Below are 55733 nucleotides of genomic sequence, written 5' to 3'. Positions count from 1 at the left end.
TCGCCGCGCCCCGGTAGGTGCGGATGAACGCGTGGTGCGCCCCGCAGGCGCGCAGCGTCTGCGTCCAGGCGTACGGACTGTCCGCGTTGTACGCCGCCGACTCGATGATCCGCGAGGTCATGTCCACCCGCTCCAGCGACCGGCCCAGCATCATGTACTGCCAGCCCTCGTCGTGGGTCATCGAGTTGTCGGCGATGCCGCCGACCACGGCGCAGCGCTCGCGCAGCAGCTGGCAGGCCCGGTTGGCCGGCACGTGCTGCAGCCGGTTGCCGCGCATCATGTTCCAGGTGGTGTTGATGGCCTCCCACATCTCCAGGGCCACCGTCTCCCGGGAGCGGCGGGCGCTCTCCCGGGCACCGTAGAAGGCGGCGACCATGGAGTGCATCGACGTCTCGTCCCAGCCGAGCAGCTGCAGGACGGTCTGGTGGTCGGGGCTGGCCTCGCCGTCGATGCCCATGACCCGCAGCAGGACCTCGCTGGTGGCCTCCTCGTCGACGACGGGGTCCTCCAGCAGCAGGGTGAGGTGCACCTCGAGCAGCCGGGAGGTGTCCTCGGCCCGCTCGAGGTAACGACCGATCCAGAAGAGCGACTCGGCGATCCGGCTCAGCACGGCATACCTCCTGCGGTCGGTCCCTGCTGTTGTTGCTGCTGCTCCTGCTCGGCCGGTTCGGCCTCGGAGCGCTTCAGCGCCACCTGCGGTGCCGAGCTGATCTGGACCTGGCGCTGGGCGCGGGGCTCGACGCGGGTGCGTCGACCGTCACCGGAGAGCACCCAGGTGTCCTTGGAGCCGCCGCCCCGGCTGGAGTTCACGATGAGCTCACCCTCACCGAGCGCGACCCGGGTGAGTCCGCCGGGCAGCACCCACACCTTCTCGCCGTCGTTGATCGCGAACGGGCGCAGGTCGACGTGCCGGGGACGCAGCCCCTCGTCGACCATCGTCGGCACCGTGGACAGCTGCACGACCGGCTGGGCGATCCAGCCGCGTGGCGAGGCGCTGACCGTCTCGCGCAGCTGGTCCAGCTCGGCCCTGCTCGCCTGGGGCCCGATGACGATGCCCTTGCCGCCGGAGCCGTCGACCGGCTTGAGCACGAGCTCGTCGAGCCGGTCCATGACCTCCTCGCGGTGGGTGGGGTCCTCCAGCCGCCAGGTGTCGACGTTGGGCAGGATCGGCTCCTCGCCCAGGTAGTACCGGATGATCTCGGGGACGTAGGAGTACATGAGCTTGTCGTCGGCGACCCCGTTGCCGACCGCGTTGGCGATCGTCACGTTCCCGGCCCGCGCCGCGTTGAGGACACCGGGGCACCCCAGCATCGAGTCGTTGCGGAAGGCCACCGGGTCCAGGAAGTCGTCGTCCACCCGGCGGTAGATGACGTGCACCGGCTGCAGGCCGTGGGTGGTGCGCATCATCACCCGGCCACCCTGGGTCACCAGGTCGCGGCCCTCCACCAGGCGGCACCCCATCAGCCGCGCCAGCAGCGAGTGCTCGAAGTAGGCCGAGTTGTAGGGCCCGGGGGTGAGCACCACCACCTCGGGGTCGAGGATCCCGGACGGCGCGGCGGCCCGCAGCGCACGCAGCAGGCGGCTGGGGTATGCCGCCACCGGCCGGATCCGGTGCGTCCCGACCACCTCGGGCAGGGTCGAGGTCATCGCTCTGCGGTTGGTGAGCACGTAGGAGACGCCGCTGGGGATCCGGACGTTGTCCTCGAGTACCCGGAAGGCGCCCTCGGCGTCCCGGATGAGGTCGATCCCCGAGACGTGCACGCGGACACCGTTGCCCGGCTGGATGTCGAAGGCCACCCGGTGGTAGTGGTTGCTGCTGGTCACGATGTGGCGGGGGATCACCTTGTCCGTGATGATCTGCATCGGTCCGTAGATGTCGGCGAGGAAGGCCTCCAGGGCCGTCACCCGCTGCGCGACACCCGCCTCCACGTGCGACCACGTGTCCGCCTCGATGACCCGGGGGACGATGTCCAGCGGGAAGGGCCGTTCCTCGCCCTCGAAGTCGAAGGTGACGCCCTGGTCGTGGTACGTCTTGCTGACGTACTCGCCGCGGTTGCGCACGTCCTCCAGCCCGATGTCGTCGAACTGTCCGGCGATCTGCTCGTAGCCGGCCCTGACGCCTCCGTCCGTGGTGACCGTCTCGTCATAGATGGACGGCGTGGTCGGATAGTCGGTGAACGCGCCAGTCATACCGCAACCCTAGAGGAGAGCACCCGGCCGTTGTGGAAGCATGGGTGAGGACCGGACGTCACCGTGTCCCGAGGAGGACCACCATGCCCATCGCCACCCCCGAGGTCTACGCCGACATGATCGACCGGGCCAAGGCCGGCAGCTTCGCCTACCCGGCCATCAACGTGAGCAGCAGCCAGACCTTCAACGCCGCCATCCAGGGGTTCGCGGAGGCCGGGTCGGACGGCATCATCCAGGTCTCGACCGGAGGCGCGGAGTACTGGTCCGGCCAAGGGGTCAAGGACATGGTGACCGGGGCGATGGCGTTCAGCGCCTTCGCCCACGAGGTGGCCAAGAAGTACGACGTCAACATCGCGCTGCACACCGACCACTGCCCCCAGGACAAGCTCGACGGCTTCGTCCGCCCGCTGCTGGCCGCGTCGGTCGAGCGGGTCAAGCAGGGCGGGCTGCCCTACTTCCAGTCGCACATGTGGGACGGTTCCGCGACCCCCCTGGAGGAGAACCTGCAGATCGCCGAGGAGCTCCTGGAGCAGTGCCGGCAGGCCAAGATCATCCTCGAGGTCGAGATCGGTGTCGTCGGCGGCGAGGAGGACGGTGTCGCCAACGAGATCAACGACCAGCTCTACACGACCCCCGAGGACGCGGTCGCCACGATCCAGGCCCTCGGCACGGGTGACCAGGGCCGCTACCTCACGGCCCTGACCTTCGGCAACGTCCACGGCGTCTACAAGCCGGGCAACGTCAAGCTGCGTCCGGAGATCCTGCAGACCGCCCAGGAGGCGGCCGCCACGGCGCTCGGCCGCGACGCCGAGAACCGCCCGTTCGACCTGGTGTTCCACGGCGGCTCCGGGTCCAGCGCGCAGGAGATCTCCGACGCGGTCGACTACGGCGTCGTCAAGATGAACATCGACACGGACACGCAGTACGCCTTCACCCGCCCGGTCGCCGGCTTCATGCTCAGCAACTACGACGGGGTGCTCAAGGTGGACGGCGAGGTCGGCAACAAGAAGCAGTACGACCCGCGGTCCTGGGGCAAGGTCGCCGAGGCCGCCATGTCGGCCCGGGTCGTCGAGGCCTGCGAGAACCTCCGCTCCGCCGGGACGCACCAGTGAGCGGCGGCGTCGGGTCGGCCGACCTGCTGGGAATCCCGCCGACCGAGCTGCCCGAGGACCCCGCGGACCGGGCGCTCGCCGAGGGGGACCCGCGGACGGTCGCCGCGGCATACCCGAGCTCGTGCCTGGCCTGGGCGATGCTGGCCGAGGACGCCCTGCACGAGGGGGACGACGTGTCTGCCTACGCCTTCGCGCGGACCGGTTACCACCGGGGGCTGGACCAGCTGCGCCGGGCCGGGTGGCGCGGGCAGGGACCGGTGCCCTGGGAGCACGAGCCCAACCGGGGCTTCCTGCGGGCACTGGCGTCGCTCGCCGCGGCGGCGGGCCGCATCGGTGAGACCGAGGAGCAGCACCGGTGCACGGAGTTCCTGCGGGCGTCCTCGGCGACGGCAGCGCGCGAGCTCGGCTGCTGAGCCGAGGGGGTTGCGGACGGCGCCCGGGTCCGTGACCGCCCCGGGTGCCGCCCGCTCCCCATGAGTCGGATCGATCGCGTCCCCTGACGTGCGGTCCGACCAGCACATCCAAGCACGCTCGCGCGCGTGGGACTGTCCGCTGGCTGCCAGTGGCTCTATCCTGCCAAAGATGAATGCTCAACCACAGACGGTCGGGCTGTCGGCGGATGCCGAGCAGCTCTACCGCCACGTCCTGCGCTCTGCCCCCGCGACCCTGGCCCGGCACGCCGAGGCGCTCGGCTGGCAGGTCCGCCACGCCCAGCGCGTCATGGCGGACCTGGAGCGCCTGCGTCTCGCGCGGCGGGTCTCCGACGACCTGGTGAAGGTGGACGACCCCCGGGCCGGCGTGGGCCGGCTGCTGGACACGGAGGAGGCGGATCTCGACGAGCGGCGACGACAGCTGCTCAGCCTCCGGGGGGCCCTGGAGAGCTTCGAGTCCGACTACCGCCGCGGCCTGCAGCTCTCCGGCCCGCGGGTGCCCCCCTGGGAACAGGTGGCGCCCTCCGAGGCGGCGTCGGTGGTCGAGCATCTCTCCCGGACCTCGCGCGGACCGATCGTCCAGGTCACCACCCAGGTCGGCACGGTCGGCACGGGGCCGGCGCACGACGAGGGTGTCCGGCGTCGGTGGGAGGAGGCGGCGGGCAGCGGGCGCGAGCTGCGCGCGATCTTCCCGCTGTCGGTGCTGACCGACCCGCAGTGGCACTCCGTCGCCCAGCAGCGGGCGCGGTCGGCGGAGCAGCAGCGCTACCTCGCCGACGACGCGATCGGGGTGGAGTTCGGCATCTTCGGGCGCTCGGGGGTGATGCTGAAGGAGGCGGGTGAGGACGCCGACTACCTGCTGCTGCGCCCCCCTGCCATCATCGACGCCTTCACCACCCTCTTCGACGAGCTCTGGCGGCGGGCGGAACCGTTGCTCTCCCGGGACGCCTCGGCCCAGGACGTCAAGCTTCTCGAGCTGCTCTCCCTCGGCTTCAAGGACGAGGCGATCGCGCGGCAGATGGGCCTGGGGCTGCGCACCGTGCGGCGCCGGATCGCCGCCCTGATGGAGGAGCACGGATCGGACACCCGCTTCCAGCTGGGGCTGGCCGTCAGCCGGCGTGGGCTCGTCGACTGAGTCGTGGTCGGGGCGGGGCCCGGACGTCGATAGAGTGAGGCGTCAGCGGCCCCGAGAGGAAGGCATCCAGCCATGCCAGCGATCGTCCTGATCGGCACCCAGTGGGGTGACGAGGGAAAGGGCAAGGCGACCGACCTGCTGGGCTCCGACATCGACTACGTCGTGAAGTTCAACGGGGGCAACAACGCCGGCCACACGGTGGTCATCGGGGACCAGAAGTACGCCCTGCACCTGCTGCCGAGCGGGATCCTGTCGCCAGGCTGCACCCCGGTCATCGGCAACGGCGTCGTCGTGGACCTGGGCGTGCTCATCGAGGAGCTGGACGCGCTGGAGGTGCGGGGCATCGACACCTCGCTGCTGCGCATCAGCGCGAGCGCTCACGTCATCCCGCCCTACAACCGGGTGCTCGACAAGGTGACCGAGCGCTTCCTGGGCCAGCGGCGCATCGGCACCACCGGTCGCGGCATCGGCCCCACCTACGCCGACAAGATGAGCCGGGTCGGCATCCGCGTGCAGGACCTCTACGACGAGTCCATCCTGCGGCAGAAGGTCGAGGCGGCCCTCGAGGTCAAGAACCAGATGCTGCTCAAGATCTACAACCGGCGCGCCGTCGAGGTCGACGAGGTCCTGGACGAGCTGCTCCGGCACGCCGAGCGCATCCGCCCCATGGTGACCGACACCGTCCTCGAGCTCGGGCAGGCGCTCGACGAGGGCCGCACCGTCCTCTTCGAGGCGGGGCAGGCCACCCTGCTCGACGTGGACCACGGCACCTACCCCTTCGTCACGTCGTCCAACGCCACCGCCGGTGGCGCCTGCACCGGGTCGGGTGTGCCCCCCACCAGGATCGACCGCGTGGTCGGGGTGTTCAAGGCCTACACGACGCGGGTCGGCGAGGGGCCGTTCCCCACCGAGCTCGAGGACGAGCACGGGGACCACCTGCGCACGGTGGGGGCGGAGTTCGGGACGACGACGGGTCGGCCACGCCGGTGCGGCTGGGCGGACGTCGTCATCGGGCGCTACGCCCGCCGCGTCAACGGGCTGACCGACATCGTGCTGACCAAGCTCGACGTCCTCACCGGCCTCGACACCATCCCCGTCTGCGTCGCCTACGACGTGCAGGGTGAGCGCGTCGAGGAGATGCCGGTGAACCAGTCCGACGTCCACCACGCGCGCCCGGTCTACGAGGAGCTTCCCGGCTGGAGCGAGGACATCACCGGCGCCCGGGAGTTCGACGACCTCCCCGAGGCCGCACAGCGCTACGTCGAGCGTCTGGAGGAGCTCATCGGCACCCGGATCTCGGTCATCGGCATCGGGCCCGGGCGGGACGAGGTCATCGTGCGGCACGACCTGCTGGGCCGCGACCTCGGCTGACCCGCCGGTCGCACGACCCGTCCCCCGGGGCGGGTCCTCCAACCCCCGGGCGGGTCCTCCGGCCCCCTGGTCCGACCCGGGAGGGCGCGCAGCGGCGAGGGTTACGCTGACCTCCATGGACGTCACCGTGGCCACCACCTTCGACGCGCCACGGCCGCTGGTAGCCGCGATCGCCGGTGACCCGGACCAGGCGTTGCGGTGGTACGCCAACATCAGGTCGGTCCGCTGGCAGGGGCCGGCCGAGGTGGTCGAGGGGGCCCGCGTCGACTTCGTCGCCCGCTTCCTCGGGCGGCAGCTGGCCTACACCTACGTCATCGTCGACCTGGTGCCCCAGGAGCGGATGGTCATGCGCACCGACGACGGGCCGTTCCCGATGGAGACGACCTACTGCTGGTGGGACGAGGAACCGGGCGAGGGGGGACGCCCGCGCACCGGGATGAGCGTGCGCAACGCCGGCCGACCCTCGGCGATGACCACGCTCGCCTCGGGCGCGGTGACCCTCGGGATGAAGCGGGCCATGCGGCGCGACCTGGAACGGCTGCGCCTCGTGCTGCGCGAGGAGCAGGACGCGCAGGACGCGCCGGACGCGCCGTAGGGCCGCAGCGGACCCGCGGTCGCGCCTCCGATGAGGCCATGGCGTCTGCGCGGTCCCATCACCGACCTGACCATGGACGAGAACGAGGTGTGCCCGTGCCGGACCGGACGACGACGAGGGACATGTGGGCGGCGGTGCACGCGGAGCGTGCGGCGTTGGCCGACCAACTGAGCACGCTCGACGACGAGCAGTGGGCAGCGCCGAGCCTGTGCGGCCGCTGGAGCGTGCGCGAGGTGGTCGCCCACCTGACCGCCGCGGCCAGCGTGGGCCGGGTGCGCTGGCTGCTCAGTGTGCTGGGCGCCCGGTTCGACTTCGACCTGCACAACCAGCGCCGTCTCGCCGAGCACCTCGGGGACACCGGGCAGGGGACGCTGGCCGGTTTCCGGGAGGTCGTCACGAGCACCATCGCCGCCTCCGGCCACACGTCGGCGTGGCTGGGGGAGGTCGTGGTGCACGGCCAGGACATCCGCCGTCCGCTCGGACTGCCTGTCACGACGCCACCAGAGCGCGCGGAGAAGGTGGCGCGCTTCTTCGCGTCCCGCGACTTCACCGTGCCCAGCCGCACCACCTGCGAGGGGTTGCGGCTCCGGGCGGACGACAGTGGTCTGGATGTCGGGACGGGCCCCGATGTCGTCGGCCCCACCGTTGCGCTCACCTTGGTGCTGGCTGGTCGAGCAGCATTCCTCGAGGACCTCACCGGCCCGGGCGTCGCGATCCTGGCCGACCGTATCGGGACGTAGTCGACGGCCGCTGCCCACCGGTCGGCGCTCGGGTGCGCATGTCCACCGCGCGTCTGGTGCGGACCTACCGCGTCCGGTGCGGTTCAGGCCGGCAGCGCGCGGGTGAGGCGGGGCAGCGCGCGTTCCACCGGGCCCGGCAGAGCTGTCCCGAAGGGCTCCACCACGACGGGGGCGCCGGCCCGCGTCGGCCGACGCCAGGTGCCGACGGCCCGCCCGGCCTGCACGACCGTGGCCCGGAACACCCCGTTGCCCCCCGGGACGACCGCCGCCTCCTCCTCCCGGGTGACGACCGCCCGGCGGTCGCCGTAGCCCAGCATCAGCTCGTCGAAGCCCGGCAGCAGCAGCGGGGCGGCGGTGGAGCGGCGCACGTCGGCATACCGTTGCACGACCTCGGGGTCGACCCAGTGCTCGACCCCGTCGACGTCGAGGACCTCCAGCTCCTCGCGCGCGGGGCCCAGGACCGGCGCGAGGTCGCGCTTGAGCAGCTTGGTCCACCAGCGGAAGTCGGCCGCCGGCACGGGGCCGTGGCTGCGGGCGTAGCGGACGAACCACTCGAGGACGGCCGCCTCGGGCTCGGGGGCGCGGGAGGAGGTGATCCACTCCTCGACGAGGACGAACCGCTGAGCACGCCCCTCGGTCGGTCCCAGGCAGATCACCCCGCGCAAGGCGAGGTGGAAGAGCGAGTGGTAGCCGCGACCGGCGCCGGCGGGGTGCCCGGCCTCTTCCCAGGCCTCCACCAGCGCTGCGCGGGTCAGCCCTCCCCCCGCCAGCGCGGTGCGGGCGACGGCCTCGGCCCGGTCCAGCGCGGAGTCGTCCAGGCCGAGCTCCTCGCGCCGTCGGGTCGTCTCTCGCAGGATCTTGGTCGCGGTGAGGCCGAGCATCCACCCGAGGTCCTCCGCCGGCACGACGAAGAGCGTGCCGCGCATGGGCCAGCTGCGCACGACCTCCGCGGCGTCGTAGGCCTCGCGGACCTCGGCGAGGCGCCGGGACCGGGTCCGCAACGCGATCGAGGTCGTGGACCCGGGGTAGTCCTGGCCCTGCACGCAGGTGAGGTGACGAACCACCTCGCCAGGGGTGGCGAGCGGCTCGACCAGGCGCTGCGAGAGCAGTCGCATCCGGGCGACGTCGTCCGGTGTCCAGCGACGTGGGCTCACGGTCGCTGCCCGTCCTGGCCGTCCGACATCGGTCGGTTTGGCGCCTGTCCGTCCGTCGCCTGTCCGTCCGCCGCCTGTCCGTCCGTCGCCTGTCCGTCCGTCGCCTGTCCGTCCGCCGCCCGCTCGGCCGCGGCGGCGGCCCGCGTCAGCCACCCGGGCGTGGCGCCGTAACGCTGCGGCGGCACGAGGCGCCCCGCTGCGCAGTCCTCCACGAGCTGCTGCATCCGGCTCGCCCGGGTGGCCTCGCGCTTCGCGCTGGTCACCCAGCCGGTCACCGTCCTGCGGTAGCTCGGGGTCGCGGCCTCCCAGAACGCCCACGCTGCGGGGTCGGCTTGTAGCGCCGCCTCCTGCGCGGCGTCGAAGGCGTCCGGGGGCCGCTCGAAGGAGTAGACGGCCGTGCGCTCCGCGGTCCGTGCCTCGAAGGCGGCGATCCCGGCCGGCCGCATCCGGCCCTGCTCCAGCAGGCGCTCGACGTGCGCCACGTTGACCGCGCTCCAGATGCTGCCCCGCCGACGCGGGGTCCACCGCTGGCGGCGGCTGTCGGCGTCGATCCGCTGGCTCACCGAGTCGATCCACCCGAAGCACAGCGCCTCCGGCACCGCCTGCGCCCAGGTCAGGCCCTGCGGGTCGACGTGCCGCTTGTGCAGCCCCATCCACAGCTCCTCCGCGCTGTCGTGGTGCTCCTCGAGCCAGGCGCGGAAGTCCTCGGGCCCGTCGAAGAACACCGCCGGACGCTCCGGAGTGCCGCCCGGCCTCGCCGCCATGCTCAGTCGCCCCCGAAGGTGAACCGGGTGCAGTCGGTCGGGAAGTCGAACCACGCCAGCACCCGGCGCGGCTCGATGACCCGGAGCCCGCCGCCGTCCTCGCCGGACCAGGAGTCCGCACCGGGGGAGTAGCCCGCCCCGGCATACTTCCCGAAGGCCTCGGACAGCCGCGACCCCAGCCCGTCGGCGTCCGCGCGGGTGGCGTAGGAGGCCCCCTCGACGATCACCACCTCGGTGCCGCTCTCCAGCGTCAGCGTGACGGCGGGGTTGGCCTCGACGTTGCGGGTGTGCCGTGTGGTCGGGGCGCCGTCGTACCAGAACCGTCCGTCCAGCCACACGCCCCAGCGTGGCACCGCGTGCGGACGACCGTCCGGACGGACGCTGGACAGCCAGTAGTGCCCTGCCTCACGCAGGCGCTGCTCGACCGTCGCCCAGGCCAGCGTCCCCTCGGTGCTCTCCGGCAGGCCGTAGCCCTCCGGCAGGGTCGGACGGTCGGTGCGCGGGATGCTCGTCGGCGGCATACCCGCACCGTAGACCCGGGGGCCGACACACCGCACCGTCCCGCCGGCGTCGGTGGGGAGGGGAGGTCGCGCGCCCGGTTAACCGCCCGGTCAGGGGGTTGCCGATCTGGGCCGGCGCTGCCAGCCTGGGGGCATGAGCGGCCCGCTGGTCACGCCCAAGCTCGTGGTGCGGAGCGCCGACGACGCGATCGAGTTCTACCGCGCCGTCCTGGGCGCCCGACCGCGCTCGAGGTATGCCATGGGCGGCGCCGTCGTCCTCGCCGCGCTCGACCTGCCGCGCGGTGGCCAGCTGCAGGTCAAGGAGGCCGACGACACCGACCCGGCGCCGCCCGAGGGCGGCGGTGGTGTCGTCCTGGACGTCCTCACCGAGGATCCGGACGCGGTGATGGGACTGGCCCTGGACCACGGGGCCGTGAAGGTCTTCCCGGTGGCGGACCAGCCCTACGGTGCCCGCCAGGGCCGGTTCCGCGACCCGTTCGGCCACCAATGGATCGTCGGGACCCCGGTCGCCATGACTGACGACGAGGTGCAGGCCGCGTTGGACGCCTGGTCGCGGCATACCTGAGCGAGCACCGCGGACCCGTGCGCCCAGCGCCCTGGGTAGGGCGCCCGCGACGGGCTCAGCCCACCCACACCCGGGCGTTGCGGAACATCCTCAGCCATGGGCTCTCCTGCTCCAGCGGCCCGGACGTCCACGAGAGCTGGGCGTTCCGCGTGACCCGCTCGGGGTGCGGCATCATCGCGGTGAACCGACCGTCCGGCGTGGTGACGGCGGTGAGCCCGCCGGGGGAGCCGTTCGGGTTCTGCGGGTATGCCGTCGCCACCTCTCCCCGGCCGTCGACGTAGCACAGGGCCGCCGCCACGGTGCTCTCGTCCCCCTGCCGGGAGAAGTCGGCGCGGCCCTCGCCGTGCGCCACGGCGATCGGCAGGCGTGACCCGGCCATCCCGGCGAAGAAGAGCGACGGGCTGTCCAGGACCTCGACCTGCGCCAGGCGCGCCTCGTACTGCTCGCTGCGGTTGCGCACGAAGCGCGGCCAGGCGGACGCGCCGGGGATCAGCCCGGCCAGCGCGGCGAACATCTGGCACCCGTTGCACAGGCCCAGCGCGAAGGTGTCCGGGCGGGCGAAGAAGCCCGAGAAGGCCTCGGTGAGACCCGGGCTGAACAGTACCGAGCGGGCCCAGCCCTCGCCGGCCCCCAGCGTGTCGCCGTAGGAGAAGCCGCCGGCCGCGACCAACCCGACCAGCGCGGGGTCGGACAGGTCGACCCGCCCCGCCTGCAGGTCGGTCATGTGCACGTCCAGCGCGTCGAAGCCGGCGCGGTGGAAGGCGTAGGCGGTCTCGACGTGGCTGTTGACGCCCTGCTCGCGCAGGATCGCCACGCGGGGCCGGACGCCGCGCGAGACGTAGGGCGCGGCGACGTCGTCGGTCGGGTCGAAGCTCGGTGACACCTGCAGGCCGGGCTCGTCGCGGCCCACGGCGGCGTGCTCCTCGTCGGCGCAGCCCGGGTGGTCCCGCAGCGACGCGATCCGCCAGGACACCTCGTCCCAGGCCTGCGCGAGGTCGGTGACTGGCTCGTCGAGCAGGACGTGCCCGGGCGCGCCCGCGGTGCCCGTCCCGCGTGGCGTGCCCGAGGTTTCCTCCGCCCCGTGCACCCGCACGCGGCGCTCCGGCGTCGAGCGGCCGAGCACGCTGGTGAGGTCCAGCAGGCCGTGGTCGCGCAGCACGCCCTCCGCCTGCTCGACGCGCCCGGCGGGCACCTCCAGCACGACGCCCAGCTCCTCGGTGAACAGCGCGGCCGGCCCGCCCCCCGACGGGACGGCGACGTCGAGCCCCACCCCGCCGGCGAGCGCCATCTCGACGAGCGCCGCCCACAGCCCCCCGTCGGAGCGGTCGTGGTAGGCCGTGACGAGCCCCCGCGCCCGCAGCTCGGACAGCGCGGCGGCGAGGGCGGTGAGGCGCGCCGGGTCGTCGAGGTCCGGGACGGCGCCGCCGAACCCGCCCCGCACCTGGGCCAGGATGGAGCCCCCGAGGCGGTCCGCCCCGGCTCCGAGGTCGACGAGGAGCAGCTCGGACCCCGCGTGCAGCTGCGGCGTCAGGGTGCCGCGGACGTCGGGCAGCGAGGCGAAGGCCGAGACGACGAGCGAGACCGGGGAGGTGACCTGCTGCTGCGTCCCGTGCTCGTCGGCCCACCGGGTGCGCATCGACAGCGAGTCCTTGCCCACGGGCACGGAGACGTCCAGGGCGGGGCACAGCTCCAGCGCGACGGCCCGGACGGTGTCGTGCAGCGCGGCGTCCTCCCCGGGCTCGCCGCAGGCGGCCATCCAGTTGCAGGACAGCTTGACCCCGGACAGAGGTGAGCCGTCCTGCAGGGGCGTGACGGGCGCGGCGAGCAGGTTCGTCAGCGCCTCGCCGACGGCCATGCGGCCGGACGCGGGCGCGTCCACGGCGGCGAGCGGCATCCGCTCCCCGCTGGCCATGGCCTGGCCGGCGAGCCCGAGGTGGTCCGACAGCGTGACCGCGACGTCGGCGACCGGCACCTGCCACGGCCCGACCATCTGGTCCCGGTGGCTGAGCCCGCCGACGGTGCGGTCGCCGATGGTGATGAGGAAGCGCTTGGACGCGACGCTGGGGTGCCGCAGGACGGCGTAGGCCGCCTCCCGCACGCCACCGGCGTCCAGCCCCTCCAGGTCGAGCTCGTCGCTCCGGCGCGCCACGCGGTGGACGTCCCGGGTCATCCGCGGAGGCTTGCCCAGCAGCACCCCCAGGGGCATGTCGACGGGGGCGTCGTCGACGACCCTGGTCGCGCCCCGACCGGCCTGCGGGTCCTGCGGCGAGGTCACCGCCGGGTCCCGCTGCGCCCGTCCGTCGGTGACCACCAGCTCGGTCTCCTCCTGCGCGGTGCCGACGACCGCGAAGGGGCACCGCTCGCGCTCGCAGAGGGCCGCGAAGTCCTCCAGCGACGCCGGCGCGATCGCCAGGACGTAGCGCTCCTGGCTCTCGTTGGACCAGACCTCCTTGGGCGAGAGACCGGACTCGGCCAGCGGCACCCGCGACAGGTCGAAGCGGGCGCCGAGCCCGGCGTCGTCCACCAGCTCGGGGAAGGCGTTGGAGAGCCCGCCCGCTCCGACGTCGTGGATCGCCAGCACCGGGTTGTCCGCGCCACGCGACCAGCAGTGGTTGATGACCTCCTGCGCCCGCCGCTGCATCTCGGGGTTGCCCCGCTGCACGGAGTCGAAGTCGAGCTCGGCGGCATTGGTGCCGGCCGCCATCGAGCTGGCCGCCCCGCCTCCCATCCCGATCCGCATGCCCGGGCCACCGAGCTGCACCAGGAGCGTCCCGGCGGGGAAGCGCACCTTCTCGGTCTGCCCCGCACTGATCGTCCCCAGCCCGCCGGCGCTCATGACCGGCTTGTGGAAGCCGCGACGCACCCCGTCGACGGTCTGCTCGTAGACCCGGAAGAAGCCCCCGAGCCCGGGCCGGCCGAACTCGTTGTTGAAGGCGGCGGCCCCGAGCGGCCCGTCCAGCATGATGTCCAGCGGGGTCGCGAGGTGGTCGGGGGACCCGGGGCCGGGGTCGAGGGTCTCCCAGGGCTCGTGCGTGCCGGGCAGGTGCAGGTGGGAGACCGCGAAGCCGGTCAGCCCGGCCTTGGGGGCGCTGCCGCGGCCGGTCGCGCCCTCGTCGCGGATCTCGCCCCCGGCGCCGGTCGCGGCCCCGGGGAAGGGGGAGATGGCGGTGGGGTGGTTGTGCGTCTCGACCTTCATGAGGACGTGGACGGTGTCCTCGTGCACGGCATACCGCTCCAGGTCGCCGGAGCCGTCGCCCTCGGGGCGGAACAGGGAGACCCGACCGCCCTGCATGACCGAGGCGTTGTCCTTGTAGGCGACGACGGTGCCCTCCCCGGCGACGGCCTCGGTGTGCCGGATCATCCCGAAGAGGCTGTGCTCCTGGGCCTGGCCGTCGATGACGAAGTCGGCGTTGAAGATCTTGTGCCGGCAGTGCTCGGAGTTGGCCTGGGCGAACATCGTCAGCTCGACGTCGGTCGGGTTGCGGCGCAGCGCGGTGAACGACTCGACGAGGTAGTCGATCTCGTCCGGCGAGAGCGCCAGCCCGAAGGCGGTGTCCGCCTCCGCCAACGCCTCGCGGCCGCGGCCGAGCACGTCCACCCGCTCCATCGGCGCGGCCTCGCGCTCGGCGAAGAGCAGCGCGGTGGCCTCGCGGCTGGGCAGCGCCGACTCCGTCATCCGGTCGTGCAGCACCTTCGCGCAGGCGGTCCAGGTGGGCTCGTCCAGCGGCCCGCCGTCCAGCACGAGGTGGAACTCGGTCACCCGCTCGACGCGGCGCACGTCGAGGCCGCAGTTGTGCAGGATGTCGGTCGCCTTGCTGGACCACGGCGAGATCGTGCCGAGCCGGGGGGAGACGACGACGAGCGAGGTATGCCGTGTCCCACCCGCCCCGTCGCGCTCGCCCTCGTCGTCGGTCCAGGGCTCGCCGTGGTCGAGGATGGCGCGCAGCGCCTCCCGCTCGGCGGGTGCCGGCTCCTCGTCGGTCGCGACCACGTGGACGTGACGGGCGGTCAGCGCCGCGACGGTGACGTGGGGGGCGGCCCGTCGCAGCCGGCGGAGCAGGCCCTCCGCGCGGAAGGGGGACAGGGCGGACCCGCCCGGCACGGTGGTGAGGACGAGGTCGGGGGCGGCCATGTCGGTGCGGCTCCTGGCGGGTGGGGGCGGCGGGTCAGGCCCGGGGGCGGAAGGTCTGGCCGGTGAGGGCCTCGTAGGCCTCGACGTAGCGGGACCGGGTGAGCTGGACCACGTCCGTCGGCAGGGCGGGCGGAGGGGTGTCGGACGCGCGGTCCCAGCCGCTCGCGGGCGAGGTGAGCCAGTCGCGCAGCACCTGCTTGTCGTAGGACGTCTGGGGACGGCCCGGCTCCCAGTCCGCGGCGCGCCAGAAGCGCGAGGAGTCGGGGGTGAGGACCTCGTCGGCCAGGCGGATCTCGAGGAGGTCGGGGTCCACCGCCCGCCAGTCGGTGCGGCCGTCCGCGCCGGGGGGCGGCAGGTGGGCGGGGTCGACGCCGAACTCGACCTTGGTGTCGGCGATGAGGATGCCGCGTGCGGCGGCGACCTGGTCCCCGCGCGCCAGGATCGCCACGGTGAGGTCGCGCAGGCGGTCAGCCAGCCCGGGACCGACCAGATCCGCGACCTGCTCGAGGCTGATCGGCTCGTCGTGCTCCCCCTGCGGCGCCTTGGTGCTCGGGGTGAAGACCGGCTCGGGCAGACGGGAGCCGTCGACCAGCCCCTGTGGCAGCCGCACCCCGGAGACGGTGCCCGTCGCGGCGTACTCGGCCAGGCCGCCGCCGGTGAGGTAGGCCCGGGCCACGCACTCCACCGGCAGCATCGTGAGCCGGCGCACGTAGACGGCGCGCCCGGCGACCTCGTCCGGCACGTCGGTGGAGAGGACGTGGTGGGGAACGAGGTCGGCGAGCTGGTCGAACCACCACAACGACATCTGGGTGAGGATCGCGCCCTTGTCCGGGACCGGCGTCGTGAGGACGTGGTCGTAGGCGCTGATGCGGTCGGAGGCGACCAGCAGCAGGCGGGTGTCGTCCCGCTGCCCGGTCACCGGGTCGGTCGGGGCGTAGAGCCCGCGGACCTTGCCGGAGTAGAGCAGCTCGTGCCCGGGGATGCTCAGGGTCATCTCAGTCCTCCTGCGGGATCCGCACGCGGCCCTGGGCGGCCGCGAGCGCGATGTCCGGGCGTGAATGGCCGCCGCGCAGGCCGATCCGGCCCACCGCGGCGTAGGCCTGCTCGCGCGCCCGCGGCAGGTCATCGGCGACGGCGACCACGCTGAGCACCCGGCCCCCGGAGGAGACGAGGGCGCCGTGGTCGTCGGTGGCCGTGCCGGCGTGCAGGACGTGCACCCCCTCCACCTGCTCGGCCTGCTCGGTCCCGCTGACCGGGTCGCCCGTGGCGGGCGTGCCCGGGTAGTGCTCTGCTGCGAGGACGACGTTGACTCCGGTGCGCGGGTCCCACTCCAGCGGCGCCAGCGCGGCCAGCTCGCCGCGCGCGGCCGCCCGCAGGACTCCGGCCAACGGGGTGCGCAGACGGGCCAGGACCACCTGGGTCTCGGGGTCGCCGAAACGGGCGTTGAACTCGACCACCCGCGGACCCGAGCTCGTCAGCGCCAGGCCGACGTAGAGCACCCCGACGAACGGCATACCGCGCCGGGCCATCTCCGCGACGGTCGGCCGGGCGATGGTGCGCAGGACGTCGGGAACCAGGTCCTCCGGGACCCAGGTGAGCGGTGAGTAGGCGCCCATGCCGCCGGTGTTCGGGCCGGTGTCGCCCTGGCCGACCCGCTTGAAGTCCTGCGCCGGCTCCAGCGCCACGACCTCGGCGCCGTCGCTCAGGCAGAAGAGCGAGACCTCGGGGCCGTCGAGGTGGTCCTCCACCACGACCCGGCCGCCCTCGCGGGAGAGGCAGGCGGCCGCGTGGTCGAGGGCCGCGTCCCGGTCCTCGGTGACCACGACCCCCTTGCCGGCGGCGAGACCGTCCTCCTTGACGACGTAGGGCGCACCGGTGGCCTCCAGGGCCTGCTCGACCTGGGCGACGTCGGTGCACACGTGCGCGGCCGCGGTCGGGACCCCCGCAGCAGCCATGACCTCCTTGGCGAACGCCTTGCTGGCCTCCAGCAGGGCGGCCCGGGCGCTGGGCCCGAAGCAGTCGACACCGGCAGCGCGCACGGCATCGGCGACCCCGGCCACCAGCGGTGCCTCCGGCCCGACGACGACGAGGTCCACCTCCGCCGCACGGGTGGCGGCGACCACCGTCGCGGGGTCCGCCGGGTCGCCCGGCAGGCACCGCGCCAGCGCGGCGATCCCGGGGTTGCCAGGGAGAGCGAGCACCTCGTCGACCGAGGGATCGCGGGCCAGGGAGCGGACCAGGGCGTGCTCACGCGCGCCCGAGCCGAGGACGAGGACCACCACGGGCCAGCAGCCTATCGGCCCGGCGCACCGCGAGGAGCCACGGGTGGACCGACCGGGACGGTGCGGAGACGCTCCACGGACGAGGATGACCCTCCTGGGAGGCAGGGGGGATATCTCCCAGGAGGGCCATCGGCAGGGCAGGGTCGACGCGGGCTGATGGGGGGCTGCCCACGCGACACACACAATCCCTGCGCCGGTCGTAACCGACCTCTCCACAGTGGCACACGACAGAGGCGATGTCACGCCAGGGCACGTCGGAATGCTGCCGTTGGCGGACATCCGACATCATGGGGGGATGGACGCCCAGCCACCCGCACGCCTGCACGGTTCGGCCTACGAGGACTTCGTCTCCGGCGTGTTCCGCCGGGCGGTGCGCCTCGGCAGCCCCTCGCGACCCGCTCTGCGGGACGCGGGCCTGACGGACGAGGAGATCGACGTGGCCATGGCCGAGCTGGAGGCGCGCGGCTTCCTGCGGCCGGGCGGCGTGCCCGGGACCTGGGACGTGGTGCCTCCGCGCGAGGCGGTGGCCCGGTACGCCGCCGAGACCGAGCACCGGCTGCGGCTGGCCCGGGCCACGGCCGGGGAGCTGGAGCGGGCGTGGCGACGGGCGGCCGACGGCGGGGTGCAGCGGGTCGTCCCCGGCATGGACTTCCTCGGTGGCGTCGACGACATCGTGGGCCGGATCACCGCGATGCACCTGGCGACGACCGAGCGCCTGTGGTGGGCCATCGACGGCTCGGTGGCGAGCCGCAAGCTCCTCGAGCTCGCGGCCGACGACCCCGGGCTGCTCGCCGTGCGGCCGGGGGTCGACCGGCGGCTCATCCTCGACACCGGGCTGCTGGAGCTGCCCGCCACGGTGGCGGTCATGGAGCAGGCCGTGCGCGACGGCGCCCTCGTCCGGACCGGCAACGGGGTGCCGGTGACCGCGGTCGTCTGCGACGACGACGCCACGCTCGTGGACATCAGCCGGTTCGACCCCGAGGGCGTCGGGTCCTTCGAGGCCCGGATGGAGGCCCCGGTGGCCGCCGTCGCCAGCCTCATCGAGCGGACCTGGCTGCTGGCGGCCCCCTACGGCCCCGTGCGCGACGCCGCCCGGCGCAAGGAGGTGGGAGGGTCGGCGGCACCGCTGGACGAGCGCGACCAGACCATCCTCACCCTCCTCGTCAGCGGGGCCTCGGACCAGGTGATCGCCCGGCGGTGCGACATCTCGGTGCGCACCGTCGAGCGGCGGGTCCGCTACGTCATGGAGCACCTCGGGGCCGCCACCCGTTTCCACGCCGGTGCCCAGGCGGTCCGCCGCGGCTGGGTCTGACGTCGCGGACCGATAGACTGCCGACTTTGCGGGGGCCGCCGTGGCGGCGGTGCGCCCCCGGAGATCGCACGGAAGGTGGGCGGATGACCGAGCTGGCGACGACCGACCAGGCGGTCGCGGCCGAGATCGCCGCGGAGCAGGCGCACGTGGACAAGGTCTACGCCGAGCTCGGCAAGGCTGCCGCACGCGTGGAGCTGGTGCACGCGGAGGGCATGGCCCGGGGGCAGACCGACCGGCGGGGCACCGGCGACCCCCGGGAGGAGGAGATGGCCGGGCTGTTCGAGCGGGACGCGCTCGTCTATTCCGCCAACCGGCGGCGGGCCTCGTTGGAGCACCAGCACGAGGGGCTCGTCTTCGGCCGGCTCGACCTGGAGCACGAGGTGCCCGACGAGCAGGGCGCCACCCGGGAGGTGCGCTACGTCGGTCGGCTCGGGGTGCGCGACGACGACTACGAGCCGCTCGTCGTGGACTGGCGGGCGCCGGCCGCCGCGCCGTTCTACCGCGCCACCCCGGTCGACCCGCAGGGCGTCCTGCGCCGACGGGTGCTGCGCTGCCGAGGCGTGCAGGTCGTGGGCGTCGAGGACGACCTCATGGTGGCCGAGCCGCCGGAGGACGTCGTCGTGGTCGGCGACGGGGCCCTGCTGGCCGCGCTGACCCGCAGCCGCGGCGCCCGGATGCGCGACATCGTCGCCACCATCCAGCACCACCAGGACGAGGCCATCCGGGCGCCCGCCCGGGGCGTCACCGAGATCACCGGGGGCCCGGGCACCGGCAAGACCGTGGTCGCGCTGCACCGTGCGGCCTACCTGCTCTACTCCGACCGCCGCAGGTTCGAGGGCGGCGGGGTGCTCGTCGTCGGCCCGTCCGCCGCCTACACCGCATACATCGAGCGGGTCCTGCCCTCGCTGGGGGAGGACTCGGTCGTGCTGCGCTCGCTCGGGGACGTCCTCGGCGGCATCACCGCCACCCGGCTGGACCCGCCCGCGGTCGCCGCCACCAAGGGCAGCCTGCGCGTCCGTCGGCTGCTCGCCCGGCTGGTCCGCGAGCCGATCCCGGAGGCGCCCGTGCAACTGCGCACCTTCGTCGCCGGGCACGCCATCCGGCTGGACGCCCCGGACCTCGACCGGGCGCGCGCCCAGGTGCTGCGCCACCACCACCGCAACGCCGGCTACGACGCGGCGGTGGAGGCGCTGGCGCAGCTGGCCTGGGCCCAGGTCGAGCACGGGGAGCGCGACGACTTCCTCGACCGCTTCCGCGACTCCGGTGACGTCGAGGCGTTCATGCGGCACTGGTGGCGCCCGCTCGACCCCCGCGAGGTGCTGCTCTGGCTCGCCGACGAGAGCCTCGTCCGACGGCTCGGGGGGCTGGACGCCGGGGCCGCGCCCGGTCTCGCGGCGTCCTACCAGGAGGCACTGCGGCTCGGGACGTGGACCGTGGCCGACGTCGCGCTCATCGACGACCTCGCCGCCCGGCTCGGACCCGTGGTGGATCTGCCCAGCGAGGAGCGCGGGTTCTACGAGATCGAAGAGCTGGACGACGCCAGCCAGTACGGCGTCTCCGCCCTGCGGGTCCACGCGGACGGAGGGACCGACGCGGCTGCGGCGCCCGGTCGGGGGCAACGGGTCTCCGCCGACCCGCGCGAGCGGCTGCTCGCCGGTCGGGTCGGTGAGTCGGAGGAGTACGCCCACGTCCTGGTCGACGAGGCCCAGGACCTCTCGCCGATGCAGTGGCGGATGCTCGGCCGGCGAGGTCGGTGGGCCTCCTGGACCGTCGTGGGCGACCTCGCCCAGGCCTCGTGGGGTGACCTCGCCGAGGCCGGACAGGCCCGCGAGGAGGCCTTCGGAAGCGCGCCGCGCCGGGCCTTCCACATGGACACCAACTACCGCAACGCCCGGGAGATCTTCGACCTGGCCGCGCGGCTCATCACCGAGCACGTCCCGGACGCCGACATCCCGCAGGCGGTGCGCGAGACCGGTCACGAGCCGCGGGACGTCGCGGTGCGGGAGGAGGAGACGGCCGCTCGGGTGGCCGAGGAGGTGGCGGACCTACGGGCGCAGGTGTCCGGCGCGATCGCGGTCATCGCACCCTGGTCCTGGCACGATCGGCTCGCCGAGGTCGTCACCGGCGAGCAGGTGGTCCTCGTCGACCCGCTGTCGACCAAGGGCCTGGAGTACGACGCCACCGTCGTGGTGGACCCCGACGCCGTCGTCCGGGAGGCCCCGGGAGGGGTGCGGGCCCTCTACGTCGTGCTCACGCGGGCCGCGCACCGCATGACGGTGCTGCGTCCCGAGCCCTCGGGGTCGTCCAGCGGCTTCTAGGTATGGTGCATACTTAGGTACATGCCAGAGACAGCCCGGTGGCCCGCGGCGTGGGTGCGCGCCGCCCTCGACCTGGCGGTCCTGGGTTCGCTGGTCCCTGGCCCCCGCCACGGGTATGCCCTGGCCCAGGAGCTGCAGGACCGGGGCTTCGGGAGACTCCGCGGAGGCTCGCTCTACCCGGTGCTGGCGCGGTTGGAGGAGGCCGGCCACGTCGCGGCGGGCTGGGTCGACGCCGGGAGCGGCCCGGCGCGCAAGGACTACCGCCTCACGGCCGAGGGCCGCGCCCACCTGGCCGAGGGGCTGGCGAGCTGGGCCGATCTGGGCGAGGCGCTACGGATGGAGGAGGGACCATGAGCAGGACGCGACGGCCCGAGGGGCCGCTGACCCCCGTGCTGCGCGCCTACCGCGAGGCTCGCGGGCGGGGCGAGGACCAGGCCTGGGCCGAGCAGGTGGTGCTCACCCTGGCGCGCGAGGAGGTGTCGCCGCAGCCCATCGTGGACGAGCTGCGGGACGCGCTCCCCCTGGTCCGGGAGACCGGCGAAGGGCCGGCAGAGCTGTACGGCCCGGCGCGCGAGTGGGCCGCGGAGCGGGTCGCGGACCGTGCCGAGCGGGGGCTCGCGACGGTGGACTCCACCCCGGACGCGAGGTGGCGGGACGTCCCGGTCGTCGGCTCGGTGGCGGCCTGCCTCGTCAGCCTGCTGATGATGCTCGTGTGGCTCCTGCGCGACGGGTTGACGGTGGAGCTGACCTGGGGCCTGCTCCTCCTGCCGCTGCTGGCGGGCACCGGCGTGGTGGCGGCGCTCGCCACCTGGGAGTCGGTGCTGACGCGCCGCCGGGCCGGCGTCGCGGCGGCCGCAGGGCTCGGAGTGGCGGCGGCCGTCGTGGCCGGGCTGGCGTGGCTGCTGCTGGGGACCCGGGATGCCGTCCTGGCGACCACCAGCACGTTTGCGCTCGCCCTCCTCGCGGTGGGGTACGCGCTGCTCGCCGGCCTGCTCGAGCGAGTCCTGCCGCAGGCCGGTCGGCGGGACACCGCCGCCCCGGACGACGAGGTCTGGAGCCGGGAGCTGGCCGGCACCCTCCGGCTGCGGCTGGACCTGAGCGAGGCGAGGGTGACCGAGATCGTGCGCGAGGCCAGGGCCCACGCGGCCCGGTCCGGTGCCGGGCTGCGGGAGGAATTCGGGACGCCCGCGTCCTACGCCTCGCGGTTCAGCCGGGACCGGGTGGCGCGGGCCCGCCGGGCCGCCTGGGGTTGGACGGCCCTCGTGCCGGTGGTCGTGCTCCTCACGGTCGACCGTCTGGTCAGCGGTGGCGGCGGGGACCCCGTCTCCTGGTTCTGGGTGCTGCTCACGGTCGCGGTGTGCTGGTCCGTCGCGACGGCGTGGCGCCGCGCCCGGCGCGAGAGGGGCCGTCCACAGGCGGCGTGATCGGCGGGGGGCGCTGTCGGCCCAGGGCGTTAGGGTCGGTCCTGTGAGCATCGCCCTGTACCGCCGCTACCGACCGGAGACCTTCGCGGACGTCATCGGTCAGGAGCACGTCACCGAGCCGCTCATGCAGGCGCTGCGCTCGGAGCGGGTGAGCCACGCCTATCTCTTCTCGGGCCCGCGCGGCTGCGGCAAGACCACGAGCGCGCGCATCCTCGCCCGCTGCCTCAACTGCGAGCAGGGGCCCACGCCCGAGCCCTGCGGCACCTGCGAGTCGTGCGTGGCGCTGGCCCGTGACGGCGCCGGGTCGGTCGACGTCATCGAGATCGACGCGGCCAGCCACGGGCGGGTGGACGACACCCGCGAGCTGCGCGAGCGCGCGGCCTTCGGGCCCGCGACGGCGCGCTACAAGATCTACATCATCGACGAGGCCCACATGGTGAGCCGGGAGGGCTTCAACTCCCTGCTCAAGGTCGTCGAGGAGCCCCCGCCGCACGTGAAGTTCATCTTCGCGACCACCGAGCCGGAGAAGGTCCTGGCGACCATCCGATCCCGCACCCACCACTACCCGTTCCACCTCGTCCCGCCGCAGCGGCTCACGGCATACCTCGAGCAGCTGTGCCGGACGGAGGGGGTGCACCTCGAGCCGGGTGTGCTGTCGTTCGTGACCCGGGCCGGGGGCGGCTCCGTGCGCGACTCGCTGTCGGTGCTCGACCAGCTGATCTCCGGCGCGGGTGAGGACGGCCTCACCTACGAGCGCACCGCGGCGCTGCTGGGCTTCACCGACGTCGAGCTGCTCGACGCGGTCGTCGAGGCGGTCGCGGCTGGCGACGCGGCCACGGTCTTCGCCCAGGTCGACCGGGTCATGGAGTCCGGGCACGACCCACGGCGCTTCGTCGAGGACCTGCTCGAGCGCTACCGCGACCTCATCGTCCTCGCCGCCGTGGGCGAGCTGGCCGGCGGGCTGCTCCCCGGGCTGCCGGAGGACCAGGTGGAGCGGATGCGGCGTCAGGCGCAGGCCTACGGCGCGGCCGGGCTGTCACGGGCGGGTGACCTGGTGAGCCGGGGACTGTCGGAGATGACAGGTGCGGTCTCCTACCGGCTGGTGCTGGAGCTGCTCGCGGCCCGTCTGCTGCTGCCCGCCGCCCAGGGCGAGGAGGGTCACGGGGCCCGGCTGGACCGCATCGAGCGCCGGCTCGGCGCGGGCGACCACCCGAGCGACGGGGTGGCTGCCGGACGGCGTGGCGGTGCGTCCCCGGCCCAGGAGGGTGCCACGGGTCCCGCCGGCGGTGGTCCGGGGGCGGCGGCCCCCGGGCGGGGCGCCGCCACGCAACCCTCGGCCCGGCAGCGGGCACAGGCCCGGGCGACGGACGGGGAGCCGGCACCGACGGGAACCGCCCCGGCGGCGGCACCGGTGGGCGGGGAGCAGCCGCGCGGCGCGGGCCCGGGACCGGCGAAGGAGCAGGGCGGCGGTCAGCAGGCCGACGGTCAGCAGGGCGACGGTCGGCGGCAAGATCGAGGTGCGCAGGCACCCGGTCACCTGGACACGGCAGCGCTGCGTCGGCACTGGCCGGAGATCATCGCGGCCGTGCGGTCGATCAGCCGCCGCACCGCAGGGGCACTGGAGTCGATCCAGGTCGTGGACTTCGACGGCCGCCGGCTGCTCGTCGGTATGCCGGACGAGCGGTGGATCCGCCACTTCATGGGCACCTCCAACGAGGAGGCGCTGCGGCAGGGGGTGCTGGACGCGCTCGCCCTCGACACCCGGATCGAGGCGACCGTGGTCGGCGGCCGCCCGCCCGAGGACGGTGGCGGTGGCGGGCGCGCAGGCTCGGGGACCTCGCCCTCATCCCAGCCCGCCCGGGCCCCGGAGGCCGCGGGACCTCACCACCGGTCCGGCGACCGTCCCCGCCAGCCCGCGGCGCGGCCGGGTGGCCCGGCCTCCGGCCCGAGCGGCCCGGGGGCACCCGAGCCGTCGGACGACGAGCCCGAGCGAGCCCCGGAGCAGCCGTCCGGGCGAGCCGCGCAGGAGCCACCCGAGCGGGCCCCGGAGGAGCCTCCCGAGCCCGACGACTGGGCTCCGCCGGAGGACCTCGACGCGCCCGGCGCAACCCCGGCGCCGCGCCGGACGGACACTCCGGGTATGCCGTCGGCCGGCCCGCCCGCGGTGCCCGACGGCATACCCGATGCACCCATGCGGGGTCGCCTCCGGACGCGTGGAGCGAGCGCCGCCGGCGGTGCCGCGGGCGCAGCTGGGCCCGCCGCCGCCCCGGTGCGGGTGCGCGGGCGGGGCGGCGCCGACCCCGGGCCCGGCCAGCCGCGGCGCGACCCCGGCGAGCCGGGCCTGGCCGAGCAGCTCGGTGCCGGTGGGCGGTCGGGTGCGCCGGCTCCGGACCAGCCGGACTGGTCGCAACGGACCGCCGGGCAGGGTGCGCCCGCCTGGGCGACCGGCGCGGACCCGACCCCGGACGGGCCGCCCGCCGCCGCCGACCCGCCTGCGGCTGCGCCCGAGCACGCGGCGGACGCCGTCCCGAGCGACGACGACGAGGACCTCGCGACCTCGGGCACGGTCGGGCAGCCGGTCATCGAGAGCGTGCTGGGCGGTACTGTCATCGCCATCAACGACGACCCCGTGGCGTGAGGACGGCCCAGGCATGATCTACGAGCTGCTCCATCCCGTGGTGACCCCGTTGGCCACGGCGATCTGGCGGCCCGAGGTGCTGGGGCGGGACCACGTGCCGATGGACGGACCGGTCATCCTGGCGAGCAACCACCGCTCGTTCATCGACAGCGTGGTCATCCCGCTCACGGCGCCCCGCCAGGTGGCCTTCCTCGCCAAGTCCGAGTACTTCACCGGCACCGGGGTCAAGGGCTGGATCAGCCGCGAGTGGTTCACCGGTGTGGGGTCGATCCCCGTGGACCGTGAGGACACCCGGGCGGCGCAGAAGTCCCTCGACCTCGCCCTGGCCCACCTGCGTCGGGGCGGCGCGTTCGGCATCTACCCCGAGGGCACCCGGTCGCGCGACGGCCGCCTCTACCGCGGCCGGACCGGCGTCGCCTGGCTGGCCCTGGAGGCCGGCTGCCCGGTCGTGCCCGTCGGGCTGCAGGGCACCCAGGACATCCAACCGGTCGGGAGCCGCCTCCCGCGCCGGGCGAAGGTGCGGGTGGAGTTCGGCGCGCCGATCCACGTCGCCGACCGGTTCGACGGGGTGCCCCAGGGCCGGGCCCGGCGCGAGCTCACCGACGAGGTCATGCAGCGCATCTGCGAGCTGTCGGGCCAGGAGTGGGCGGGGGAGTACGCCCAGCGCTCCGGCGAGACCCCGGCCTGACCCCGGACCGGGCGAGCCTGGACGCGGGTGTCGGTGGCACGGCATACAGTGGCCTGCTGTGTATGAAGGCGTGGTCCAGGACCTGATCGACGAGCTGGGGCGGCTGCCCGGTGTGGGCCCCAAGGGAGCCCAGCGGATGGCCTTCCACCTGCTCGCGGCCGACCCCGAGGACATCACCCGCCTCGCCGAGGCCCTGCTGCAGATCCGGGAGAAGGTGCGCTTCTGCGAGGTCTGCGGCAACGTGGCGGAGGCAGAGCGCTGCCGGATCTGTCTGGACGACCGGCGCGACCCGAGCATGATCTGCGTCGTCGAGCAGAGCCAGGACGTCGCCGCCGTCGAGCGGACCCGGGAGTTCCGCGGCCGCTACCACGTGCTCGGCGGGGCCATCAACCCCATCGGTGGCGTGGGCCCGGAGGACCTGCGGGTCCGCGAGCTGGTCGCCAGGCTCGCCGACGGCCAGGTCGCCGAGGTCATCATCGCGACCGACCCCAACCTCGAGGGCGAGGCGACCGCGACCTACCTCGCCCGCCTGCTCAAGCCCTACGACGGGGTGCGGGTCAGTCGCCTGGCCTCGGGGCTGCCCGTCGGTGGCGACCTCGAGTACGCCGACGAGGTCACGCTCGGGCGTGCCTTCGAGGGGCGCCGGATGATCTCCACGGGCACCACCGCGCCCTGATCCGCCGACGGCGGAGCGGTGGGGAGGGCCGCGCAGCACGCCCAGCGCGCGCGTCCGGTTGCCTCTAGGGTGGGGTCATGGTCGACGACTGGACACAGCCGGCGCAGAACATGCACGCCGAGGTGGCCGCCTACTTCAGCAGTCTCGAGGAGGTGGCCTCGGGCGAGGCTGCCGAGTCGGCGCTGCCGCTGCTCCTCCTCAGCGTGGGGCAGCTGTGCGCCGCCGGGGCGCGGCTGGGGGCCCTGGTGGACGTGGTTCCCCCCGAGCGCTTCGAGCCGGACGCCGGCCCGGATGCCGATCTCGAGGTGGTCCGTGAGGGCCTGCACACGCTGCTGGGCGGTCTGGACGACTACTGCGACCTGGAGGACCCCGTCATCACCGGCGAGGTGACGCGGGGCTCGCTCTCGGACGACCTCGTCGCCGTGGCGGCCGACCTCGCGCACGGCCAGGAGCACTACCTCGCCGGACGCCCGACCGAGGCGATGTGGTGGTGGCAGTTCAGCTACCTCTCCTCCTGGGGCGAGCGCGCCGCCGCCGCGCTGCGCGTGCTGCACACGCTCCTGGCGCACGTCCGCCTCGACGCCACGGACGAGCAGGTCATGGAGGCCGAGCTCGCCGCGCTGCACGCCGTCACCTGACGACGAGGGGCGATGCCCGGTGAGCGGGGTCAGGCCAGCTCGTTGGGGTCCGTGGCGGGATCGAGGGGGGCACCCGAGCGGTAGGCCGCCCGGCCGAGCGCGTTGGAGGCGACCGAGCTCATGATGATGAAGCCGGCGATGGCGACCATCAGCTTGATGAGGGTGATGACGTCGAAGCCGTGCACCACCACGTGCTGGATGTAGACCCCTGTCGCGATCCACGGCAACCCCATGCCGGTCGCGCTGGAGAGCACGTTGATCCGGGACAGGCCGTCCCGTGAGCGCAGCATGGCGATGGCGCTGAGCAGCACGAAGATGGCGCCCCCGATGCACAGCACGCCGGTGAGGATGGTCAGCAGCAGCGTCATCGGCGCCCCCTGGTGAGGATCCGGGCCAGCGACACCGTCGCCAGGATGCCGACGAGCGCGGCGAGGGAGGCGACGTCGAGCAGGACGATCGACTCGGCGTTCAGCCCGACCATGAGGAAGATCCCGACGGCGCAGAAGTAGGCGAGGTCGCTCACCGCGGCGACCGAGGCGTCGTCCCGCGAGAGCAGCACCCGCACGAGCCCCAGCACGGCCGCGAGCAGCAGGATCGCCACGGTGGTCCACACGATGAAGGTCATGACAGCTCTCCCTCCATCGCCTGCTCCCCTGACCGACGCCCGCGCGTCATCACGAGCAGCCGGCGCTCCATGTCCCGCAGCTCCTCGATGACGGAGTCGCGGTCCTCGCCGTAGAGCGCGTGGACGTAGAGGGTGGGGGGCGAGTCGCCGGTGCGGGGAGCGATGCCGAGGGTGATGGTGCCGGGGGTGATGGTGATGGAGGAGGCCATCGTGCTGATCTCCAGGTCGGTCTCGCAGTGCAGCGGGAGCGCCACGATCGCGGGTGACATGCGCAGTCCCGGGGTGACCACGTCGACCCCGATGCGCAGGGCGCCGCGGACGACCTCGCCGGCCAGCCAGCCGCCGTAGACCCCGATGCGCAGCGGGTTGGGGATCATCCGGTCACCGCCTGCACGTAGGGCTGCAGGTCGACCAGGCCCTGGGCCGCCCGGGTGGTCACCTGCATGATCGGTCCGGCGAAGACGAACATCGCGAGCTGGGTGATGACCAGTACGGCCATGGGAGCAAGGAGCCGGGGGGTGACCCGGACGTCGTCGGTCAGCGCGACGGTGGCGCCGCGGCCGGTCTCCGGCGAGTCGGGGAGGTAGTCCTCCATGTCGGGGCCCCAGAACACACCGACCCACAGCCGCTGCATGGCGACGAGCGAGCCGAGGGCACCGACGAAGATCAGCGTGACGAAGACCGCCTGCCACGCGCCACCGGCCTGCGCGGAGGCCTGCACGAGACCCACCTTGCCGAAGAAGCCGGAGCTGGGGGGGAGCCCGATGAGCGACATGAGCGCGAGGGCGTAGCCGATGGTCAGCAGACGGTCGCGGCGGATGATGCCCGAGAGCCGCTCGTACCGGCCCGAGCCGTAGGTCTGCTCGATGGCCCCGGCCCCGAGGATGAGGGCGCCCATCGTGATGATGTGATGGATCATGTAGAAGATGCCGGCGCCCAGGGAGAACTGGGTGAACAGCACGAGCCCCAGCAGGATGTGCCCGACCCCGGCGACCATCTGCCACGACAGGGCCCGCCGCATGACCCTCTCGCTGAAGGTGCTGTAGGAGCCGACGACGAGCGAGAGACCGACGAGGACCGCGAGGATCATGATCCACGGGGGTTGGCCCTCGTAGAGCGTGGACGTGACTCGGTACAGCGCGTACAGCGCGACCTTGGTGTGCAGGGCGCTGAAGAGCGCCATGACGGAGGCCGAGGTGGCGGGGTAGGTCCGCGGCAGCCAGGTGTGCAGGGGCACGATGGCGGCTTTGATCGACAGGGCCAGCAGCACGACGCCGGAGCTGAGCATGGTGCGCGGGTCGCTGCCGGCCCCGACGAGGAGCGCGAGGTTGACCGTCTCGGCGGTGGCGTAGACCAGGCCGACACCGATGAGCAGGATCGTGCTCGTCAGCAGGTTGACGATGACGAAGGTCCGGCCCACCCCGAGGCGCCGCCACGTGCCGGTCACCGCGATGAGGGCGTAGCTGGGCAGCAGCATGACCTCGACGAAGACGAAGAGGTTGAACAAGTCACCGGTGAGGAAGGCGCCGTTGACCCCACCGAGCAGCATGAGCACGAGGGGGGTCACCAGCCGGTAGCGGTTCTCCCCGGTGATGGTCATGAAGAACAGGCACATGAGCACGGTGAACGAGGTCACCAGGATCATCAGTGCGCTGAGAGTGTCGGAGACGAAGGGGATCGCCACACCGGGCACGAAGGCGCCGACGTTCTCCGCGATGACCGGGGTCTCGCGGTGCTGCAGCAGCAGGTCCAGGGCGCCGAGCCCCGTGAGCACCGGTATGGCAAGCAGCCAGATGCGCTGCCACGTCGGGTTGCGCCACAGCACGGTCGCGGCGGACGCGGCGATCGGCAGCACCGCGAGGAACGGGAGAAGGGCGGCGGTCATCATCGGCGGTGGGTCTCCCCGGTCTCGGGCATCCGCTTGGTGTCGTCGTTGTGGCCGATGACGGCCATGGCGAGCATGAGCACCGTCACGGCGAGGGCGATGACGATCGCGGTCAGGACGAAGGCCTGGGGCAGGGGGTCACCGGCGTCCGCGGCCCCGGCGGCGTCGGGGAAGGGCTCACCGCGCCAGGCGGTGACGCCCGCGGAGAGGATGACCAGGTTGGCGGCGTGCGCGAGCAGCGACAGGCCGAAGATGATGCGCACCATCCCGCGCTGCAGCATGAGGTAGATGGCTCCGGCGGTGAGCACGCCGACGGTGATGGGGAGGATCACTGGCCACCTCCGCGCCTCGGCGGCAGATCCTGCTGGAGGTACGTCGACCTGCGACCGGGGATCCCGAGGCGGGTCTCGGCATACCGCTCGCCGCGGGAGGTGTCCATCGGACCGCTGATCTCGCCCTCGACCGACTCGTCGGCGCGCTCCCGGGTGCCCTCACGGCCCCCGGTGGCGCCCAGCAGGTTGAAGGCCTCCATGACGAGGCCGAGCACGGCGAGGTAGACACCGAGGTCGAAGACCATCGAGGTGGCGACGTGGATGTCGAAGATGTAGCCGTACAGCGGCTCGAGGAACGAGGCATGACCGAGCATGCCCCAGATGCCGGTGCCGATGGCGATGAGCACGCCCAGCGCGACGAGGCGCAGCGGGAGCCGGGGCGGCCCGATGCTGCGGTCGCGGGAGGTCGCGAGGTAGACCAGCGCGACGATCGAGGACCCCACGAGCGCGGCGATGAACCCCCCACCCGGGGAGTTGTGACCGCGCAGGAACAGGATCGCGGAGATGATCGCCAGCAGCGGCGCGGTGGCGCGGACCATGATCTGCATCGGGACGGCGTTGCCCCAGGCCTCGGCGATGGCGCGGTGTGCTGTGGACCCCTCGGCCTGCAGCGGCACCTCCGGGGGGGCGACGTAGTTGCGGTCCGCCTCCGGGGGAGGGTCGAGGTAGCGGTCGCGGACCGTGGAGAGGATGGCGACCATGGCCGCCGCGGCCATCCCGAGCACGGTGAGCTCGCCGAAGGTGTCGAGGGCACGGAACTCCACCAGGATCGTGTTGACGACGTTGTCGCCGCTCGTCTCCACCGGGCCCTCGGTGAGGTACCAGATGGCGATCTCGCTGCGGTCGCGTCGGCCGGTCAACGCCCAGGTCGCCACCCCGGCCGACAGCCCCCCGACGAGCGCCAGGGCCAGCGCGGCCTGGTTGCCCCACCGCGGTCCGCGACCGAAGGTCTGGGGGAGGCGCTGCAGCACGAGCATGATCATCAGCACGGTGAGCGCCTCGACGAGGAGCTGGGTCATGCCGACGTCGGGTGCGCCGAGGGCGAAGATCTGGACGGTGACGGCGGCGCCGATGGTGGAGAGCGCGACGACGGCGGCGAGCCGGGAGCTGGCGCGCCCCAGGACGACCACGGCCCCGGCGATGATGACGAGCACGACCGCGTCGACCGGGCTGGCCAGCCCCTCCTGCACCGGCAGGAGCTCGTCGCGCGCGACGAGGACGCCCACGCCGCCGAGCACGAGGGCGGCGAGCGCGACGAACTGCACCGCGACGTGCCGGGTGGGGTTGTCGGCGCGGGCGAGGGCACCCAGCGACTTGCCGATGTCGGCTGCGGTGTCGTTGATGACCCGGATGACGTCGGCGCCGTCGAAGGAGAAGGTGTCGTGCTCGCGGGCCGGGAAGAAGAAGCGGCGGCGCAGGATGACCAGGACGCCGACGCCGATGATGGCCAGCGAGGTGATGAGCTCGAGGTTGACGCCGTGCCACAGGGCGAGGTGCGGGTGCGGCTCCTCGGCGCCGGCGGGGAGCATGGCGGCGGTGGCCCGGCCCACCGGGGTGTCGAGGATGCCGACGACGAAGGCCAGCGGCAGGCCGACGACGATGGGGATGGCGGCGAAGGTCCCGAGGGCCCACGGGGTGGTGTGCAACGGGCGGTCCTCGGGCCACTTGGCCTGGCCGCGTCCGTCGTAGAAGCCGTTGAAGACGATCTTGGCGCAGTAGGCGAAGGTCAGCACCGCGGTGAGGGCGACCCCCAGGAAGGCGGCCCAGGAGGCGACCGCGCCGAAGGGGGAGTCGAGCATCGAGGTGAGGATGCTCTCCTTGGAGACGAAGCCGAGCATGGGCGGGACGCCGGCCATCGAGGCGCACCCGAGCACGGTGACCCAGAAGGCCACCGGCATGGCGCTGGAGAGCACCGGCATGCGTCGCACGTCGCGGGTGCCGGTGGCGTGGTCGACCACGCCGACCATCATGAAGAGCCCGGACTTGAAGAGCGCGTGCGCGATGACGTGGAGGATGGCGGCGGCGAGGGCATACTCCGTGCCGACGCCGATGGTGGCGACGATGAGGCCGAGCTGGCTGACCGTGGAGTAGGCCATGAGCTTCTTGAGGTCAGTCTTCTGCAGCGCGAACCAGCCGCCGATCCCGCAGGTGACCAGGCCGGTGGTGATGAGCAGGACGTTCCACACCGGCACGTCGTGGAAGGCCGGGGAGAAGCGCATGAGCAGGAAGATGCCGGCCTTGACGACGGCGGCGGCGTGCAGGTAGGCGCTGACCGGGGTGGCGGCGGCCATGGCGTCGGGCAGCCAGACGTGGAAGGGGAACTGGGCCGACTTGGTGAAGGCCGCCAGGATGACGAGCAGCGCCACGGCGGCGGTGAAGCCGGGGCTGGTGTCCCAGACCTCGTGCGCGAGCGCCTCGGACAGCGTCGTGGTGCCGGTGCGCACGATGATCGCGGTGACCGCGGCCAGCAGCCCGAGCCCGCCGAGGAAGGTGATGAGCAGGGTGCGCATCGAGGCGGCCTCGCCGGCATACCCCGACCGGGCGATGAGGAAGAAGCTGGCGAGACTGGTCAGCTCCCAGCACAGGAACAGCAGGATGAGGTCGTCCGCCAGCACCAGCCCGACCATGGAGACGGTGAACATCGCCATGTAGAAGTAGAAGGTGAGGTTGCGGCCCGGCTTGAGGTATGCCGTGGAGTAGGCGAGCACGATCGCGCCGATGACCAGGGCGATGAAGGTGAAGACCGTGCCGAGGCCGTCCGCGCGCAGCGACAGCTCCAGGCCCAGGGTCGGCACCCACGGCATGGACCAGGTCGGGGTGTCGCCGGCCATGACCTGCGTCGCGGCGGGCCAGTAGGCGGCCGCGGCGGCGAGGTAGAGCGCGGCGATCGGCCAGCCGGCGTGACGACCGAGGAAGCGGGTGAGCGGGAAGGTGGCGAGGACCGTCACCGCGGAGATGACGAGGGTCCAGAGCAGGCTCACCGAGCACCCGCCCTGGACAGGCCGGTGCCAGTGGGGCAACGGTCGGCCGGGCGGATCATGAACAGCAGGCTACCAAGCCCGACGCCGAGGACGGGGGGGTCGTCGCGAGGAGCGACCTGTGCAGGGCTGTGCCCTCTACCCCACACGCCTCAGGGGGTGCGCGACCCGAACGGGTCGTCGGAGAAGAGGGTGCCGGGCTGGTCCGGGGTGACCACCCCCTGCTGAGGTCCGTCGGCGTACAAGCCGTCGACGTCGTCCGCGAGCTCGAGGGTGCCCTGCTGCGGTCCGTCACCGTAGAAGCCGTAGTCGTTCTCGCCGGCCGGGGCCGTCCCGTCGTCGACGTCCACGACCGGGTCGTCGTGCTCCGTCACGGGCTCGGTCGGCTCGACGGGCGGCATCTGGTCGGCGCCGGTGTCGATCTCGCTCATGGTGCTCCTCCGGGTGGGCGTGCGTGTTCGATGACCGAGGTCAGGAGCGGGCGCAGGTCGCTCAGAGAGCGCTTCTCGACCCAGCCCAGCAGCACCCGCAGCCCACGCTCGGGGCTGTAGCCGGTGCTGGACACCGCGCGTTCCAGAGCCCCGGGTCGGGCCGAACCCAGCAGCACGGTGGCGCGCTCGTCGGCACGCCGGTCCAGGGCCTGCTCCAGCCGCGCGAGCTGCTCGCCGGCGGTGTCGCCCGACACGTAGTCGGCCCCCCACTGCTGCCAGGTCGCCGTCTGCGGGTGGGGCGGCCCGGTCGGGTCCGACGCCTGCAGCTGCGCCTTGATCCAGGCCCACATCTCGTACGCCGCGCACCACCGTCCGTCCGGGACGGCAGGTCCGTCACCGTCGAGACGTCCACGTACGGCCGCTGCAGCCACCTCGCACAGGTCCTCGGGGGCGTAGGGCCCCAGCACCTGACGTCGGGCGCCCACGGCGGCGCGGACCAGGGACCCCACCGCCACGTCCAGCGCCACGGCTCCCTCCGGCAGTCTCAGTCCCCCCAGCAGCTGGTGACGCTGGTCGGCCGCCACCACCGGCAGGGGGGTGTGCACCAGGTGTGCGGCCACGGTCAGCTCGCACAGCAGCACCAGCCGCGGGTTGGCCTCGACCTGAGCGGCCCAGGCCATGTCGCGCTGCCGAGCCGAACCGGGCGAGCGAGCGCGCCCCGTCCAGGGCGGCAGGTCCTCGACCAGCGGGGCCGGGTCGGCCGCCGCGAGGCCCCCTGGCTCTGGCACGTGCGGGAACCGGACCAGCAGGGGGGAGTCGTCGTGGTCGGTGTGCACCGCGAAGACCCCCGGGGGCAGCGACACCACCTGCTGAGACTGCGTCGTGGTCAGGCCCATGGCGGCGCCGACGAGGTCGCGGTCGTCCTGGGCGGGTGTGCGCCCCATCCACTTCACCGCGGTGTTCTTCACCACGTCGGGGGCGATCTTGCGGGGGATCTGCTCGGCGACGACGAGGGCCACGCCCTGGCTGCGGACCTCGGCGAGGAGGTCGGTGAAGCTCTCCACCGCCCGGGCGGCCGCTCCCTGGAGGTCATCCGGGTGGCGCAGCAACCGGTGCGCCTCCTCGACCACCACGACGTTGCGGACCTCCCCGGGGCGTGGCTCGGACCGGTGCCTGGCCCGGGCTGCCTGAGCCAGCCGGGAGAGGAACAGTCCCATGTAGAGGGCTCGGTCGGCGTCGGTGCCCAGGTCCTGCAGCTCGAGCACCACGTTGCGCCGCAGCACCCGGTCCACCGACAGCGGGTAGCCCGACGAGAACGCGGCGCGCTTGGTGCCGGTCGACAGGGTGCCCAGCCGCATGTCGACGAAACCGTGCACGTTGCCGGCGACCTCACGGCCGTAGCCCTTGGAGTCGATGACCTCGTGGCACGCCCTGACCAGGTCCGGGATGCCCGGGTATGCCGGGCGGCCGGTGCGGTAGTGCCGCGCCAGTGACTGGACCGGGGCGGTCAGTGCGGGGTCCCAGCCCGACCGCCGAACGGCCAGGTCGATCCCCTGGGCGAGGACCTCGGGGAACGGGGAGTCGGCGTCGAACGCCGCCACCATGAGATCGAGCAGCACGTCCAGATGCGCCTGGTAGGAGGAGCGCGGGTCGGGCTCGAGAGGGTTCAGGGCGACCGGGGTCGCCTCGGGGTCGCCCGGGCGGATCACGTGCACCTGGCGCAACGCCGGGTCGGCGACCTGGTCGCCGAGCGCGCCGAGCCGGTGCTGCATCCCGGCGGCATACTCCTGCTTCGCCGGCTCCAGGACCACCCAGGGGATCCCGGCACGGGACAGCTCGCCGAGCAGGTGCCGCGTGGCCTGGCTCTTGCCGGCTCCGGTGGCGCCGTGGACGAAGGTGTGCCGGGCCAGGCTGTCGAGCGGGATGCGCAGACGGCCGACGGGGGCGTAGGCCACGTCGAGAAGCTCGCCGACGTCCACCTCGCCATACCCGGGGTGAGCCACGTCGAAGGGGTTGGTCGAACGCGTCGCGACGCCCGGCACCTCCTGGACCGGTGGTCGGCACCACGCTGCCAGGGCGTCGCTGCCGGCGACGAACGGGCTGCTCAGGGCGAACGGGTCATCGGTGCTGACCGAGGAGGCCAGGGTCGTGCGCAGGTCGGCCGGGGTCGAGCTGGGCGCCAGCAGATGACCCGCCGGGCCGGTAGGACGGCTGCTCGTGGCCCACAGCGCAGCCACCCGTGCAGCCTCCTCCGCGGTGGGCGCCCCGCACAGCAGGTGGACCCGCCACAGACCACCCGCCAGAGCCCGGGTGAGCTGCTCCAGCCGGCCGGCATGGCGTCGGCGCGTCAGCTCCCCCCACCCGGTTTCCAGCCGCTCGGACTCCCCGTGCAGCACCCGACGCACGCGGTCCTGCTCCTGGACGACGGCCTGGGGGTCCATCGGTACGGCGATGGTGAGCAGCCGGAAGTCGGCATCACCCAGGAAGGGCGCGTGGTCCTCCAGCATCTCGGGGTCCGCGGTGGGCGTGGTGGGGTCCAGCACCCCGCCGACGCGCACCCAGCACGGGGTGTCCAGGCGGGGCGCCAGGGTGAGCGCGGGGTCTCCGGCCGGCTCGGCTCCGGCTCCCGGGGGAAAGAGCACCCCGGGGCCGGTGGCCGCACCCGCGGTCGTGCGGGGGAAGCCGCGGGTGCCTCCGACGTAGACCCTGAACGGTCCGTGGGGTTCGTGGTCCCACAGCGAGAACACCTTGGCGCCGGCCTGGTACGCCGCGCTCAGCGGTGAGCTCAGCTGCACCAGCGCCGTGGTCCGGTCCAGCTTCGGCACCGAGGTGTAGCGGACGGCCTGCATCGGGGTCTCCCCCTGGTCGAACAGCCGCCGGAGAAGCTCCACGGTTGCCGAGTGCTCGACGCTCACGAAGGCTGCATCCGGTCAGCCTGCTGCTCACTGGCGACCCGGCTGTCGGGCAGGTGGCCGGGGAGCTCGGCCGGGGCCTCGGCGCTGACCGCTCTGGCCTGGGCCATGCGCGAGAGCAGCTGCGGGGGGAGGGCCAGGTCTGCCTTGACGTCCGCGGTGTGCACGGTGTCTCCGCGCTTGACCAGGAGCGTGTAGGGGGGCAGGGCGCTGAGGTGCTGGCCCGTGACCCGACGCTCGTACTGCACCTGCCGGGTCTCCGACCCTCCCCGCTGCTGGGTCGTGGTCTCCCCGTCCGTGCGGGAGGATTCGGTGCCACGGGACTGGGAGGAGGACCGCCCCCAGGTGCTCCCGCTGGTCCACCCGCCGGCGGAGGAGCCGGACTGCCCGCCCGTCTGGTCCGAGCCCGTCTGGGAGAACGAGCGCCCGGAGGTCTCGGAGCGGTTCTGGGCCTCGGACTCCGACCAGGACGTCTGGTAGGCCTGCACCCGGTCGATCCACTCCTTGCCGAAGATGTCCGCCAGCTCTTCCGCGGCGGTGGCGCCGTGGCCACCGAAGGCGGCCACGACCCTGCGGCCGCGGGCCAGCGACTGCACCTCCGGCACCAGCTCGCCGAAGAAGAGCAGCAGCTGGACGTCGAGCGAGGCGCAGACCTCCGAGAGCTGACGCAGCAGCTCCACCGGGAGCGCCTCGGCACCCATCACCGCCAGGGCCCGAGGCCGCACGTCCGGCACCGTGCGCAGCAGCTCCAGGTGCATCGACGCGAGCACTGCCGTGCGCAGCTCCCGGTCCGCGTCGTGCAGGTGCAGGTCGACCACGCTGACCCCGAGGCTGGCCGTGGGGTCCCACCGCTCCCCGGAGGTCGGGCTGTCGTCCTCCGGCAGGAGGCTCTCCAGCTTCAGCCGGACGTCGTCCCAGGCAGCGTGGAACTGTTGCCGGTCCTGCTGGGTGAAGGCCTCTCGTACGGCATGGACCGAGGCCGAGCTCAGGGCCTCGTGGGTCGCCACCTCCGGGGCCGTTCCCAGGGTGAAGTCGTCGGTGGTGCTGCTCTGCGTCTGCTGACCTCGGCCCAGCAGGACCTGCATGGCCTGGTGGAGGTCGGCCGCCCTCACCGCGTCGTGCTGCTCCCGGAGCACGCCGGTCAGGCGACGGAGGGTGTCCCGCACCTCCCTGGACCGGGAGCTGACCCGGCCCTGGGCGTCGTAGGCGATCCCGGAGGACAGCACGTCCACCAGGAGCGAGCGCCGACCGGCCCGGATGTGGTCCAGATCGTCCAGCAGCTGCGACAACGCCGCCTCGTCGCCGGCGTGCAGCACGCGGACGTCACGGCCGTGTCGGCGCGCCTCGAGCAGGAGCCGGGAGGAGGCGGAGCGTCCCTCGAGGTCGAGGACCCAGAACGTGTCACCGTCCTGCTCGACGGCCGCGCCGAGGTGGTGGAGGAGGTCGCCCCGCTCCACGGCCGAGCCACCGATGACCAGCACGTCCTGCCGCTCGGGCAGCGGCAGGACCTCGAAGGGCGACCAGGCATCTTTCCTGGCGCGGAAGTCGCTGAGCCGTGACTCGTAGTCACGGGTGGCCTGGGCGTGCAGCTGACGGACCCGACGCTCGCTGCCACGGACGACCTTGGCCGCGGTCCGCTGCTGGTCACGGGACTCACGGTAGAGCCGGTGCAGCGGGAGCGGGTCCTTGCGGGGTGTCGGGTCGTGCGCGAGCACGACCTTGGGGCGGGCCAGGAGGACGAAGGCACCCACCGCCACCGGGACCACCACGAAGGAGAGGCCGAAGGTGAACGGCGCCAGCACCAGGGCGAGCGTCCACAGCAGGAGGCCCCGGAGGATCAGGCCCACCCGCTTCGTCGCAGCGAGGCGGGCCCTGGCGCGCCAGGCCACGGCTCCGGTCCAGGGTGCCGCGAGGACCAGGAACACCAGCACGCCGGTGACCGGACCGATGTCGAGGGACTCGGGCGTGGCCAGCTCGTCCCTCGTGGGCACCCCCGAGCCGGTGATCTGGGTCCAGAGGACCAGTGCCGCCACCAGGACGAGAGGAATGACGACAGCGGCGAAGCCCCGCGTGTAGGCCGCGCCGAAGTACGCGATGTTGGCCGATGCGCGGTCGTGGAGCGCGCTGGCGTCATCGTGCTCGCGGCCCACCTCACCCCGGATGGCGTCCATGTCCGGAGGGTTCTCGTCCCACCGCGGGGGAGGCACGATCTCGGCCGCGAGCACCCTGTCCTGCCACCCCAACCAGCCCAGGGTGCCCTCGCGCACCGGCTCCAGAGTCGTTGCCGCTCCATGCATGGGTCGCCTCCCTGCCATGGGGGCAGTCCTCGGGTGGGCTGCCCCGCACGCTGGGAAGTCTGGCGGAGATTCTTGGCTGAGTAAAGACTTGGTAAAGAACGCCGTTGCTGTGTGCGACCGCGGGGCCTCGGTGCATTCCAGGGAAATGCGAGCCGGGGGGCCAGGGTCGCGCTGAGAAAAGGGCACGGAAAACACAGAACAGCGGACCTTCAGTTGGAGGGCCCGCTGTTCGCGATGTCTGCCGACATCAGGTGGTCGGGGTGACAGGATTTGAACCTGCGACCTCTTCGTCCCGAACGAAGCGCGCTACCAAGCTGCGCCACACCCCGTGGCTCGTGCGCCGACCCCGAGGGCCGCGCGCAGCGTCCGCAAGGATAGCCCACGCCCGCCGTCGCGGCTAAATCCGCAGGACTGTCCGAGGCCGCCCGTAGGTTGGGTGGCATGGACGACGACGTCAGGGGATTCCTCCAGACCTTCGCCGAGGCGGTGGACCTCGCTCGGCGCTCGACGGGCAAGCGCGGAGGAGAGCCGCTCGCGGACCGGCTCACGGCATACCTCGGCACGCCGGTCGCGGAGGTGGCCGTGGTGACGGAGGAGGTGATGAACCACCGGTATGCCGACTGGGACGTCGCGCTGGCCGAGGTCGCAGGGCGCGACCCAGAGGCCTCGCAGATCGGGGTGGGGGGTGGTGACATGCGCCATCACGTGTCCCTCGGAGACCTCGTCGGTGGTGACCACGGACGGGTGTCGGTCGGGCAGGTGGACTACGTCTCGGTCGCCGTCGGCCCGCACGAGCACCGGCGGGCGATCGGGCTGGGGCTGCGCCTCTTCCGGTACGGCGGCCATCCCGTGGTGGTCATGCAGCGCAAGAGCAACCGGCAGTACGGCCGGGACAGGGGGACCTTGGAGCTCCTCTGCGCCGATGAGGACACCCGGGCGGGGCTCTTGGACGAGCTGCGCGAGGTGGCGCTGGAGCGCAGCGTGCTGCGCGGGCAGGTCATCGCCTTCGAGTCCTCGGGGTACGGCCCGGAGTCTCAGGGGGTGACCTTCCTCCCCCGGCCCGAGGTCACCGAGGAGCAGGTCATCCTGCCGCCCGGCTCGCTCGACCGGATCGCGGCGCACGTGAGCGGCATCGCCGAGCACGCCGACACCCTCCGACGTCACGGACAGCACCTCAAGCGCGGCCTCCTGCTCTACGGACCTCCGGGCACCGGCAAGACGCACACGGTCCGGCACCTCATCTCCCGCAGCCCGGATCACACGGTGGTGCTGCTCGCCGGCGAGTCCCTGGGCTACATCTCGCCGGCCGCGTCGCTGGCCCGGGCCCTCCAACCCGCCGTCGTGGTCCTGGAGGACTGCGACCTGGTCGCCGAGGACCGCAGCAGGGGACCGGGAGGTCGCCCGTTGCTCTTCGAGGTGCTGGACGCGATGGACGGCCTCGACAGCGACGCCGACGTGACCTTCCTGCTCACCACCAACCGCGCCCAGGCGCTGGAGCGTGCCCTGGTCCAGCGGCCCGGGCGGGTGGACCTGGCTGTCGAGATCCCGCTGCCCGACGAGGCAGGCCGGCGCCGGCTGCTGGAGCTCTACCAGGCCGATCTGACGTTCGGGGAGGAGGCGCTGTCCGACGCCGCGCGCCGGACCGCAGGGATGACGGCCTCCTTCGTCAAGGAGCTGGTGCGTCGGGCCGTGCTCGTGGCGGCCATGTCGGGCGAGGAGCCAGGGGACGGGCATCTGCGCCGCGCCCTCGACGGGCTGCTGGCGAGCCAGGAGGAGCTCACCCGCGTGCTGCTCGGCAACAGCAGGCCCGGCGGCGAGGAGGGTCGTGCGGCACCGGACCTGACCGGGTGGCAGGAGGGCGGCGGGGACGACGACACCTAGGGCTGAGGCGAGACGCCGGCCGAGAGGGTCAGCAGCGTCGCCTCGGGCCGGCAGCAGAAGCGGAAGGGCGTGTAGGGGTTGCCGCCGAGGCCGGCCGAGACGTGCAGCCAGGCCGCGTCCGACGGCGGGTGGGCGGAGGGCGTCGCGCGGGACCGGAGCCGTGAGGGGGTCGCCCCCGCGCGGGGCCACCAGCGCGACAGCCCACGGGCCCGGGAGGTGTCGAGGTCGCAGTTGGTGACGAGGGCGCCGTACCCGGGCACCCGCAGCTGGCCGCCATGGGTGTGCCCGGCGATGAGCAGGCGCGCGCCGTCGGCGGCCATCGGGTCGAGCACGCGCCGGTAGGGCGCGTGCGTGACGCCGACCGTCAGGTCCGCGGACGGGTCGGCCGGGGCGGACACGCGGGCGTAGTCGTCCAGCCCGAGGTGGCCGTCGTCGGTGCCGACCAGCTCGAGTCGGATCCCGCCCACGTCGAGGCGCGTCCGGCGGTGGGTGAGGTCGGTCCAGCCCCGTGCCGCGAGCCCGTCCACGAGGTCCTGTGTCGGCAGCCGTCGCGGTGTCAGGTCGGCGCCCTTGCGGTGGCTGTCGTTGACGTAGCGCAGCGGGTTCTTCGCCGTGGGCGGGTAGTAGTCGTTCGACCCCAGGACGAAGACGCCCGGGCGGTCGAGCAGCTCGCCGTAGGTGTCGAGCGCCGCCGGCACCGCGTCCATCGCGGCCAGGTGGTCACCGGTGTGGACCACCAGGTCGGGCTCGAGCGCGGCCAGGCCCCGCACCCAGTCGCGCTTGCGGTGCTGACGCGGCACGAGGTGCAGGTCGGACAGGTGGAGCACCCGCACCTCCGGTCTGCCCGGAGGGAGGCAGGGCACGGTCGCCTCCCGGAGCGCGAACCACCGCGGCTCCACCCACGTGGCGTAGGCCGCCAGACCGGCCCCGACCACCGGGGCGGCGGCGAGGGCTGCGGTGAGCGGGCGGCATACCGTCGAGGGCGACATGGACTCGGGCGCCCTCGCTCAGGCGCCCAGCGCCTGCTTCACCGCGGCGGCCACCCGGCCACCCTCGGCGCGTCCGGCCACCCGGGGCTGCAGGACCTTCATGACCTGGCCCATGCCGCGCGGGTCCGTCGCGCCGGTCTCCGCGACGGCCGCGCGCGCGAGCTCGGCCAGCTCCTCGTCCCCCAGCTGGGCCGGGAGGTATGCCTCCAGCACCTCGAGCTCGGCCTCCTCCTGGGCGGCCAGCTCGGGGCGGTCGGCGCCGGTGTAGGCCTCGGCCGCCTCGCGCCGCTTCTTGGCCTCCTTGGTGATGACCCGCAGCACCTCGTCGTCGGACAGCTCACGAGCCTGCTTGCCGGCGACCTCCTCGGTGGTCACGGCCGACAGCGTCATCCGCAGCGTGCCCGCGCGCACCGTGTCTCGCGCGCGCATGGCGGCGGTGAGGTCCTGCTGGAGGGTGGCCTTGAGGCCGGTCTGCTCGGTCATGCCTGCCAGTCTCTCACCCGGCCGCCGCCCCGAGACGCGTCCCGCGCGACCCGACCGCGTCCGGTGCGCGCGTCCGGTCCGTCAGGCGTCGCCGTCCTCGTCCTCGTCGTCGCCGGGCGGGTCGGTGCCCGGGGGCTCCTGGGGCGGGTCGGGAGTCGGGGCGGGCGCCGGCTCCGGGTCCTGCGTCGGTTCCGGCTCGGGCTCGGGCTCCTGCGTCGGTTCCGGCTCGGGCTCCTGCGTGGGCTCGGGCTCCGGGGACGGCTGCGACGACGCCGGAGCAGGTGGCTGCGGCTGGCTCCGCCGCGGGGCCGCCTGGACGGGCGCGGGCGGCGGGGCCGCGGCCTGCTCGAAGCCGTTGGACACGTGCAGGGTGACCGGTTCGGACGTCTGCACCGAGGACCCCACCCCGGGCGTGGTGTAGACGACCGTGCCCTCCGGGCGGTTGGAGCCGACCCGCACGACGGCACCGGTGAGGCCGGCGTCCTCGAGACGCTCCTGCGCCTCCCCGACCTCCAGGCCGACCACGCGGGGGATCGTCACGCGCTTGCCGTTGAGGATCTCGTTGGACGGCTCGTCCCACCCCTGCACGTCCATGCCCTCCGAGGCGGTCTCCATGATCCGCTTCCAGGTGGGCGCGGCCAACGAGGAGCCGAAGAGCGGCCCCTCGATGTACTCCCCGCCGATGGTGATGTCGACGAGGTCCCCGTCGTAGCGGGCCCCCGCCGGCACGTTGCCGACGAAGACGGCCGTCGACAGCTGCGGGGTGAAGCCGGCGAACCAGGTGGCGGTCGAGTCGTTGTTGGTGCCGGTCTTGCCGCCAGCCGGGCGCTCGTCGTCCAGGATGGCCTGCCAGCCCGAACCCTCGATGCTGAGGACGCCCTCGAGCAGCTCCACAGCGCCGAGCGCCACGTCCTCCTCGATGACCCGCTCGCACTCCGGCAGCTCCAGCGGCAGCTCCTCGCCGTCGGCGTCCAGCACCTTCGTGACCGGCACCGGCGGGCAGTAGATGCCGCCCGAGGCGAAGGTCGCGTAGGACGCCGCCACGGTCAGCGGGCTGGCGGTGTCGGCGCCGAGCACCAGGGACGGCGCGAGCGTGGTCTCGGCATTGCCCGGGTCCAGCCCGTAGTCCTGGCCGTTGGCCGCGTGCAGGCCCATCTCGGTCATCGTCTCGGCGATGTCGCACGTCCCGACCTGGGAGGCCAGGGTGGCGAAGGCGGTGTTGACCGACAGGGCCGAGGCCTTGCGCAGGGTGATCTCGTCGACGTGGTTCTCGTCGTTGGCGTTGCGGACCGCCCAGTGGTCCTCCCCGATCGTGCAGCCCTCCTCGAAGTCGTCCCGGAAGAAGATGCCGGCCGGGAAGACCTCGTCGGACGGGGGGTACGACGTCGGCGGGTCCTCGGGGTCCTCGAGCCAGACGTTGCCGAAAGTGCTGTCCTCGGGCTCGCGCACCCGGATGTCGGCCTCGACCGGCACGCCCTTCTCCAGGGCGTCGACCAGGGTGTACGCCTTCGCGATCGAGCCGATCGCCATACCTCCCGGGCCGCCGTAGGCGTTGTCGACGTTCCAGTTGACCGAGGTCTCGCGGACCTTGTCGTTGGTGCCCTCGAGGTCGTACTGCGAGGACTGGTTGAAGGCGAGGATCTTGCCGGTGCCGGGCTCGACGACGGTCGCGGCGGAGCCGAGGAAGTACTCGTTGCCCTCCGGGGTGGCGTCGCGCAGGATGTCCTTCATCTCGCCCGAGAGCTCGAGGTCCAGGGTGGTCTGCACGGTGAGCCCGTTGGTGGTGAGGTTCTCCAACCGCTCGTCCCGGGTCTTGCCCAGGGCGGGCTGCTCCAGCAGCCAGGCCTCGACGTAGTCGCAGAAGTAGGGGTTGGCCGAGCGCAGGCAGGAGCGCTGGCTGTCCCGGATCTCGAGCATGTCCTCGACCTGCTGCGAACGGGCCTCCTCCAGCTCCTCCTCGGTGATCATGTCCTGGTCGTACATGTTGCCGAGCACGACGTCGCGCCGCGCCTGCGCCAGCTCGGGGTTGGCGACCGGGTTGGTGTTGCTCGGCGAGCGGACGACCCCGGCCAGCAGCGCGGACTGCGCGACCGTGAGGTCCGCGGCGTTGACGCTGAAGTAGTGCCGTGCCGCGGCCTCGACGCCGTAGACCCGGTCGCCGTAGAACGCCAGATTGAGGTAGCCGACGAGGATCTCGTCCTTGGTGAGCCGCTCCTCGAGGGTGATCGCGTACTTCAGCTCGCGCAGCTTGCGGACGTAGCCCTCCATGCCCGACCGGGCCTGGGTCTGGGCGTAGGCCTCGGCGTCGCCCTCCTTGAGCGCCTGGTCCTGCAGGGCGAGCTTGATGTACTGCTGCGTCAGGGTCGATCCGCCCTGGGTGGTCTCGGTGGTGGAGTTCTGCACCACGGCCCTCGCCAGCGCCTCGACGTCGGCACCGCCGTGCTGGAAGAAGCGCTCGTCCTCGATGGCGACCTGCGCGTCCTTCATGTTCTGGCTGATCTCGTCGCTCTCGACGATGATGCGGTTCTGCGTCGCCGGGGTCGCCAGGATCGTGCCGTCCGCGGCGAGGATGCGGGACTGCTGGGCCAGCGGGTTCTGCTCCAGGTCGCCGGGCAGCTCCTCGAACATGCTGACGCTCTCCCGGGCGGCGAGCCCGGTGGCCCCCACCACCGGGGCCAGCAGACCGGCACCGATGATCCCCATGAGGATCGAGACGGCCAGAAAGACCCCGAGCAGGGAGGTCACCCGTGCGACAGTGAGAGCAGAGCGCATACCAGACACGGTACGTGAGGTTTCTGAGAGGTCCTTGACCCACGCCGAGCCACCCACGGGCGGTCGGGCGGGGCGGTCGGCGTGGCCGGTAGGGTCGGCACCATGACTGTGCAGCAGTGGGAGTACGCGACCGTTCCGCTCATGATCCACGCGACCAAGCAGATCCTCGACCAGTGGGGCGAGGACGGCTGGGAGCTGGTGCAGGTGGTGCCCGGACCGGGCGACGGCACCAACCTCGTGGCCTACCTCAAGCGCCCCAAGAACGCCTGACGGGCCGGTCATGGCTGACTCCGTCACGGGTGTCGTGGAGGGCCGGCTGGCCGAGCTCGGCCACCGGGTCCCCGAGGTGGCCGCGCCCGTCGCCGCCTACGTCCCGGCGGTCCGGCACGGCGACCTCGTCTTCAGCTCGGGTCAGGTGCCGTTCGTCGACGGACGCCTGGAGCGCACCGGCAAGGTCGGCGAGGGGCCGGGTCTGGTGAGCCCCGAGGACGCCACCCGCCTCGCCGGGGTGTGCGCCCTCAACGCCATCGCCGCCGTCCGATCGGTCATCGGTGACCTCGACCGGGTCGTCCGGGTGGTCAAGGTCGTCGGCTTCGTGGCCAGCGACCCCTCCTTCACCGGGCAGCCGGGGGTGGTGAACGGGGCGTCCGAGCTGCTCGGCCACGCGTTCGGCGAGGCCGGGGTGCACGCCCGCTCCGCCGTCGGTGTCGCCGTGCTGCCGCTCGACGTCCCCGTCGAGGTCGAGATCACCGTCGCCGTCCGGGACTGACGTGGCGGGGGAGGACACCGCCGACCCCGGCGCGGCCGCATACCGCGACTTCGCCGTCCCCGAGGTCGTCGCGGAGCACTCTCGCTCCTGGCTGCGGCGGCCGCCCGCCGACCGGCCGGCGGCGACTCCCCGGGCGTCGGCCACGGTGATGCTGCTCCGCGACGACCCTCGCCTCGAGGTCTTCGTGCTCCGGCGCGTGGCCGGTATGGCCTTCGCCGCCGGCATGGTCGCCTTTCCCGGCGGCGGCGTCGACCCGCGGGACGCCGAGGTCGGGGTGCCCTGGGCCGGGCCGGACGCCCGCTCCTGGGCCCGGCGGCTGGGCACGGGCGAGGCAGCGGCGCGGCAGCTGGTCACCGCCGCCGCCCGGGAGGTCTTCGAGGAGTGCGGCGTGCTCCTGGCCGGCCGGTCGCCCGACGCGGTGGTCGACGACCTGCGCGACGAGGTATGGCGTCGGGAGCGGGCCGGGCTGCTGGACCGCACCCACGGCTTCGCCCAGGTGCTGGAACGGCACGGGCTGGTGCTCCGGACGGACCTGCTGAGCCTGCGCGGCCACTGGGTCACGCCCGAGTGCGAGCCGCGGCGCTACGACACGCGCTTCCTGGCCGCCCGGATGCCGCCGGGCCAGGTGGCCGACGACGAGAGCAGCGAGGCCGCGGAGGCCGGGTGGCGCACCCCGGCAGACATCCTGCAGGGCCAGCGGGAGGGTCGCGACCTGCTGCTTCCCCCCACCCAGGTGATGGTCGAGGAGCTCGCGGGCATCCGTGACCTCGACGCCTGGCTGGGGCAGCGGCCCAGGGTGCCGGCCGTCCTGCCGGTCCCGGTCGAGCACGACGGACGGCTGTGGATGCGGGTGCCGCGGCACGAGGACGCGCGGTGAGGTCCGCCGGGGCCGCCGACCCGGCCTGGCAGGGGGGCGCCTGGGGGGAGCGTGCCCACGCGGTGCTCTGCCCGAACCCCTCACCCATGACGCTGGAGGGGACGAACACCTGGGTGCTCCTGGAGCCCGGCGGCAGCGAGGCGGTCGTGGTCGACCCGGGCCCGCTGGACGAAGCCCACCTCGCGGCGGTGCTCGACCACGTCTCCGGGCGGGACGCCCGGGTGGCGCTGACCCTGCTGACCCACGGGCACGCCGACCACGCCGAGTCCGCCGACCGGTGGGCGCGCCTCACGGGGGCGCCCGTGCGGCGGTGCGGGCGCGGGCACGACGACCTCCGGGAGGGGGAGCGCCTGGAGGTCGGCGGACTCGAGGTGCTGGTCGTGCCCACCCCCGGCCACACCGCGGACTCGCTGTCCTTCCTGCTCCCGGCCGAGCAGGTGCTGCTGACCGGTGACACCGTGCTGGGCCGGGGCACCACGGTGGTCGCCTACCCCGACGGGGACCTCACGTCATACCTGGAGTCGCTGGAACACCTGCGCACGCTGACCGGCAGCGGGGCGGTGAGCAGCATCGCGCCGGGGCACGGGCCGGTCGTGCCGGACGCCGCCGGCGTCGTGGAGCACTACTGGCGGCACCGGCACGAGCGCCTGGCTCAGGTCAGGGACGCCGTCGCGCGGCTGCGCCCCTCCGACGAGCCGGGTCGGAGGGACCTGGCGGACCGGGTCGTGGAGCAGGTATACGCCGACACCCCCCGCGCCGTCTGGCCCGCGGCGCGCCTGTCGGTGCTGGCGCAGCTGGACTACCTCGGCGAGCTCGACGGTTGAGCCCGGTGCCGGGGGACCGGCAGTGCGCGGCAGGCGAGGGGCCTCGAGGCTCAGCGGGCGCGGCGCCGGAGCCGGTCGACGTCCATCAGCGTGACGGCCTTGGCCCCCAGGGCGACCCAGCCCCGCTGCGCGAAGTCGGCGAGAGCCTTGTTGACCGTCTCCCGGCTGGCGCCCACGAGCTGGGCCAGCTCTTCCTGGGTGAGGTCGTGCGAGACGACGATCCCGGCCTCGGATCGCCGGCCGAAGCGGTCGGACAGGTCGAGCAGCGCCTTGGCGACGCGCCCGGGGACGTCGGTGAAGACGAGGTCGGACAGGCCCTCGTTGGTCTTGCGCAACCGGTGCGCGAGCCCGGCGAGCATCTGCATGGCGACCTCGGGGTGGTGGCCCAGGAAGGCGCGCAAGGCGTCGTTGCCGAGCGAGATGAACTCGGTGTCCGACACGACGTAGACGGTCGTCAGCCGCGGGCCGGGGTCGAAGAGGCTCAGCTCGCCGAACATCTCGCCGGGCCCGAGCACCGCGAGCAGGCTCTCGCGCCCGTCGGCCGACGCACGGGCGAGCTTCACCTTGCCCTTGGTGATGACGTGCAGCGAGTCCCCCGGGTCCCCCTCGTGGAAGACCACTTCCCCCCGTGCCAACCGGTGCGGGCTCATCGAGTCCATGAGCTGGTCGGCCGTCGCGCCGTCGAGCGCGGCGAACAACGGTGCTTTCATGACGACGTGCCGGTCCACCGCCTCATGGTGCCATGACCAGCGGCGGAATGGGGCCGGGGTGTGTCGGCCCGCACCTCTAGGGTGTGGGGGTGAGCGTCGACAGCCATCCCTCCGGAGCGGACCCGCAGACCCCGACCGGGGAGACCTCCCTGGCGCTGACCCGTCGCGCGCGCCGGATGTCCCGCCTGCTGCACGAGCACTATCCGGACGCCGGCTGCGAGCTGGACTTCGCCGACGCCTACCAGCTCCTGGTGGCCACGGTGCTCTCCGCTCAGACCACCGACGTCCGGGTCAACGGGGTGACCCCGACGCTGTTCGCGCGCTACCCCGACGCCCCGGCCCTGGCAGCGGCCGACCGCGCCGAGGTCGAGACCATCATCCAGCCCACCGGGTTCTTCCGGGCCAAGACCGAGTCGCTGCTGAAGCTGGGGGCCGCCCTCGTCGAGCGGTTCGGGGGTCAGGTGCCCGGACGGCTCGCCGATCTCGTCACGCTGCCGGGCGTGGGCCGCAAGACCGCCAACGTCGTCCTGGGCAACGCCTTCGACGTGCCCGGCATCACCGTCGACACCCACCTCGGCCGGTTGGCGCGCCGCTTCGGGTGGACCGAAGAGACCGACCCGGTGGCGGTCGAGCACGCCGTCGGCGCGCTCTTCCCCCGGCGGGACTGGACCCAGCTCTCGCACGTCCTGATCTTCCACGGGCGGCGGATCTGCCACGCCCGCAGGCCGGCCTGCGGGGCGTGCCCGGTGGCCCGGCTCTGCCCCTCCTACGGCGAGGGCGAGACCGACCCGGCGACCGCTGCCCGCCTGGTGCGCACGGGCCCCCGCGCGTGAGCGCGGTGCCCGCCGAGGGCTGGCCCCCACCTGACTGGCTGACCACGCTGGTCGGGGCGCTGCCGGGGCTGCCGGGCGAGCGCTTCAGCCGGTTCCTGCCCCCGCCGGACGGCGGTCGTCGCCGCTCGGCCGTGCTGGTCCTCTTCGCGCCCGGCGTCGAGGACCCGGGCGACCCCGACGCGACGACCGTCGTCATCACCGAGCGGGCGCATACGATGCGCTCGCATGCCGGGCAACCCGCCTTCCCGGGCGGCGGGACCGAGGACGGCGACGCGGACGCCGTCGCGACAGCGCTCAGGGAGGCCGCCGAGGAGGTGGGGCTGGAGGCGTCCGGGGTGGAGGTCCTGGGTGAGCTGCCGACCCTGCACATCCCGGTCTCGGGCTACGACGTCACCCCGGTGCTGGCGTGGTGGCGCCGGCCGGAGCCGACCTCGTTGTGGGCCAGGGACGTGCGGGAGGTGGCCCGTGTGCTGCAGCCGCAGGTGCGGGACCTCACCGACCCTGGTCGGCGCTTCCGGGTCCACCACCCCAGCGGCTTCGTCGGGCCGGCCTGGGAGGTCGAGGGGCTGCTGGTCTGGGGCTTCACGGCGGGTCTGCTGGACCGCATCCTCGAGCTCGCGGGGATCGCCCCGGAGTGGGATGACGCCCCGACGCGCGAGCTTGAGCTCTGAACGACCGGGCGCCCACGTGCCGGCGACCCGCGCCCTGCCCCCGGGTCGCTCCGGGTCGCAGCGCCCGCGTCAGCCGCGGCTGCTCTCGAGCGCAGCGCTGCGCTGCTGCCTCTGCGCCGCGGCCTTGACGGTGTCCACCGTCTCCTTGCCCTCGCGGATGGCCCGCTCCGGCTTCCCGTTGACCTTGGTGACCTGCCCCTTGCCGACCAGGGCGAGGACGCCGGCCACGACGAAGAGGACGCCGGCCACGATGAGGAGCCCGGCCCACCAGCTCAGCCAGATGGCGAGGACGCCGGCGAGGCCCAGGAAGAGCAGGCCGAGGCCGTAGAGACCGAACAGCGCGGCCCCGACGAACATGCCTGCGCCCTTGCCGGCGTGCGTGACGTCCTGCTTGATCTCGGCCTTGGCCAGCTCGATCTCGCCCCGCATGATCTGCGAGACATCCAGGGAGACGTCGGACACGAGCTGGCCGAGGGAACGCTTGTCGGCGGGTGCGGCCGGCGCGGTGGTGTCGGCTTTGGCGGGAGTTGACATGCGGCCGATCGTATCCCGGCAGCTTCGCGGCCGCAGGATCGGCGGACCGGCCGGGTCACCGGGGTGGCCCGTCGGTGCCCGGACAGCACGATGCCCGCCCGGCACCCCCTGTTCAGTGCCGAGCGGGCACCGTGTCGACGAACCGGTCCCGTGACAGCCGGCAGAGCCGCACCCTCCGAGGAGGGGGCTCCTGGGTCGATGCCTCCAGTGTGCCAGTGGCCCGTCGGTGCTCCGGACCACATTTGGCAAAGATTTGTTAAAGACTTGCCAGTAGTGTCTTTCCGCAGGTCGGGCGGCTCCCCCCAGGGGGTGAGGACGCGGCTGCGGGCGACCTACAGTGGCCTGATGAGCTCTGCCCACGACGCCCTCGCGGCACTGGCTGCGCTGCCCGGCGTCGAGGAGGGGATGCACCGCGCCCGGGAGGCCTGCACGACTCTGCGCTGGCACGAAGGGCTGCGACGCCGCACTCCCGAGGCGGCGGCTGAGTCGAGGGTCCGTGGCGCGACGGCCTCGGCGCTGCTCGAGGGGGCCGAGCCGGCCGGGTCCGACGGCAGCCTGGCTGTCGTCCGAGACCTCATGCGCGGGGCGATCACCGACGGCGACCATGGCGACCCGTTGTGGCGGACCGTCCGGGCCGCGGCTCGCGTCACCGCCCGGACCGAGCGCGTCACCCTGGCCGAGCTGGGCGCACCGGCCCAGCTGCTGGCCGGTCTGCACACGGCCGCGGCCGCAGGCCTCGTCCCCCAGCGGGAGGTGGGGCGACCGCGGGCGACGGCCGAGGCGGGCGAGGGCGTGGCGGTCCTGGGGCCGGCGCCCGACGCCCGGGCGGCGACGGCCCGGCTGCAGGCGGTGCACGATCTCCTCCGGGAGGTCCCCACCGGTCGCCTGCCCGCCCTCCTCGTCGTCGCCGTCGCCCACGCGGAGATCGTCGTGGCACGCCCCTTCGTCGTGGGCAACGGCCTGGTGGCACGGGCGCTGGAGCGCAGCGTGCTCCGGGTGTCGGGGGTGGACCCGACGGGGGTGGCGGTGCCGGAGCACGGTCACGCCGATCGCGCCGGCACGGACTACCGCGGTGCACTGGCCGCGTATGCCTCCGGTGACCCGGACGGTGTGCGGTTGTGGTTGGGGCACTGCGCGGAGGCGGTCGTGCGCGGAGCTGCCGAGGGCGGCCGGGTCGCCGACGCCGTCCGTGCCGGGCGCCTGGGCTGAGCGTCCCGGGCAGGTGTTCCGGCCGGTGCGGGACGGCCCCCCGACCCGGTGAGGGAGGGAGCGACAGGCCGCTCCTGGGGCGGTGCTCACAGGGCCTTCCGGGCTGCGGAGGGACGACGCTCCGACGGGTCTCCGGCAGCTTGCATCGGGCCTCATCGGTCGTGCATACTTGATGAACAGCGCTCCTCGAAAGAGTTGCAGCGCGGGTGTTCAGGATCATCCCCCCCTGATCCTGGGCACCGACGGCCCCGGCTCCCCCCGCCGGGGCCGTCCCCTTTCCCGGGCCCTTCACCGCGCTGGTCGTCGTCGCCATGGTCGCTGCCACCGTCGCCCCTCTGCCTGCACCCCGTCCCCGGCCTGTTCAACAGCGCCCTCGACGTCGACCTCCGTGCGTCGTCCACATCCCCCGCGGCCGAGAGGTCCCGCTCCACAGATCCACGTGCTCATCTGGCGCCGGCACGGTCCCACGGGTGACGGTCGGGGCATGACCACGACGACGCGTCCGCCGGAGCCGGACCTCATGGCCGCCCTGGGGCCGCTCGGGCCGCTCCTGCAGGACCCGCGCGTCACCGACGTGCTGGTCAACGGCGAGGCAGGCGTGTGGGTCGACCGCGGCCAGGGGCCCGAGCGCGCCGCGGCCCGCCTCGCGGACGAGCGCAGCGTGCGGCGGCTCGCCGTCCGGTTGGCCGCCCTCGCCGGACAACGGCTGGACGAGTCCAGCCCGTGGGTGGACGGGCTGCTGCCCGGTGGTCTGCGCCTGCACGCGCTGCTGCCGCCCCTGGTGGGCGGTGGGGCGCACCTGAGCCTCCGGGTGCCGCGCACCGAGGTGCCGACCCTGGAGGACCTGGCCTCCTGGGGTGCTCTGGACGCGACAGCGGCCCGGGTCCTGGAGGCGGTGGTGAGCTCCCAGGTGTCGTTCCTGGTCAGCGGCGGCACCGGCACAGGCAAGACCACCCTGCTGGGCGCCCTGCTGTCCCGCTGCGCCCCGAGCCAGCGGATCGTCGTCGTCGAGGACGTCCGCGAGCTGCGGATCGCCCATCCGCACGTGGTCCACCTGCAGGGTCGGCCGGCCAACATCGAGGGACGCGGTGAGGTGACGATGACGACGCTGGTGCGCCAGTCGCTGCGCATGCGGCCCGACCGGGTCGTCGTGGGTGAGGTCCGGGGGGCCGAGGTGCGCGAGCTGCTGACTGCGCTCAACACCGGGCACGAGGGTGGTTGCGGCACCGTGCACGCCAACACGGCTCGCGACGTCGTGGCCCGCTTCACCGCCCTCGGCGCGCTGGCTGACATGTCGGGCGACGCGGTCCGCGCGCAGCTCGTCAGTGCCATCGAGGTCGTCCTGCACCTCGACAGGGACGCCGCGGGACGCCGCCGGCTCCGGGAGGTGGCCGTGCTGCGGGCACACGGTGATGGGGTGGAGTGCGTCATCGCGCTGGGTGGGGGACCTGGCGCGTGGCGTCCCGGGCCCGCGCGAGCGCAGCTGGCCACGCGTCTCAGCCTTCCACCGGAGGTGCTGTCGTGACGGTCCTGCCGTGGCCACCCGGGGTGCAGCTGGTCGCGCTCGCCGTCCTGGCGGCGACCGCCGTGCTGGTGGGCGGTGTCCCTGGGCACCGCGGGCACCGCGGGCGCCCCGGGGCCCCCGAGCCCGCCCGGTTGGACCAGGCCACGCCACGACCCCGCCGGCTCCCGGCCCTGCTGCGCCGCCTGCGCTCGCTGGCACGGCACCGCTCAGGTGTGGGGGCCGACGCCGAGGAGCTCGAGGTGGTGGACACCGTCGCGGCCGCGCTCGAGGGTGGGCTCCCGGTGAGCCGAGCCGTCGAGCTGGCGCTGGAGCGCGCCCGGCCCACCCCACGCGAGGGTGGGCCGGAGTGGGCGGTGGTGGCCCGTGCCGCGCGGGAGGGGGAGCCCCTGGCTCCCGCGTGGGACCGGGTGGCCCGCCGGGCCGGGACTCCCACCCTCGGCGCGGTGGCGCGGTCCTGGCAGGTCGCCTCACGGTCGGGCGCACCACTCGCCGAGGCCTTGCGGGTCAGCGCCCACACCGCTCGGGAGCGCCGCCGGCTGGAGAATGCCGTGGACGCCGCCAGCGCCGGTGCCCGGGCCACCGCGACCGTGCTGACCTGTCTGCCGCTGGCCGGCGTCGCCCTGGCCGCGGTGCTCGGGGTGCCTCCCACGGCGCTCTACGCGACCCCCACGGCGTGGGCCTGCCTGGCCGCGGGGGCCACCCTCCTGCTGCTCGGCCAGGTGCTGGTGCGCAGCCTGGTCGCCGACGTGCTCCGGAGCGCATGATGAGGGTGTCCCTCGGTGGGTCCCGGTGCTGGTGCCGGTGGTCCCCGTGAGCGGGGTCGACGTGGCGCTGGCCGCGCTCGCCGCGGCTGCCGGGGTAGTCCCGCTGCTGTGGTGGTCGGCAGCGGCACCGGGGTGGACACCTCATCCTCGCCGTCGCCCGACCCCCGGTCCCGGTGCGACGGTGGCTGGGGTGCCCGAGGCGCTGGACCTGCTGGCACTCGCACTGCAGGGGGGCAGCTCGCTGGGGTCGGCGGCGCGCCACGTGGCCCTGGTCCTGCCGCCACCCCTGCGGGAGGAGCTGGACGGCGTGGGCCGGGACCTGCTGCTGGGCCTGGACCCCGGCCCGAGCTGGGCCGCGGCCGGCCCGCGGTGGCGGGCCGCCCGGCTGAGCATGGAGATCGCCGCGCTCGCCGGGGTGTCGCCGGGACCGGCGCTGCGCCAGGCCGCGACCGACCTGCGGCGCCACGCCGTCGCGCGGGTGGAGGTGGCGACCGCTCGACTCGGGGTGCGGCTGGTCGTCCCCCTGGGGCTGGCCTTCCTGCCCGGCTTCGTGCTCAGCACCGTCGTCCCGCTCGTCCTCGCCCTCGTCCGGGACCTGTCCTGGTGAGGCTTCTGAACTGACCGCTGGCCGGTCGTCCGACGTGCGTCTCGCCCTGAGGCGCACCCACCCACAAGGAGGGGAACCATGAAGAACAAGAACACCATCACTCCCGCAGCCGCCGTCCGGCAGCTGCGTGAGCGCCGGGACGCCGGGATGACGACGGCGGAGTATGCCGTGGGCACCATCGCCGCCTGCGCCTTCGCCGCCGTGCTCCTGGCGATCCTGCAGTCGGGGGCCGTCCAGGGGGTCGTCACCTCGGTGATCACGACCGCGCTCTCGGTGTCGTTGTGACCGGTCGCGGGCGCCACGGCGGTGACCGGGGAATGGTCAGCGCCGAGGTGGCGCTCACCATCCCCTCGATCCTCCTGGTGCTCGCGATCTGCCTGACCGCGCTGAGCCTCGGGGTGGATCAGGTCCGGTGCGAAGACGCGGCGCGCGTGGCAGCGCGCGCCGCGTCCCGCGGGGAGCTGACCGGCACGGTCCAGCAGGCCGCGCTGCAGCGGGCGCCGGAGGGCGCCACCGTCGAGGTCGAGGAGGACGCGGGCGGGGTGCGGGTGATCGTCGAGGCCCGCCCCCGGGCCCGGCTTCTCCCCGGGTTGCCGGGGGCGGTGGCGAGCGCCCACGCGGTCTGGGAACCCGGGGTGCGCCCGTGAGGTGGGAGGTCCTGCGGCGGGGGGAGGGGGAACGCGGCTCTGCCGTGGTCCTCGTCATCGGCGTCGTCGGAGGCCTGGTCACCGTCCTGGTGCTGGCCCTGGGGCTGGTCGCCGTCCTGGTCGCCGGCCAGCAGGCGCGGACGGCTGCCGACCTGGCATCGCTGGCGGCCGCGGGTCGGCTCGTGCAGGGGGTCGACGACACAGCCGCCTGTGCACTGGCGGCGCGGGTGAGCGAGCAGCACGGGGTGGAGCTGCGCAGATGCAGGGTCACGCGCCAGGGCGTCTCGCCCCTGCCGGAGGTGACCGTCGACGTGGAGCGGGCCGTCGGAGGGACTCGGTGGGCCGTCGGTGTGACGGCCAGAGCCGGGGCCTCCATCGATCGGTCGGGGTGAGCCGGGGAACGCGGGCTTGCTGTGTGCGGTGGTGGCCCTGCAGGGGCCACGACCGCACACACTGTCAGTGGCGAGGTAGTTCTGCCCGCGAGGTTCGGGCCTTCTGTGTGCGGTGGTGGCCCTCCAGGGGCTACGGGTGCGCACGGTGGCGGGGCGGTCGTCGGGTGTGCTGGCCTGGGGGTGGCTGTGCGCGGTGGTGGCCCTGCAGGGGCTGCGGGTGCGCACGGTGGCGGGGCGGTCGTCGGGTGTGCTGGCCTGGGGGGTGGCTGTGCGCGGTGGTGGCCCTCCAGGGGCCACGACCGCACACGCTGAGGGCCGGGCTGGGCTGGCTGCCGTGGCCGGGACTCAGCAAGGCTGGGCCGAGCAGGGCGCCTGGGCAGGGCGGCTGGGCTCTGGGAGGGGTGGCGCCCCGGTCAGGGCCTGGTCAGGCGCCGGGGCCGGAGGTGGGGCGCCCGGTGGTGCCCTGGCCGGTGCTGCTGCCGGGAGTCTGGCGCGGCAGGATAGGGGTCGACCGGTCGTCCTTGGTCCCCGGGCCGTCGGTGCCCTGTGTCCGGCCCTCGGTGCTGCCGAGGCGGGCGGCGTCCCGCTCTCGCTCGGTGCGCCGGTCGGAGTCCTTGGCCTGGCGGCGCAGCTCGCGGACCTCGCGGGCCCGGCGCGCCTTCGAGCGGGTCCCGACCGCCAGCAGCCACAGCCCGCTCGTGGCGGCAGCCAGGGCGATCCCGCCGATGACGAACAGCCAGATCGGCGTGAGGTCCACGTTGAGGACGCCGTAGGAGATCTGGACCGGGTCCATGCCCCGGGTGGCCAACCACATGTAGACGATGACGGCCAGGGCGACGAGCAGCAGGACGACTCCGAAGACGACCATCGCGGATCCTTTCGAGGAGGGCCGGCCCCCGCAGGAGCCTGAGCGACGGGGGCGACCCGTCGGGGCCGAGACTAGCGCAGCAGGCGGGGCCGGTCGGGGCAGACGAGCTGCGGCTGGGTCCGGGACGAGCGGGTGCAGGGCCTCTTTCCGGCGACCTGAGAGCCCTATGTCAAGCTGCGGTTTTCTGTAGGTCGTTGAGGCGGCCGTGGAGGTCGGGGTTGTAGGGCTGGTG

52 protein-coding genes and 1 tRNA gene (1 of these 53 running past the window's edge) are annotated in these 55733 nt (G+C 73.7%); 29 read left to right on the top strand and 24 right to left on the bottom strand.

Annotation, left to right across the window (positions count from 1 at the left end):
- Together Q0795_RS07375 and Q0795_RS07370 are read right to left on the bottom strand one after the other, a co-directional pair.
- Positions 1-610 carry the 5' portion of an alpha-E domain-containing protein gene (locus Q0795_RS07375; RefSeq protein WP_298888398.1) on the bottom strand. It extends 323 nt beyond the left edge of the window, so 610 of the gene's 933 nt are visible here — the first part of the coding sequence; its start codon is at positions 608-610; its stop codon lies beyond the left edge, outside the window.
- A complete protein-coding gene (locus Q0795_RS07370; protein ID WP_298888396.1) occupies positions 604-2190 on the bottom strand; it encodes a circularly permuted type 2 ATP-grasp protein in 1587 nt (528 codons plus the stop codon). Before Q0795_RS07370 ends, Q0795_RS07375 begins: the two co-directional genes overlap by 7 nt.
- Before the next feature lie 83 nt (positions 2191-2273).
- On the opposite strand from Q0795_RS07370, the gene fbaA reads away from it, so the two are divergent.
- The 6 genes from fbaA to Q0795_RS07340 all read left to right on the top strand — a co-directional run bounded on the left by fbaA (position 2274) and on the right by Q0795_RS07340 (position 7574).
- Positions 2274-3302 (top strand): class II fructose-bisphosphate aldolase, encoded by a 1029-nt coding sequence (gene fbaA, locus Q0795_RS07365; RefSeq protein WP_298888394.1) that lies wholly within the window; start codon positions 2274-2276, stop codon positions 3300-3302.
- Complete coding sequence (locus Q0795_RS07360; protein WP_298888393.1) at positions 3299-3715, top strand: DUF3151 domain-containing protein; 417 nt, start codon at positions 3299-3301, stop codon at positions 3713-3715. Before fbaA ends, Q0795_RS07360 begins: the two co-directional genes overlap by 4 nt.
- Positions 3716-3884: 169 nt before the next feature.
- Positions 3885-4868: a hypothetical protein gene (locus Q0795_RS07355; protein WP_298888391.1), complete on the top strand. Its 984-nt coding sequence runs from the start codon at positions 3885-3887 to the stop codon at positions 4866-4868.
- A gap of 72 nt (positions 4869-4940) precedes the next feature.
- Positions 4941-6239 carry an adenylosuccinate synthase gene (locus Q0795_RS07350; RefSeq protein ID WP_298888389.1) on the top strand — a complete coding sequence of 433 codons (1299 nt, stop codon included), beginning with the start codon at positions 4941-4943 and terminating at the stop codon, positions 6237-6239.
- 115 nt (positions 6240-6354) lie between these two features.
- Positions 6355-6834 carry an SRPBCC family protein gene (locus Q0795_RS07345; RefSeq protein WP_298888387.1) on the top strand — a complete coding sequence of 160 codons (480 nt, stop codon included), beginning with the start codon at positions 6355-6357 and terminating at the stop codon, positions 6832-6834.
- Between the two features lie 89 nt (positions 6835-6923).
- A complete protein-coding gene (locus Q0795_RS07340; RefSeq protein ID WP_298888386.1) occupies positions 6924-7574 on the top strand; it encodes a maleylpyruvate isomerase family mycothiol-dependent enzyme in 651 nt (216 codons plus the stop codon).
- 83 nt (positions 7575-7657) lie between these two features.
- Here the strand turns inward: Q0795_RS07340 and Q0795_RS07335 are convergent, their stop codons facing one another.
- From Q0795_RS07335 to Q0795_RS07325, 3 genes are read right to left on the bottom strand one after another with little or no spacing between them, the layout of a single operon-like run.
- Positions 7658-8728: a winged helix DNA-binding domain-containing protein gene (locus tag Q0795_RS07335; protein WP_298888384.1), complete on the bottom strand. Its 1071-nt coding sequence runs from the start codon at positions 8726-8728 to the stop codon at positions 7658-7660.
- Positions 8725-9453, bottom strand: a complete 729-nt coding sequence (locus tag Q0795_RS07330; protein WP_298888382.1) for a YdeI family protein — start codon at positions 9451-9453, stop codon at positions 8725-8727. Before Q0795_RS07330 ends, Q0795_RS07335 begins: the two co-directional genes overlap by 4 nt.
- A gap of 41 nt (positions 9454-9494) precedes the next feature.
- Positions 9495-10013, bottom strand: coding sequence for a pyridoxamine 5'-phosphate oxidase family protein (locus tag Q0795_RS07325; protein WP_298888380.1), 519 nt, complete (start codon positions 10011-10013; stop codon positions 9495-9497).
- A gap of 133 nt (positions 10014-10146) precedes the next feature.
- Here Q0795_RS07325 and Q0795_RS07320 point away from each other — a divergent pair, with 133 nt between their 5' ends.
- A complete protein-coding gene (locus tag Q0795_RS07320) occupies positions 10147-10578 on the top strand; it encodes a VOC family protein (protein WP_298888378.1) in 432 nt (143 codons plus the stop codon).
- Between the two features lie 55 nt (positions 10579-10633).
- On the opposite strand, the gene purL is transcribed toward Q0795_RS07320, so the two are convergent.
- The 3 genes from purL to purD are packed head-to-tail and all read right to left on the bottom strand — an operon-like array spanning position 10634 to position 16992.
- The gene (gene purL / locus Q0795_RS07315) at positions 10634-14710 is read right to left on the bottom strand and encodes a phosphoribosylformylglycinamidine synthase (RefSeq protein WP_298888377.1); all 4077 of its coding nucleotides are present in this window, start codon (positions 14708-14710) and stop codon (positions 10634-10636) included.
- A gap of 34 nt (positions 14711-14744) precedes the next feature.
- On the bottom strand, positions 14745-15704 hold the full coding sequence (locus Q0795_RS07310; protein ID WP_298888375.1) for a phosphoribosylaminoimidazolesuccinocarboxamide synthase: 960 nt from the start codon (positions 15702-15704) through the stop codon (positions 14745-14747).
- Position 15705: 1 nt separating this feature from the next.
- The gene (gene purD, locus Q0795_RS07305; protein ID WP_298888373.1) at positions 15706-16992 is read right to left on the bottom strand and encodes a phosphoribosylamine--glycine ligase; all 1287 of its coding nucleotides are present in this window, start codon (positions 16990-16992) and stop codon (positions 15706-15708) included.
- 295 nt (positions 16993-17287) lie between these two features.
- On the opposite strand from purD, the gene Q0795_RS07300 reads away from it, so the two are divergent.
- From Q0795_RS07300 to Q0795_RS07265, 8 genes are all read left to right on the top strand, one after another.
- Positions 17288-18304 carry a helix-turn-helix transcriptional regulator gene (locus Q0795_RS07300; protein WP_298888371.1) on the top strand — a complete coding sequence of 339 codons (1017 nt, stop codon included), beginning with the start codon at positions 17288-17290 and terminating at the stop codon, positions 18302-18304.
- An 83-nt stretch (positions 18305-18387) separates the two neighbouring features.
- Entirely contained in the window at positions 18388-20622 is a 2235-nt protein-coding gene (locus Q0795_RS07295; protein ID WP_298888369.1) for a UvrD-helicase domain-containing protein, read from the top strand.
- 21 nt (positions 20623-20643) lie between these two features.
- On the top strand, positions 20644-20976 hold the full coding sequence (locus Q0795_RS07290) for a PadR family transcriptional regulator (RefSeq protein ID WP_298888367.1): 333 nt from the start codon (positions 20644-20646) through the stop codon (positions 20974-20976).
- Positions 20973-22046 carry a hypothetical protein gene (locus Q0795_RS07285; RefSeq protein ID WP_298888365.1) on the top strand — a complete coding sequence of 358 codons (1074 nt, stop codon included), beginning with the start codon at positions 20973-20975 and terminating at the stop codon, positions 22044-22046. Before Q0795_RS07290 ends, Q0795_RS07285 begins: the two co-directional genes overlap by 4 nt.
- A 43-nt stretch (positions 22047-22089) precedes the next feature.
- Positions 22090-24684, top strand: a complete 2595-nt coding sequence (locus Q0795_RS07280; RefSeq protein WP_298888363.1) for a DNA polymerase III subunit gamma and tau — start codon at positions 22090-22092, stop codon at positions 24682-24684.
- Positions 24685-24697: 13 nt separating this feature from the next.
- Positions 24698-25372, top strand: a complete 675-nt coding sequence (locus Q0795_RS07275) for a 1-acyl-sn-glycerol-3-phosphate acyltransferase (protein ID WP_298888361.1) — start codon at positions 24698-24700, stop codon at positions 25370-25372.
- A 58-nt stretch (positions 25373-25430) separates the two neighbouring features.
- A complete protein-coding gene (recR, locus tag Q0795_RS07270) occupies positions 25431-26048 on the top strand; it encodes a recombination mediator RecR (protein WP_298888359.1) in 618 nt (205 codons plus the stop codon).
- A gap of 77 nt (positions 26049-26125) precedes the next feature.
- Positions 26126-26686 carry a DUF5063 domain-containing protein gene (locus tag Q0795_RS07265; protein ID WP_298888357.1) on the top strand — a complete coding sequence of 187 codons (561 nt, stop codon included), beginning with the start codon at positions 26126-26128 and terminating at the stop codon, positions 26684-26686.
- A gap of 29 nt (positions 26687-26715) precedes the next feature.
- On the opposite strand, the gene Q0795_RS07260 is transcribed toward Q0795_RS07265, so the two are convergent.
- The 10 genes from Q0795_RS07260 to Q0795_RS07215 form a co-directional block, all read right to left on the bottom strand.
- Positions 26716-27054, bottom strand: a complete 339-nt coding sequence (locus Q0795_RS07260; RefSeq protein WP_298888355.1) for a monovalent cation/H(+) antiporter subunit G — start codon at positions 27052-27054, stop codon at positions 26716-26718.
- Entirely contained in the window at positions 27051-27311 is a 261-nt protein-coding gene (locus tag Q0795_RS07255; RefSeq protein ID WP_298888353.1) for a transporter, read from the bottom strand. The genes Q0795_RS07260 and Q0795_RS07255 overlap by 4 nt, the downstream gene beginning before the upstream one ends.
- Positions 27308-27688 carry a Na+/H+ antiporter subunit E gene (locus tag Q0795_RS07250; protein WP_298888351.1) on the bottom strand — a complete coding sequence of 127 codons (381 nt, stop codon included), beginning with the start codon at positions 27686-27688 and terminating at the stop codon, positions 27308-27310. Before Q0795_RS07250 ends, Q0795_RS07255 begins: the two co-directional genes overlap by 4 nt.
- Positions 27685-29199, bottom strand: a complete 1515-nt coding sequence (locus Q0795_RS07245; RefSeq protein WP_366942457.1) for a monovalent cation/H+ antiporter subunit D family protein — start codon at positions 29197-29199, stop codon at positions 27685-27687. Before Q0795_RS07245 ends, Q0795_RS07250 begins: the two co-directional genes overlap by 4 nt.
- Positions 29196-29528 (bottom strand): sodium:proton antiporter, encoded by a 333-nt coding sequence (locus Q0795_RS07240; protein ID WP_298888349.1) that lies wholly within the window; start codon positions 29526-29528, stop codon positions 29196-29198. The genes Q0795_RS07245 and Q0795_RS07240 overlap by 4 nt, the downstream gene beginning before the upstream one ends.
- Positions 29525-32509, bottom strand: a complete 2985-nt coding sequence (locus tag Q0795_RS07235; protein WP_298888347.1) for a DUF4040 family protein — start codon at positions 32507-32509, stop codon at positions 29525-29527. Before Q0795_RS07235 ends, Q0795_RS07240 begins: the two co-directional genes overlap by 4 nt.
- 149 nt (positions 32510-32658) lie before the next feature.
- On the bottom strand, positions 32659-32937 hold the full coding sequence (locus Q0795_RS07230) for a hypothetical protein (protein WP_298888345.1): 279 nt from the start codon (positions 32935-32937) through the stop codon (positions 32659-32661).
- Positions 32934-35852 carry an ATP-binding protein gene (locus Q0795_RS07225; RefSeq protein ID WP_298888343.1) on the bottom strand — a complete coding sequence of 973 codons (2919 nt, stop codon included), beginning with the start codon at positions 35850-35852 and terminating at the stop codon, positions 32934-32936. Before Q0795_RS07225 ends, Q0795_RS07230 begins: the two co-directional genes overlap by 4 nt.
- Positions 35849-38146, bottom strand: a complete 2298-nt coding sequence (locus Q0795_RS07220) for a hypothetical protein (protein WP_298888341.1) — start codon at positions 38144-38146, stop codon at positions 35849-35851. The genes Q0795_RS07225 and Q0795_RS07220 overlap by 4 nt, the downstream gene beginning before the upstream one ends.
- 252 nt (positions 38147-38398) lie before the next feature.
- Positions 38399-38475 (bottom strand) — tRNA-Pro (locus Q0795_RS07215).
- A gap of 112 nt (positions 38476-38587) precedes the next feature.
- Between Q0795_RS07215 and Q0795_RS07210 the strand changes: the two genes are divergently transcribed.
- A complete protein-coding gene (locus Q0795_RS07210) occupies positions 38588-40027 on the top strand; it encodes an ATP-binding protein (RefSeq protein ID WP_298888339.1) in 1440 nt (479 codons plus the stop codon).
- Here Q0795_RS07210 and Q0795_RS07205 read toward each other — a convergent pair.
- The 3 genes from Q0795_RS07205 to Q0795_RS07195 form a co-directional block, all read right to left on the bottom strand.
- Positions 40024-41016 carry a metallophosphoesterase gene (locus Q0795_RS07205; RefSeq protein ID WP_298888337.1) on the bottom strand — a complete coding sequence of 331 codons (993 nt, stop codon included), beginning with the start codon at positions 41014-41016 and terminating at the stop codon, positions 40024-40026. The genes Q0795_RS07210 and Q0795_RS07205 overlap by 4 nt on opposite strands.
- Before the next feature lie 18 nt (positions 41017-41034).
- Positions 41035-41499: a GatB/YqeY domain-containing protein gene (locus tag Q0795_RS07200; RefSeq protein WP_298888336.1), complete on the bottom strand. Its 465-nt coding sequence runs from the start codon at positions 41497-41499 to the stop codon at positions 41035-41037.
- Between the two features lie 81 nt (positions 41500-41580).
- A complete protein-coding gene (locus tag Q0795_RS07195; protein ID WP_298888334.1) occupies positions 41581-44271 on the bottom strand; it encodes a transglycosylase domain-containing protein in 2691 nt (896 codons plus the stop codon).
- Positions 44272-44373: 102 nt separating this feature from the next.
- Here Q0795_RS07195 and Q0795_RS07190 point away from each other — a divergent pair, with 102 nt between their 5' ends.
- From Q0795_RS07190 to Q0795_RS07175, 4 genes are all read left to right on the top strand, one after another.
- Positions 44374-44541, top strand: a complete 168-nt coding sequence (locus tag Q0795_RS07190; protein ID WP_083518953.1) for a DUF4177 domain-containing protein — start codon at positions 44374-44376, stop codon at positions 44539-44541.
- 10 nt (positions 44542-44551) lie between these two features.
- Positions 44552-45040 carry a RidA family protein gene (locus Q0795_RS07185; RefSeq protein WP_298888332.1) on the top strand — a complete coding sequence of 163 codons (489 nt, stop codon included), beginning with the start codon at positions 44552-44554 and terminating at the stop codon, positions 45038-45040.
- Position 45041: 1 nt separating this feature from the next.
- Complete coding sequence (locus tag Q0795_RS07180; RefSeq protein WP_298888330.1) at positions 45042-45917, top strand: NUDIX domain-containing protein; 876 nt, start codon at positions 45042-45044, stop codon at positions 45915-45917.
- 86 nt (positions 45918-46003) lie between these two features.
- A complete protein-coding gene (locus Q0795_RS07175; protein WP_298888835.1) occupies positions 46004-46741 on the top strand; it encodes an MBL fold metallo-hydrolase in 738 nt (245 codons plus the stop codon).
- 50 nt (positions 46742-46791) lie between these two features.
- Here the strand turns inward: Q0795_RS07175 and Q0795_RS07170 are convergent, their stop codons facing one another.
- The gene (locus Q0795_RS07170; RefSeq protein ID WP_298888329.1) at positions 46792-47469 is read right to left on the bottom strand and encodes a Crp/Fnr family transcriptional regulator; all 678 of its coding nucleotides are present in this window, start codon (positions 47467-47469) and stop codon (positions 46792-46794) included.
- A gap of 158 nt (positions 47470-47627) precedes the next feature.
- Here Q0795_RS07170 and nth point away from each other — a divergent pair, with 158 nt between their 5' ends.
- Together nth and Q0795_RS07160 are read left to right on the top strand one after the other, a co-directional pair.
- Positions 47628-48284 (top strand): endonuclease III, encoded by a 657-nt coding sequence (nth, locus tag Q0795_RS07165; protein ID WP_298888833.1) that lies wholly within the window; start codon positions 47628-47630, stop codon positions 48282-48284.
- Positions 48281-48955: a CoA pyrophosphatase gene (locus Q0795_RS07160; RefSeq protein WP_298888327.1), complete on the top strand. Its 675-nt coding sequence runs from the start codon at positions 48281-48283 to the stop codon at positions 48953-48955. Before nth ends, Q0795_RS07160 begins: the two co-directional genes overlap by 4 nt.
- A gap of 69 nt (positions 48956-49024) precedes the next feature.
- Here the strand turns inward: Q0795_RS07160 and Q0795_RS07155 are convergent, their stop codons facing one another.
- On the bottom strand, positions 49025-49489 hold the full coding sequence (locus Q0795_RS07155; protein WP_298888324.1) for a phage holin family protein: 465 nt from the start codon (positions 49487-49489) through the stop codon (positions 49025-49027).
- 345 nt (positions 49490-49834) lie between these two features.
- Between Q0795_RS07155 and Q0795_RS07150 the strand changes: the two genes are divergently transcribed.
- The 7 genes from Q0795_RS07150 to Q0795_RS07120 all read left to right on the top strand — a co-directional run bounded on the left by Q0795_RS07150 (position 49835) and on the right by Q0795_RS07120 (position 54633).
- Positions 49835-50698 (top strand): hypothetical protein, encoded by an 864-nt coding sequence (locus tag Q0795_RS07150; RefSeq protein WP_298888321.1) that lies wholly within the window; start codon positions 49835-49837, stop codon positions 50696-50698.
- Between the two features lie 484 nt (positions 50699-51182).
- Positions 51183-52223, top strand: a complete 1041-nt coding sequence (locus Q0795_RS07145) for a TadA family conjugal transfer-associated ATPase (protein WP_298888320.1) — start codon at positions 51183-51185, stop codon at positions 52221-52223.
- Positions 52220-52987, top strand: a complete 768-nt coding sequence (locus Q0795_RS07140; protein ID WP_298888318.1) for a type II secretion system F family protein — start codon at positions 52220-52222, stop codon at positions 52985-52987. The genes Q0795_RS07145 and Q0795_RS07140 overlap by 4 nt, the downstream gene beginning before the upstream one ends.
- Positions 52988-53033: 46 nt before the next feature.
- Positions 53034-53594, top strand: coding sequence for a type II secretion system F family protein (locus Q0795_RS07135; protein WP_298888317.1), 561 nt, complete (start codon positions 53034-53036; stop codon positions 53592-53594).
- Positions 53595-53672: 78 nt separating this feature from the next.
- Entirely contained in the window at positions 53673-53879 is a 207-nt protein-coding gene (locus Q0795_RS07130; protein ID WP_298888315.1) for a DUF4244 domain-containing protein, read from the top strand.
- Positions 53876-54241, top strand: coding sequence for a TadE family type IV pilus minor pilin (locus Q0795_RS07125; RefSeq protein ID WP_298888313.1), 366 nt, complete (start codon positions 53876-53878; stop codon positions 54239-54241). The genes Q0795_RS07130 and Q0795_RS07125 overlap by 4 nt, the downstream gene beginning before the upstream one ends.
- Entirely contained in the window at positions 54238-54633 is a 396-nt protein-coding gene (locus tag Q0795_RS07120) for an Rv3654c family TadE-like protein (RefSeq protein WP_298888312.1), read from the top strand. The genes Q0795_RS07125 and Q0795_RS07120 overlap by 4 nt, the downstream gene beginning before the upstream one ends.
- A gap of 424 nt (positions 54634-55057) precedes the next feature.
- Here the strand turns inward: Q0795_RS07120 and Q0795_RS07115 are convergent, their stop codons facing one another.
- Positions 55058-55501 (bottom strand): hypothetical protein, encoded by a 444-nt coding sequence (locus Q0795_RS07115; protein WP_298888310.1) that lies wholly within the window; start codon positions 55499-55501, stop codon positions 55058-55060.
- Between the last annotated feature and the right edge of the window lie 232 nt (positions 55502-55733).

This window comes from uncultured Serinicoccus sp. (assembly GCF_947487915.1).
GTDB lineage: Bacteria > Actinomycetota > Actinomycetes > Actinomycetales > Dermatophilaceae > Ornithinicoccus.
This window is presented reverse-complemented; position numbering and strand designations above follow the sequence as displayed.

Bases quoted from the DNA above. Each gene is read 5' to 3' on its own strand.
- Q0795_RS07370 (WP_298888396.1), bottom strand. From the start codon at position 2,190: ATGACTGGCGCGTTCACCGACTATCCGACCACGCCGTCCATCTATGAC.
- fbaA (WP_298888394.1), top strand. From the start codon at position 2,274: ATGCCCATCGCCACCCCCGAGGTCTACGCCGACATGATCGACCGGGCC.
- Q0795_RS07355 (WP_298888391.1), top strand. From the start codon at position 3,885: ATGAATGCTCAACCACAGACGGTCGGGCTGTCGGCGGATGCCGAGCAG.
- Q0795_RS07350 (WP_298888389.1), top strand. From the start codon at position 4,941: ATGCCAGCGATCGTCCTGATCGGCACCCAGTGGGGTGACGAGGGAAAG.
- Q0795_RS07345 (WP_298888387.1), top strand. From the start codon at position 6,355: ATGGACGTCACCGTGGCCACCACCTTCGACGCGCCACGGCCGCTGGTA.
- Q0795_RS07325 (WP_298888380.1), bottom strand. From the start codon at position 10,013: ATGCCGCCGACGAGCATCCCGCGCACCGACCGTCCGACCCTGCCGGAG.
- Q0795_RS07320 (WP_298888378.1), top strand. From the start codon at position 10,147: ATGAGCGGCCCGCTGGTCACGCCCAAGCTCGTGGTGCGGAGCGCCGAC.
- purL (WP_298888377.1), bottom strand. From the start codon at position 14,710: ATGGCCGCCCCCGACCTCGTCCTCACCACCGTGCCGGGCGGGTCCGCC.
- Q0795_RS07310 (WP_298888375.1), bottom strand. From the start codon at position 15,704: ATGACCCTGAGCATCCCCGGGCACGAGCTGCTCTACTCCGGCAAGGTC.
- Q0795_RS07300 (WP_298888371.1), top strand. From the start codon at position 17,288: ATGGACGCCCAGCCACCCGCACGCCTGCACGGTTCGGCCTACGAGGAC.
- Q0795_RS07295 (WP_298888369.1), top strand. From the start codon at position 18,388: ATGACCGAGCTGGCGACGACCGACCAGGCGGTCGCGGCCGAGATCGCC.
- Q0795_RS07290 (WP_298888367.1), top strand. From the start codon at position 20,644: ATGCCAGAGACAGCCCGGTGGCCCGCGGCGTGGGTGCGCGCCGCCCTC.
- Q0795_RS07285 (WP_298888365.1), top strand. From the start codon at position 20,973: ATGAGCAGGACGCGACGGCCCGAGGGGCCGCTGACCCCCGTGCTGCGC.
- Q0795_RS07275 (WP_298888361.1), top strand. From the start codon at position 24,698: ATGATCTACGAGCTGCTCCATCCCGTGGTGACCCCGTTGGCCACGGCG.
- Q0795_RS07265 (WP_298888357.1), top strand. From the start codon at position 26,126: ATGGTCGACGACTGGACACAGCCGGCGCAGAACATGCACGCCGAGGTG.
- Q0795_RS07260 (WP_298888355.1), bottom strand. From the start codon at position 27,054: ATGACGCTGCTGCTGACCATCCTCACCGGCGTGCTGTGCATCGGGGGC.
- Q0795_RS07255 (WP_298888353.1), bottom strand. From the start codon at position 27,311: ATGACCTTCATCGTGTGGACCACCGTGGCGATCCTGCTGCTCGCGGCC.
- Q0795_RS07250 (WP_298888351.1), bottom strand. From the start codon at position 27,688: ATGATCCCCAACCCGCTGCGCATCGGGGTCTACGGCGGCTGGCTGGCC.
- Q0795_RS07245 (WP_366942457.1), bottom strand. From the start codon at position 29,199: ATGATGACCGCCGCCCTTCTCCCGTTCCTCGCGGTGCTGCCGATCGCC.
- Q0795_RS07230 (WP_298888345.1), bottom strand. From the start codon at position 32,937: ATGAGCGAGATCGACACCGGCGCCGACCAGATGCCGCCCGTCGAGCCG.
- Q0795_RS07220 (WP_298888341.1), bottom strand. From the start codon at position 38,146: ATGCATGGAGCGGCAACGACTCTGGAGCCGGTGCGCGAGGGCACCCTG.
- Q0795_RS07210 (WP_298888339.1), top strand. From the start codon at position 38,588: ATGGACGACGACGTCAGGGGATTCCTCCAGACCTTCGCCGAGGCGGTG.
- Q0795_RS07205 (WP_298888337.1), bottom strand. From the start codon at position 41,016: ATGTCGCCCTCGACGGTATGCCGCCCGCTCACCGCAGCCCTCGCCGCC.
- Q0795_RS07200 (WP_298888336.1), bottom strand. From the start codon at position 41,499: ATGACCGAGCAGACCGGCCTCAAGGCCACCCTCCAGCAGGACCTCACC.
- Q0795_RS07195 (WP_298888334.1), bottom strand. From the start codon at position 44,271: ATGCGCTCTGCTCTCACTGTCGCACGGGTGACCTCCCTGCTCGGGGTC.
- Q0795_RS07190 (WP_083518953.1), top strand. From the start codon at position 44,374: ATGACTGTGCAGCAGTGGGAGTACGCGACCGTTCCGCTCATGATCCAC.
- Q0795_RS07185 (WP_298888332.1), top strand. From the start codon at position 44,552: ATGGCTGACTCCGTCACGGGTGTCGTGGAGGGCCGGCTGGCCGAGCTC.
- Q0795_RS07175 (WP_298888835.1), top strand. From the start codon at position 46,004: ATGACGCTGGAGGGGACGAACACCTGGGTGCTCCTGGAGCCCGGCGGC.
- nth (WP_298888833.1), top strand. From the start codon at position 47,628: ATGTCCCGCCTGCTGCACGAGCACTATCCGGACGCCGGCTGCGAGCTG.
- Q0795_RS07155 (WP_298888324.1), bottom strand. From the start codon at position 49,489: ATGTCAACTCCCGCCAAAGCCGACACCACCGCGCCGGCCGCACCCGCC.
- Q0795_RS07150 (WP_298888321.1), top strand. From the start codon at position 49,835: ATGAGCTCTGCCCACGACGCCCTCGCGGCACTGGCTGCGCTGCCCGGC.
- Q0795_RS07145 (WP_298888320.1), top strand. From the start codon at position 51,183: ATGACCACGACGACGCGTCCGCCGGAGCCGGACCTCATGGCCGCCCTG.
- Q0795_RS07130 (WP_298888315.1), top strand. From the start codon at position 53,673: ATGAAGAACAAGAACACCATCACTCCCGCAGCCGCCGTCCGGCAGCTG.
- Q0795_RS07115 (WP_298888310.1), bottom strand. From the start codon at position 55,501: ATGGTCGTCTTCGGAGTCGTCCTGCTGCTCGTCGCCCTGGCCGTCATC.